This window comes from Sporosarcina sp. HYO08, from assembly GCF_001563475.1.
In the GTDB taxonomy this organism is placed as follows: domain Bacteria; phylum Bacillota; class Bacilli; order Bacillales_A; family Planococcaceae; genus Sporosarcina.
The window spans coordinates 461,371-519,041 of the sequence record NZ_LPUT01000001.1 but is presented as its reverse complement, the minus strand read 5'-3'; the positions used below and the strand labels follow the sequence as shown (position 1 = coordinate 519,041).

Here is a 57,671-nt window from a genome sequence, read left to right as displayed (position 1 = left end):
CGCCTCTGTATGTATAACGCCAGGTAAAGTTTTGATAAAAGCTTGTACGCCCCATAAACATCCACCTGCAAAATAGACTACTTCCATATTGTACTCCCCCTTATATAACAAAATGGCCCAACACTCTAAGAATGGAGACCAGTTCATACTTCCAGTTCCGCGCCCGATAATGGAAGTATGGTACTAATTTGTTAACCTGTTACTACAGTTATTCCGGGTTTATCAAAAGATATAACATCAATAGTGTGATTTAAGCAGGGAAATTGATAATGTACGTAATTTTCAAAAGGACATATATCGTCTCTTTCGTTGGTGGCTAATTTGATAAAGTCTAAGTAATTCGATTTAGTATATATCCGAAATATTTTTCCTTTTGATTTTTCTTTTTCGTCTATTCGATCAAAAGATTCATTGATCACAGAATATGAAATATATGATTCAAAATCTAGTTGAACCATCGGTAAATGTTCAATATCTTCACTTTCATTATCGATCCTACTTCTATTAATAAGCAATCGTAATGAATTGTCTTCAGGTTCCAATAATTTCTCTAAGTAAATATATCCTTCCCACTTCATCAATTCGCCAAAGTTCATTTTCCAATCACTCATCTCTTGTTTTTTCCATTAATTGGCCCGTTTCTTCAATATTGGGCGCCGATCTTATTACAGATAAGCGCCCGCTTGCTTCATATAGATGATCATACTTTTAAGACTGTCCCAGTAAATTAGTTCTTGTCTTAATGGCTAATTTATTCAATAACAGCCAAATATGAAAATAAAGAACGGAACCCGAAATCCCTAAAATTAGGTACTCCATAACCCCATCGTCCCATCCGTTCCTGATCCAATGCCCCAATGCATAAATGTTACAAAGTATACCCACAAAAATAAATACAGTTAAAGAAATAAGGTATTTTCTTGCTTTAAAAAACTCCTGAAGCCAGAAATCCACGCATCCAGCAATAAAACCACCAATCAGAAAGACTGGTAATATAAACATACCCCATATCACCAGGAAATCCATTAGTTCAAAGTAATTAAATGAATCAAAATAACTTAATGAGATCAGGTGTACAAATATCAAACTGCTAACAATACTGGTGGTTACATAGATAACTGGCTTCATTTCTTTATCCCCCCTTTTCCCTTAAATTCGACTTTGTACCGTAATTCCACACTAAGTTATCCTACAATCTCACCCGATTGACGAAGATGCTATTTAAGTATAGCACCTGAATATATTCTTCTGATCCATTGCCCTGCTATTGATACGCCCTTAATAAGTTATAAGTTTCCAGTAAAAACCGCCCCCAATCCAATCGTCTTGAAGGCTTTCCAAACCGATTTTTACAGCATCTCGTCTTTTTTTGACAAGCGTTGTATTTGACCCTTTTTCAATCATGCTTTCATAAGCGTTTGAAAGTTTGTTAACAGTCGATTCCAAAGATTTAATGGACAGATTTTGGATTTTTTGGCTGGTAGTTTTCATACTTGAACCTTACTTTCTTTTGTAATAGTCTAACAGTCAGTAAATTTTCTTATTACATATTGCGCCCGATTCCGGAATACTGATGTCCATTTGTTGGATAAAAGTTTTAGCGTAAACTAATTATCTAAATCATACTCATAAATCGGGTTTATACATTTTAGAACAGATACAATTGCATTATTGTATCCAGACATTTTTTCTATTTCTTTTTCATCTTTAAATTCATCGTTTTCAAATTGCTCGGAAAGTCTTTTAATCATCCCTAGATACTTACTTACAAATTCATTCTCATTCATTTCTTTGGCATCCGCCAGCAGTTGATGATAAGCCAATAGTGCGCCTTCATTATCATTCTCAAAGTCTTTTTTATCAAAAATGGTATTTGTTTTCGTGAAATGTATTTTCCTTTCAATCACATCCACTAATGTAAATTGTGTCAGTTTTTTATTATCCATTGAAATTACCTCCTGCCGCATTTACAGCTAAAACTTATTCTCATGTTTTTTGAAAAACTCATAATAGGTACGGACATTTTCTAATTCCGTCCAGTGTCTCACTTTGACAGGATTTTCATCCAGGTTGTAAATTTTTGCTTCCCTCATGGATAACAGAAACGGAGAATGTGTGGAGATGATAAACTGACAGCCAAAAAAACGGGCGGAGTCTTCGATGAACTGCACCAATTCCATTTGACGTTTTGGAGAAAGACTATTTTCCGGCTCATCCAAAATATAAAGCCCATTGTCGCCAATTTTTTCCGTGAAATACAAAAATGCACTTTCCCCATTCGAATATTCCCTTACATTGTCCATCAATTCATTTCTCACAAAACGAGACTGCGTTTTACTTCTAGCTGCGTTCACTTTCTTCAACTGTTCGTAATCTGCCAAAGATTTCATTTGAAAATGGGCATATTTCGCATCCAAATAGTCTTCAAAAATTTCCTCCCGCTTTTGGTCAATTCCCTCATTGAGATTCCGGATATTCAACATATAGTCAAAGACATCATCACTCGTAATAATCCGGCTATGCTCTGGAATGTCCGCTTTACACCGCAGCTCACACATGTCGACATAATCAGGATAGAAATTAGATTTATTATAGATAGAATCACGTTGTATCCCTGTTTTTTCTGCGATCACATTGAGCGCAGTAGATTTCCCCGAACCATTTCCACCATAAAAAATCGTCACCGGCTCAAAGACAATCGTTTCCAACCCTTTTCTTGATAAAACTTTAAATGGATAAAACGAATCATAGCATGTTCTTTTAATATTCATAAAAAAGTAAAATTCCATATCCTCACTTGGAAATGAAAAATCATGTAAATAAATCATAATTTCCCCCTTTAGAATTGCCATTAAGCACACGATTATCTTTGCATATTCCACAAGTGTCCTTTTATTAATTTTAGATGTTCTGTTCTTTTGGGCATAGAAAACACCCCTTCAGACAATTTTATCTAAAGGGGTGTAACGGTTCAACTTTATTCTAAAGCCATACCTTTTTTATTATTTTCTATTATAGACCGCACTTCAATTGTGCCTGACAGTTTGTACATGTGTTGCAACCGCCCATTTCTTCGACCGTTCCTTGACGGCAAACTGGACAAGTGTTTCCTACTTCAGAGCCAATCGTTACGTTTGTGGAACGCAAATCTTGGATCGTGTTCACAAGCACAATTTTTGGTTCCGTTTCGATCACTTCTTCTACGTCCGCATCTAAGTTGTTTTCTTCTGCTTTCAGCGTCAGCACTTGGGAATCACGGCTACCGTCGACATAGACCGTGCCGCCTTTCGCGCCGCCTTTATACAGACGCTCATAAACGCTCTCTACTTGCTTCACCGTATAGCCGCGCGGTGCGTTTACTGTTTTGGAAATTGAGCTGTCGATCCAACGCTGGATAATGCACTGTACATCTGCATGCGCTTCAGGCGCCAAGCTCATAGAAGACACAAACCATTCCGGCAAGTTATCTGGATCCGCTTCAGGATTGCGCGCCAAATATTCCTCAACGATTTTCGCTTTGACTTCAATAAATTTCCCTAGACGCCCACTGCGGTAGTACGTGAAAGAAAAATAGGGTTCAAGGCCGGTTGAGACCCCAACCATTGTTCCAGTGCTGCCAGTTGGCGCAACTGTAAGTAAATGGGAATTCCGAATGCCGTGTTCTAAAATCCCTTGACGGATATCTTCCGGCATTTTTTTCATGAAGCCTGTGTTGATAAATGCTTCACGAAGCGCTTTTGTTTCTTCGTCTGTCTCGCCGATCAAGAATGGGAATGATCCTTTTTCTTTTGCAAGTTCGATCGACTCACGGTACGCAGTCGTTGCGATCGTCTCGAATACTTTATCGACGAGTTCATTTCCTTCTTCTGAACCGTACTCTTTTTCACAGTAAATAAGAAGATCCGCAAGCCCCATGACACCTAGCCCAACGCGGCGTTCGCCAAGTGCTTGTTTTTTATTTTCAGGAAGGAAATACGGTGTCGCGTCGATAACGTTATCTTGCATACGCACCCCGACACGAACTGTTTCTTTTAGTTTTTCATAGTTAACGGTTTTCGCGTCTTTATCCGCGAATTCAGCAAGGTTGACTGCAGCTAAATTACAGACAGAATAAGGTGCAAGTGGCTGCTCTCCACACGGGTTTGTCGCTACAACTTGCTGGCCATATGCCTTGGCATTTGTTTCGTTATTTGCGTTATCGATAAAAAATATGCCAGGCTCTGCGGAATAGGTTGCGCAGATGTTGATCAAATCCCACAGATCGCGTGCTTTCATCGTACGGTACACACGCACTTCATGACCGAGCTTTTCCCACTCGCGCACGTCACCGATCTTGTGCCATTCTTCATTATAAACCGCCATTTGTTCAGGCGTATATTTTTCCACCGCTGGGAAACGAAGCTCGTATTCAGCATCTTCTTCAACAGCTTTCATAAAATCGTCCGTCAAAGTGATGGAAATGTTCGCGCCAGTCAAGAACTCTGGATTGTGGACCGAATAAGTTCCGCCGTCGCGCAGTTTCGTTTCAGCGTCTCGCATAATCGCTTCATTAAAACCGCCCATCCCTGGAATTGCACGGTAGTTTAAAATACCTTGATACATCGCATCTTCCTGTGCTGTTAACGGTTTAAATTTCAACTTTTCACTCGCAAGCTTTTGAATCAGCTCGTCTTTCGTATTTTCCAACAAATAACGGAGAATACGGGGATTTTGCATTTTAGAAATAATAAATTCAACGATGTCAGGGTGCCAGTCCGCTAACATGATCATTTGTGCCAAATATTACCAATTGTTACGTTGATTCGCTACATCAACTCTCTAAGTCACCCTAGAGTTCAGACCATCTCTTGTACTCAAACTGAGTACCCTCGCACTTGGGAATCGCTTGATTCCTACTCTACTCGCTTCCGCTTTTAAAGCGTGCTTTCGATGGCCGTTGGACCTTCTCCATTTTAAAGGAGCTTGGCTGCTGATTGTCTTTATCCCCTTGTCGTTTTTGAGCATTCACGCTTATCGTTTCCAATTACGTTGTAGCCGACAAGTCATCAAAGAGTTTCCAGCAATTCACGAGGTTTATTTATAGACGAGGCACACAAATTGATCTACCACGTCTCGATCCACCTTGCTCCACAAGATGCGTCAATTTCGCAATGTCATCAAGCCAAGATACAGAACCGGAGGATTTACCATTCACACCGCGTGCGAGCGTATTACGTGGACGTAATGTCGAACCATTCGTCCCAACGCCGCCGCCCCGGCTCATAATTTCCATTACTTGTTTCCGGTGATCCGAAATCCCTTCACGAGAATCCGCTACAAACGGCATGACATAACAGTTAAAGAACGTTACATCTGTGTCAGATCCAGCACCGTACAAAACACGACCCGCCGGAACAAAATTTAGTTCTGACAGTTGGTTATAAAATAACTCAAATGATTCCTGACGCTTTCCTTCCGTCGTTTCAACAGATGCAAGTCCTGTTGCATTTCGCTTGGCGATTTGTTCATAAAACACTTCAAGCGGCTTTTCAACAACGTCCAATGATCGGTTGATGATGCCTGTTTCTTGTTCCTCCGGATTATCGATTGCAGATCGGTATTCAGGTTCAATCCAAATGTCTGCTTTTCCATTTTCTAAGTCAAGTGCTGTGATAAATCCTAATCCGCGTGCCGGAAACTTTGGATCTTCTTTCACAGTCAGGACGACAAAGTCGCCAACTTTCAACGTTTTCTTCTCGGTATCTTTAAACGAATACCTGTCGATCATAACGAGACGTGACACCCCGCTATGTTCAATTTTCATGTCTGCTGTAATTGGATGCACTTGCGGGAAATTCACAATATCCGAATTCAATTGCGATTTGTCCAACATAGGCTCTTGGCGTTTCGATACAACTACCATCGACGCATCCTCCTTCATAATAATTTAGATTACAAAATACAAAACACAACATGAACACTACATGTTGTGTTGTTTACTTACTTCATTCTACTACATGTTGAAACCAACTTCAACGCATGCATTTTTAAAATTTCTTTTCAAGTTTTTAAACAGCTAAAATGAAAGAAAAGGCAAAAAGTGCTAAACGTTATTTACGGAAAGTCCACGCATCATTGGCATATTTCTTCTCTTCAATCTCTTTTACATACGCCAATTGCTCATCCGTTAGTTCTAAAGGCACAAGTGTCATATCGAGTGCTTTCTCAAAACCTGTCGAAAAAGCTTCCACACATTCATCCACCGTCACCGTACGATCTACCAATCGATCAATGGCAACCGCTTTTTCTGGCAATGACTTTCTAACACGTTCACGAAGCCGCTCGGAATTAAATTTAAATAAAGAAACAAGCTTGTCCTCATCAAGACTAATCAAAATCGCACCATGCTGTAAAATAACACCTTTTTGTCTTGTCTGCGCACTGCCCGCTACTTTTTTACCTTCGACAACGAGTTCATACCAACTCGGTGCATCAAAACAAACACCACTTTTTGGATTTTTCAACTCTTCGCTTTGTCTTGCTGATCTTGGCACTGAAAATTCAGCATCTAATCCAAGATTACGGAATCCTTCCAACAATCCGCTTGAAATGACACGGTACGCTTCTGTCACCGTTTCAGGCATATCAGGATAGTCTTCGCTCACAATGACGCTATATGTAAGTTCGTGCTCATGAAGCACGCCTCGTCCGCCAGTAGGACGACGAACAAAACCAAGTCCGTGTTTTTCTACTTGCTCCATATCAATTTCTTTATCGACACTTTGGAAGTAGCCAATGGACAATGTAGCGGGTTCCCATTCATAGAAACGAAGCACTGGACCTATTTCCCCGCGGCTGTTCCATTCTAGTAAAGCCTCATCTAGCGCCATATTAAAAGATGGCGAGCATTTTCCGGAGTTTATGAAATGCCAAACTGTTTTTTCCATTCCAATCCCATCCTTCCTTATGCAACGCATTTCATTTTATCATTGTCATTGAACAAGTGCCACCTTATCTTTATAATAAAGAAAGAAATAGAAAGGGGAAATATTGTAGTGGAAAATCTTTACATCCTTGGTGCCATCGTACTCATCATGATCGTTTATTTGGTTGTGACGATGCTTCGCCTCAAAAAAGCAGTCACACACTTGACACAAGAACAATTTATAGAAGGATACCGTAAAGCGCAACTCATTGATGTGCGTGAAGTGAAAGAATTTGAAGCAGGTCATATTCTTGGTGCGCGAAACATTCCGTACTCCCAATTCCGCCAACGTTTCAAAGAAATTCGTCCAGATAAACCTGTTTACTTGTACGATCAAAACACGGGCAAAAGTTCACGTGCAGCACTATTCTTAAAGAAAAAAGGCTACGACCAACTGTTCCAACTACAAGGTGGATTCCGTCAGTGGACAGGCCGTGTGAAAAGTAAATAAACAAAAAAAGTTCTTCCGTTTAGGAGGAACTTTTTATTTATTGGGGTGAATTTTTAAAGTAAAAGTAATTTAGATTCCAATATTCCAATAGAATAACGAACAAAAAGAAGAGGACAGCTATCCCCAAATAGATAGCTGATCCCCTTCTAACCATGTAATATTAAACTGTCGCAGTCAATTCTTCCGCTTCCAAATACTCAATCAACTGCTCAGCTGCCTCTTTCCCTTGCTGGATACAATCTGGAATGCCGACACCTGCGTAACCCGCACCGCATAAATAAATGCCCGGTTTTTCTTTCGCCAATGATGCCCTTAATTTCTGGATCTCTTCAACATGCTTCACCGGGTATTGCGGCATCGATTGCTGTAATCTAGTAATTTCATAAAATAACGGTTCAGCACGGATCCCCATCATTTCTGTCAAATCTTTCTGTACCATTTTCAGTAATTCGCCGTCCGACAATTGCACCCAATCTTCCGCCCCGCCGCGTCCAATATAACAGCGCACCAGACGTTTTCCTTGGGGAGCTGTATGCGTCCATTTTGATGACGTCCACGTACATGCAGTAATATTTCTTCCTTCTGTTTTCGGCACGACAAACCCCGATCCATCTAATGGAATATCCACTTCATTTTCATCGAAAGCTAAGACAACGTTCGCAACTGAAACGTAATGGATCTCCTCCAGCCATTTCGAAGCGGGGAATTCTCCTAAAATGTGAGCCGCCTCAAACGTCGGCAAAGCAACAATCAGTCCATCCGCTTCTATTGCACTGCCATCATCCAAACGAATCGTATAATGTGCGTTCTTTCTGTCGATTGCCTGCACGCCGACTTCATTTTTAATATTTGCCGGGCCAATTGCCTCTGCCAACCGATCGACTATCGTTGTCATCCCGTTTTTAAACGTTAAAAACATGCTGCGTTTTGCGGCTTCCGGCAAATTGCCAGTGGAAGGTGCTTGTCTTTGACGACTCGCAAGCATCCCTTTAATCAGGCTCCCATGCTTTTCCTCCATCTGCGCAAAATTCGGAAACGTCGCTTGCAGGCTGAGTGCATGCGTGTCACCTGCGTAAATGCCGCCTAAAAGCGGCTCGGTGATATAATCTAACACCTCTCTGCCCAATCGTCTTTCAATAAAATGGCCAAGTGATTCGTCTTCCTTTTCACTTTTCTTCGGCAAGACCAAATCCATAGCCGCCCGCATCTTGCCCATCGGTGAAATAAGCCCCGTTTTCATAAATGGTGTTATTTTTGTTGGGATTCCTAGGATGAGTCCCGGCGGCATCGGATGCAATTTGTTCTTATGATAAATATAATTTGTGCGAGCCGCAGGATTTGTTCCGACTAATTCATCTAGGATGCCTAGTTCCCTTGATAGCTCAATAATTGGCATTTTTCTTGCTAAAAAAGCCTCCGGTCCTCTTTCAATGACAAACTCATCCCGATGCAGCGTTTTTATTTTCCCGCCAAGTGCAGCGCTTTTTTCAATTAATGTTAGCTCTACTGGTGTGTTTTGATCTTGAAAATATTTTTTCGCATAATAAGCGGCACTTAATCCCGTAATACCGCCGCCGATCACAACAATCCTCTTCATCATACTTCTCCCTTTCGCATGGCGATCAATTCCGCCTCGGCGGAATTGCGTCCAGATTTTTTCGAGCACGCTCGAAAACTCCTCTAAAAATCTGTGACATCCGCCGGAGGCTAACTTGAATCAGCAAAAACCTTTGCTGATTCAAGTTAAATTTTTTGTAAATCCACTTTCTCACGCAATGCTTTTGGGATATAGGAACAATACGGATCGCTCTCTAAGTAATCCCCGGTAACCGCGTAAGCTCTGGATCTGGAACCTCCACAAATTTTATTAAACTCACACACACCGCATTTCCCTTTTAATAAAGACTTATCACGCAGTTCTTTCATAATCGGTGAATTTCGGTAAATATCAGCAAGCGACTGCTCCCTGACATTTCCGCAGACAACTGGCAAGAAACCACTTGGATACACTTCACCGATATGGCTAATGAAGACAAAGCCATCCCCGTCATTCACGGGATTCGGCGCACGGCCAAGGACATCTTCGCGTTTATTTTCCTTCCCAGCGCTGTTGCCCAATCGTTCTTGCTCTTGGAGGAAGACGCGCCTGTAATGCGGTGCTTCTGTCGTTTTGACACCATACGGCATTTTTTGCTGGATTTGCACGAGCCATTTCATTACTTCTTCATGCTCTTCGGCTGAAATCATATCTTTTTCCATACCTCGACCCGTTGGCACAAGGAAAAATGTACTCCATAACACGGCACCCATCTCTTTTACTTTTTCAGCGATCGCTTCTAAGTCATGTAAATTGTATTTAGAAATCGTCGTATTCACTTGGATCGGAATGTCGAGTTCTTTTAAATACTCAATCCCTTTCATTGTCCGGTCATAAGAACCTCTTGTTCCTCGGAAATGATCATGGATTTCTGCACAAGATCCATCTAGACTAAATGCCCATCTCGATAGCCCAACATCTTTCGCCTTTTTAATCGCATCGAATGTGACTTTCGGCGTTGCACTCGGCGTCATCGACACAGGCAGTCCTTTTTCTTCAATTGCATATTTTGCAAGTTCATATAAATCTGGACGCATTAATGGATCCCCGCCTGTGAAAACAAATAAGGGATTATCCATTTCTGCAATTTGATCGATTAATTTTTTACCTTCTTCATGTGATAACTGTCGAGGGTCCGCAACGTACTGCGCTTCCGCACGGCAATGCAGGCATTTTAACGCACACGCACGCGTCACTTCCCATATAACGATAAATGGATTGACATCATAATCTCTTTCTTTTTGTAAATTTAGCATTTTCTTCTCTCCCTTTCACTCAATCCCTATTTTATCTAACGTTCGAGTGAACCTATATTAGTGAAATCCCTATCTTTCCTATAAGGATGCCTAATTTTTAATCTTTATACGTTGATCATAGGTGAATCGAGCAGTGAAAACTGTGATATCTATCACAAGCAAGCATTTTTGTGTGAATTTTTTGTTACATAGATCTCAAAAAGAATGATTTGCGCTACCGCAAAGGAGAAAATGCTAGGGATTTCCCTCTATATGCTAAACCGATCGCACAAATTATGTTTAAAATAATAAAATCCAAGCATAATAGTTTACATAATAAAAATATTGAATACTCAATCACTATGCCATTCCCGTGAATAAATAAAAAGCATAGCCTTTTGTCGGCTATGCTTTCACTTAAAATCTTCCCTGCAATTTAAATACAATTTCCGCAAATAGCGTTGCAAATAAAAACGTACCCGTATAGACAACTAACGAAATAACAATGATTCGCCAACCAAGCTTTTTAAAGCTTTCCATGTCTTTTCCAAGTGACAACCCCGCGTACGCCAAAATCGGTGTCGCGAGCGCCATGAAATTAATCGCGCTCGTTTTTTCTACGATCCAACCATTTCCAGGAAAAATCGGTGTCGTGATAATGAGCGCAATGAATGAAATCCAAATAACAGAAGGCATTTTCGGCATCAAATGATTCAACAAGAGACCAACGATCGTAATGACGACAATGACGATCATTCCTGGCAATGCCTCTATTGGAGAAACTTTAAAACCGACCCAATTACCGATAATCGCAATTAAACCAATTAATGAAAGAACTTTTGCTTTTTCTACCATCTTTAACCACGCTCCTTACCGAATCGCCCGATTTTCGGTTCGAGCCAATTGTATAAACGCGCAGTCACAGGCAAGGAGAAAAATACACAAATATACGTACCTAAAATTGTCGTTATTAAGTTTGCAGCTGCAGCGAATAACGCAATTTCTTCCGCATCATTCGGGAATGTCGCGGCCAATGCCCCTGACGCCGCTGCCATCATACTGCCGGAACCAACACCTGCCCCCATCGCGAGTGAAATCGGATGGAAAATACCAAGGCTTCCCAAAAATCCGGCTAGAATTGCCAAGTAAATGGCACCAAATACTGTACCGCACACGTAAACGCCAAGTGCGCCCCTTCCTTCCGGAGAATCTGCGCCATACTTTTCCGAAATAATCGCTAAGTTTGGTTCGCGGTCAATTGAAAATGTCGCACCAATTGCTTCACGTTTCATACCCATCAACAAAGCAATCGGCAACCCGATCGCAATGGTACCGATCACATGTCCAACTTCTTGGAAAGCCAGCGACAAACCAGCTTCAAAAATCTTCGATAATGACGGACCAAGCATCGTGCCAAGTTTGGCAACGAAAAGCATAAAAGAGATACCTAAAATGCCAGCCGCATTTTTCATTTGCTTGTCGGATAATAATTTTAATTTCGGGAAACTAATAATTCCGCCCCAAATTAAAACGAATAACATCGGGAATAATGCGACGGTCCCAACGCCTAAGTCAAATTGAATGACGCCGATCGCTTCCCCTAAAATGACAAAAATGAGGACAAGAATATGCAATTTCCAAGATTTAAACAATGGGAATTTCACCTACTTTTACTAAATTTAATTGCTCAACATTTCACAAGCGCACATAAGCGCATCCGCAATTTCGCGTTCCAGATGCTATCAGTATGAACAATATTAGCTTATTATAGCGACTGACACGCCAGTTGAAAATAGATTCTCTTTTAGTTGGAATTTTTAATAAAAAATCAATTCATAAATCATCTACCTCTATTTTCCAATAAGTGACTAAAAAAGATTGTAAGTGTTATGATAAACATGTATTTCGTCCGTACTTACTGTGTGCAATATTGGAGGAATTATAGTGAATGAGCTAAGCAACGAATCGATCTCTACGATTTCCTATATTACTGTCGAACGTGTAATGGGCTTTTTTGATCAAAAACTAACCCGAACAGTTAATAGGATCCATTTATTTCCAAATTCAATTTCAACCGCCAATGAGTCGTTCCCATTGGAAGACGTTCACGATCTATCGTATCGACCTTTCTCCGGCGGTACCGGACTCTTTTATCTACATACAAATCAAGGTGTTTTTACCTATGAAATTGATACGAAACCAACCCATTTTATTCAAGCATTTAAGAATTTGCGTGCATGACAAACTCCTTACTGCTTCATGCGCTGGATAAAGAAAAAGACTGTAGAACAAACTCGAATCATTTTCGGGTTTGCTCTACAGTCCGTAAATCACTTATCCTTTTATTCCTGTCGTCAAAAATCAATTCATCACAAATCCGCCGTCTACATAGATCGTTTGTCCAGTGACGAAGGCTGCCCATTCGGAAGCGAGAAACAAGACGGGCCCCACGATATCGATTGGCATGGCAATTCGCCCTAACGGTGTCTGTGAGATAATCATTTCTTTTACATCTTCTTTCGTATGCTTACTTGCGTCTGTCGGATAGACAAGCCCAGGCGCTACACAATTCATACGAATACCAAAAGCACCAAGTTCTGCCGCGAGATTTCTACTATAACTTTGTAATGCACCTTTGGCAGTTGTATAGTCAATATAAGGAACGACTGGACGCGCAATTAGATTGGATACCATGTTAATGATACTGCCGCCCCCTTGCTTTTTCATTGCCGGAATGACTGCCTGTGTCATATGGTGGACCGCACGGAGTGAACCATCTAGCTGCTCCTGAACATCTTCCCATTTTAAATCCCACGCAAGTTTCCGATTCTCGGGGTCAAATTGATAAGCTTTGAAAGCGTTATTGACAACGACATCAATTTTCCCAACTTCAAGAAGCACGTCCCCCGCCAACCGATTCACATCTTCCTCCACTGTCACATCTGCTTGAATTGCCCAAGCGTCTCCGCCAAGCGCTTGACAGGCCGCCACAACTTCTTCCGCCGCTTTTTCGTTCTGTAAATAGTTCACAATCACAAAAGCACCTTCCGCCGCGAAAGATTTTGCGATGGCAGCGCCAATTCCACGGCTCGCACCCGTGACAAGAACAACTTGATCTTTAAATTTCATTTATTTCTCTCCCCCTTCACTTCCCGGCGATGAATTCACTTGGAACGACTGTTGTTAAATCCAGTTCATTGTCAATGAGTCCCAATTCATAATACAGATCCGCCGCCTCTTGCAAATTCGGAAGATCAATGACACCTAGTTGTTCCATGCCGCCTGTAGACGGCAATGCAGCTGCATTCCGCAACTCGATAATGGCTAAATTATGTGCTTCATCCTTGCCATCGATTGCATAATTTGTTGCTAAAGCAGCCGCTTCTTCCGACTCGGCCATCATCCACGCTGCGCTTTTCCGGTACCCTTCTAAAAACGCCAAAATCTCCTCTTTTTTCTGCTCAAAAGTTGCCTCTGTTACGACGAATAAATCACTGGAATAGTTAAAGTAATCCTTAACTTCCATCACATTCACATCTTCAAGCCCCTTGGCAATCCCTGTTGTAAGCCCTGTATCAGTCGCGGCTGTCGCATCGACTTGTCCTTGCATCAGCGGCGCAAAATTTAACACACCCGTTTCAACAATTGTCACATCTTCTTCAGAAAGCCCCGCTTGGTGCAATAAGACAAGCAAATTCTGTCTTGTCCCGCTCGATAAACTGTAAACGCCAATCGTCTTCCCTTTTAAATCTTGCGGCTTCGTGATGTTCTTTTCTTCTAGCGATACGACATTGAACACATTTTGCGGATAAATATCATAAAGAACGACCAACCTCTCCCCCTTATCTAAAGCAGCGAATAGCGAACCTGGATCTGTAAACGCAATATCTGCTTTTCCAGACGCAATATTTTTAATCGCGTCTCCACCGCCAGCACCTGGAATAAATTCAAGTTCAATTTTCTCATCCTTGAAAAAGTTCTTTTCTTCAGCTAATAGGTTAATTTGCTCTGTAATCGGTTGACTCCAACTGGCCACCCGTATGTTATGTATCGTTTCTTCCCCTGCCCCTTGCTCATTTTGCTTGCCTCCACCACAAGCACCAAGCAAAATGCTGAATACCGTCAACATGACGGCAAGTCCTATTTTTCTCACGACTTCCGCTCTCCCCCATATAAATATTTCGCCAACACAAATTTTTCTATTAATATAACGATCCCATATAACAACATTCCATATACCGTTAATAAAATTAACACCGCGAACATTAACGGCGTATCCATCATTCCCTGTGATGCAATAATCATCGCACCAAGCCCTTTATTTGCCCCTATGAATTCACCAACAACCGCTCCGACAAGTGCGAGTACAACCGCAACACGAAATCCGCTCATAATACTTGGAAGCCCTTCAGGTATTTTTAAATGAATGAGTGTTTCAAAGCGTGTCGCATGCAACACACGAAAGAGATTTTTCTTCTCCCGATCGATTTGCCGCATCGCTGACATCGTATTTTCCAGCAATGGAAAAAAACATATCAATGCAGTAATCACAATTTTAGAAGTCATTCCAAAACCGAACCAAAGGACAAATAATGGTGCAAGTGCAAGTTTTGGCACAGCCTGACTTGCAATGACATAAGGTGCCAACAAATTCCGAAGCCATGGAAACTCGCCCATCAGTACACCTAATAGGAAGCCGAAAAGTGAACCGATAAATAATCCCGCAAGCACTTCGATCCCTGTCTGAATGAGATGCGGTGTAAAATAACCTGTTTTCAGCTCAGTCCATAATAGTGGAAAAACAACAGACGGTGCAGGCAAAACGAGTTCTGATAGGGAATGCGCGACAAGTTCCCACAAGGCAACTAATCCAATAAACGTAAATATGGAAAAAATAGGGGCCCATTTCATGCGGAAGGCACCCCTTCCAATGCTTGACGGAGAACAAAACCTAGTTCATTGAAGCGACTGCTATAACGCATCTCAACTGTCCGCGGCTTTGGCATATCAATCGTTTCCGTATGGACGATCTTTCCTTCCTCCATTACCAATACGTGATCCGCGACATAAATCGCTTCCGCAATATCATGCGTGATGAATAATACCGTCATTTGATGATGTGCACACAATGCGAGTAAATCATCTTGTAATTCTTCTCGCGTAATTGCATCCAAAGCAGCAAAGGGCTCGTCTAGAAATAAATACCGTGGATTTTTGATTAATGCACGCGCAATCGCAACACGGCTCTGTTGCCCACCTGAGAGCTGCTGCGGAAAGGAATGCATATGTTGTTCTATTTTCATTAATGCCAGCAATGCCTTTGCCCTTTCCTGTTCTTCTTTCGTACTTTTCCGTTTCAATTCGATCGGGAACAGCACATTTTCAAGTACGGTTTTCCATTCCAATAATGTTGGGGACTGAAAAACAAACCCCGCATTTTCTAAAGGTTTTTTAACTTGCTGACCGTCCAATAACACTTGACCCGTTTCAGCCTCTAATAGACCAGATACGATTTTTAAAAATGTTGTTTTTCCGCAACCACTTCGTCCAACTAAACAATGAAACTCACCGTCTCCAACCTGATAGTTGACTTGCTGTAAAATCATTTTGCTTCCATCATAACGATGGGAAATGCTGTCAATTACTAATCCGCTCATATGCTACCTCTCAATCCCGATACGAAGCAAATTTCTCCGCATACACTTCTGCGTTGTCCTCAATATCTACCATTTGAACTAAGTCCAATAAACTCCACGCTCCGTCGTGATGCCACCCTGCTTCGGGAGCCGTCATTTGACCGAGCGACGAAATCCGGGTCACGCCTGTTTTGGCTAACAATGAAGATAAGTGAAATAAGTTTTCAGGTGATGCCGCAATGCCGGCCGTTTGTAAATAGTGTCGAAAAGGCACTAACAACGGTAAGATTTCATGAAAGTCTTCGATTTCGATGATGCGTACAACCCGGTTTAACGGACTTGGCAGCACAAAGTCTTTCAGTGGTTCATAAACAACGGCCCAGCTTCCTGAATCTGGCCCGATGACTTCTTTCCCCTGTTCCGAAAATACGCTCATCTGCTCTTTTTGTCTCCAAGTAAACAACTCCGCACCTTCTTCTTTTGAAAGGGCGCGACGGGGGAATCTTTTTTCAAAGACAGCTAACTCATGTGCAACATATTGACTAAAACTTTTCGGCGAAACTTGACCCCCGCTTTGCACAAAAAAGAACTGCGGTGAATAACATCCTTGTTGATCGAAGCGCATCACATCATACGCGGCAAGACGTGCTGTTTCAGCAGCATTTTTCGCATTTAAACTCTCTTTCGACACGAGGCCAAAACTAATTTTATGTCCATGCCCTAAAAATTTCGTTGTCAGCGGAACATGATTTTTGATCGCGGTTAAAGCCTCATTGCCTCCATACGCAAAAACAAGATCGGACGCATTGAATAACGCAGACTCTTTTTCTTCATCTCCGCCTGGCCACCAAACGACCGCCAAACAACCCCGAAGCCTTGGCTCCACCTCAGCGATCATTTTTGCGACCCACCCTGCAAATAACGGTTCAGCACTCGACACCTTCCCAATCGATCCACCTTTCACAAGCAGGCTCGATACAATACTCCAAAGCGGTAAAGCAGGTACATTCCCCGCCCAAATATGGGTCATTAATCCGGGCCCTATCGCCTTTGAGTGGCCTCCCTTTGCACGCGGTTGAAAATCATCCAACAATAATGGATTGCCAAAGTCTTCGACTAAAAACCGTTGCAATTGCGGCTTTCGAAACGTTTTTAATTGGGACGTTAATCCAAGCCGAACCATTTCTTCATCAAAGCCTGTGATGATCGGCAGCAATTCCTCCGCCTTCTGTCGGTAAAGGTTGTCCCGATCTAGTAGACGTGCAATGACCTCATCAATGATACGGACCAGTTCCGAAACGCTAAATGATTTCAAGATATGATCACTTGCTGTTTTCACGCCTTCCGCAATTTGAAGCAACTGCTCAGTTGTGACAACAGGCACCTCAACTTGCAACGTCTTCCCATGCCCTTGAAATTCTCTGATTTCATACTTCACATCTTCTTCATTTAGCCCTGTGAAATACCCTGCACGCTCCATCAAGTCAGTGCTCCTTTCGTTGCCTGAATGAATGATTCAAGTGCAAGTGAGCACCCTTTCGCTTCTGCCCCTTCCACTCTTCCTAAAAATAAAAAGCCATTTTCTTTTTTGACACCCATATCCTCCGTCAAAATCGCTGCAACCGAATTCATATTTGCCAAATCATAATGCACGAGCACCCCCGGTTCCCCGTCAGGCTGATCTTCTCCAGTCATTGGATCTACCACTCTCGTCCGAATCCAGTGCGGGCCCGATTTTTCGGATGGAATCACTGCATTCCCATCATCATAAAACTGTGTGCTTAGTTCTGTCATGCCGAACATATTGATACAATTTTCGGGTTCAACGCCAAGAAAATCTTTCATCTTTTGATAAAACAAGGCTAAATCCAATTCCTTCGATTGATTCTTAAATCCGCCTGTGTCCAGTAACTTACTCCCTTTCGGCAATGAAAATCGGCGCCCTTGTCTTTCTAACGCTTCGAATAGGTGAACAAAACTGAAAGAGGCACCAAGTAAAGCGTAAGGGGTTCCTGCCGCCTCTCGTTTCGCCAATTCTTGAATAAGCTCATTCGTTTCTAAACCACGATCATCTACAAAATAAGTAAAATCGTTTCCGCTAAATGTTTCCGCTGCCAGTGCTAAGTAATGTGCTAACGACGAATTCGGCATCAGCTCTCTCTTCGGGAATAAAATCCCCATTGGGATGTGCTCATCATTTCTCATAAATTTCTTCTTAAAAACGGTTTTCATCGACTGATCATACACTTCTAACGTTGAATGGTAATGCTTCCCTCGTGCGCCAGTTGTTGTACCACTTGTCATAAAAGTAGCAACCGCAGTTTCGATCCCCGTGCAACTTAAAGGAACTTCTTTAAACGCATCGATCGGAACAGCAGGAATCTCCGTCCAAGACTTTACCAATCTCGGCGTCTTTCTTTTTGCACGGCAGTACGTTTGATAAGGTAAATTATTTTCATATTGATAACGAAACAATGACAATGCCTGCTCATTAAACGCTTCTTCTGAACTACTAGATTGACTCAAAAATGCTAATGTATTGTTGACGATCTCTTCTGCTGTCATCTTCACCAAATCCTTTCATTCCACATAAAAAAACCGCCTTCTGTCATTTTCGTCAAGAAGCGGCGCCTACTTTATTACTCTGCGGCCCACTTTCCTACGCTGGTATGACCAGATCAGGTTCAAAGGGTTCGCAACATGCGTCTCAGTCCAATCATAAAGACTCCCCCAGTGGCTACTATTTAATTCCTACTATACTACTGTACCACAAATCTGAAAAATCTCAAAAAGGACTTTGAAAAGCCTTTCGCAAAAGATGGAAGTGCAGTTCGTGATGTCTAAATGCACTACAAAAATTTTGAATATAAAAAGCCGTCTCCATAAAGGAAACGACTTTTTAATTGATTATTCTTTTGTATATCGTAAAACCGGTTGACGTGCAGCTTTTGTTTCATCCAAACGGTTAATGACCGTTGTATGTGGTGCGTTTTGAACGATTTCTGGATTTTCTTCGACTTCTTTTGCAATTTGAATGAGTGCATCGCAAAATGCATCGAGTGTTTCTTTCGATTCTGTTTCCGTCGGCTCAATCATCATACCTTCTTCCACGTTAAGCGGGAAGTAGATTGTCGGCGGGTGATAGCCAAAGTCTAAGAGACGTTTCGCCATATCGAGCGTACGTACGCCAAGTTTCTTTTGACGGCGGCCTGATAGAACGAATTCGTGTTTACAGTGACGGTTATATGGCAGGTCGAAATAAGGCTCGAGTCTGCGCATCATATAGTTTGCGTTTAGTACAGCATTTTCCGTGACAGTTTTCAGACCATCTGGACCCATTGAACGGATATACGTGTACGCACGCACGTTAATACCAAAGTTTCCGTAGTAAGGTTTCACGCGGCCGATTGATTCTGGACGATCATAATCGAATGTATACGTATCGTCTTTCTTCACCAATACCGGCTTCGGCAAAAACTTGGCAAGGTCAGCTTTTACGCCGACAGGACCAGAACCTGGACCACCGCCGCCGTGCGGACCTGTGAACGTTTTGTGCAAGTTCAAGTGAACCGCATCAAAGCCCATATCTCCAGGACGCGCTTTTGACATAACTGCGTTTAAGTTCGCGCCGTCATAGTACAATTTCCCGCCTGCACCGTGAACGATTGCAGCCATTTCAAGAATATGTTCTTCAAACAAACCGAGTGTATTCGGGTTTGTCAGCATAAGCGCAGCCGTATCGTCGCCGACATGCTTTTTCAAATCTTCTAGGTCTACAAGACCGTTTTCATCGGATTTAACCGTTACTGTTTCAAATCCTGCAACAGTGGCAGAAGCCGGGTTCGTACCGTGCGCGGAGTCTGGAACAAGTACTTTTGTACGGTTAAAATCACCGTTCGCTTCGTGGAAAGCACGGATCATCATAAGTGCTGTCCACTCACCGTGTGCACCTGCAGCAGGTTGAAGTGTTACTTCATCCATTCCCGTAATTTCAACTAAGTGCTCTTGCAGGTCATACATCAGTTCCATTGCACCTTGAACCGTTGACTCATCTTGCAATGGGTGAATGTTCGCAAAACCAGAATAGCGAGCAACCGATTCGTTAATTTTTGGGTTGTATTTCATCGTACAAGAACCGAGCGGATAGAAGCCTGAATCAATACCGTGGTTGCGGTTTGATAGGGCTGTGTAATGACGCATAATATCGAGCTCGGAAACTTCCGGAAGCTCTGCTGCTTCCTTACGGATAAAGCCTTCTGGCAATAGGTCGGAAAGGTCCAGCTCAGGTACGTCGAGATCTTCCAAGCTGTAACCTACTCGTCCTTCTTTTGTAATTTCAAAAATGAGCGGTTGATTATCTTTATGCATGAAGGGCCTCCATTTCTTGCACAAGTGCATCAATTTCTTCTTTCGTACGTTGTTCCGTTACCGCAACTAGCGCGTGGTTTGCAAGTTCAGGGTATGTTCGGCCTAAATCATATCCGCCAATGATCCCTTTTTCAAATAGTGCTGCATTCACTTCTTTGACAGGTTTTTTACAGTCCACAACGATTTCATTGAAATGTGCGCCGCCAAAAGCAACTGTAAATCCAGCTTTTTCAAATGCATCTTTCGCATAACGCGTTTTCGCGATATTTTGATAAGCGATTTGTTGTGCGCCCACTTTTCCAAATGCAGTCATCGCAACAGAGGCTGCAAGGGCGTTCAAAGCTTGGTTTGAACAAATATTTGACGTCGCTTTGTCACGACGAATATGCTGTTCACGCGCTTGAAGTGTTAATACATACCCGCGGCGACCTTCGTCATCTGTCGTTTCTCCAACGAGACGTCCAGGCACTTTACGCATAAGCTTTTTCGTTACTGCAAAATACCCACAGTGCGGTCCGCCAAACGCTTCCGGAATACCGAATGGCTGTGCGTCACCTACTGTAATATCTGCACCCAGTTTACCTGGCGGTGTTAACACGCCAAGTGCAAGCGGATTAGAAGATACTACGAACAGTCCGCCGTGGTGGTGCGCAACGTCACCGATTTTTTGAATATCTTCGATTTGACCGAAGAAGTTCGGGTATTGAACAAGAACTGCCGCTGTATTATCGTCGATTAACTCTTCCAGCTTCGCAATATCTGTTACACCATCTTTTTGCGGAACTGTTACAACTTCAATAGACTGTCCTGTCGCATAGGAAAGTACAACGTCACGAGATTCAGGATGTACAGTTTCTGAAATAAGAATTTTTTTACGACGTGTATGACCTGCCGCAAGCGTTCCTGCTTCTGCAAGTGCTGTACCGCCGTCATACATAGAAGAGTTTGCAAGATCCATTCCTGTTAACTCGCAAATCATTGTCTGGAATTCAAAAATCGCTTGGAGCTCTCCTTGAGAAATTTCAGGCTGATACGGTGTATACGCTGTGTAAAACTCTGAACGAGAAATGACGTGATCAACAATAATTGGCTTATAGTGATCGTAAACGCCTGCTCCCAAGAACGATGCGTATGTATTCGTGTCCGCATTTTTCGCAGCAAGTCGTGAAAGTTCTTTTGTTAATGCCGACTCTGATTTTGCTTGTTTAATGTTGTATTCGCCTTTAAATCGAACTTTTTCAGGAATATCCGCAAAAAGCTCATCTACGGATGAAACACCAATCGTCTCTAGCATTTCAGCACGATCAGTTTCAGTCATTGGAATGTAACGATGCTTCATGTCCATTTGTCCCCTTTTCTATTTATCGTTTATAAAATGGTGTTGGAATAATGACAGCTTTTAATCGTCTGTTGCGCACTTCGATTTCGACTTCAGTACCTTCTTGGGTATGTTCAGTTTTCAGTAATGCAAACCCAATGTTCTTTTTTAACGTTGGGGATTGTGTACCCGTCGTAACTTCACCAATTTCTTCATCGCCAATAAATACTTTATAACCTGTGCGCGGAATCCCTTTGTCGATCATTTCAACACCAACGAGTTTACGCGGTACACCATTTTCTTTTTGTGCTGCAAGTGCTTCTTTTCCGATGAAATCTTCAGCTTTATTCAATTTCACGACAAAGCCAAGTCCAGTTTCGAGCGGAGAAATGTCTTTTGACAATTCTTGACCATAAAGCGGCAGACCCGCTTCAAAACGCAGTGTATCGCGTGCGCCTAAACCTGCTGGTACAACGCCTTCCGCTTCTCCAGCTTCAAGGATGGCTGGCCACAGTGCATGAATCGCTTCGGGTGACCCGTAAATTTCAAATCCGTCTTCACCTGTGTAGCCTGTGCGAGAAACAAGAACTTCGTGACCTGCAATATTGACATTTTCTTTGAATCGGAAAAACTTAATGTCTGCAAGTGGTTCATCTGTTAGTTTTTGTAAAACACTTTGTGCAACCGGACCTTGAAGCGCGAGCAGTGCATAATTGTCGGATTGATTGTCAATTTCGACATTTTCTGACACATATTGCTGCATCCATTCAAGATCTTTTTCGATATTGGATGCATTCACGACAAGTAGGTAATCATTGTCGGCACGCTTGTAGATAAGTAGGTCGTCAACCGTACCGCCATTTTCATAGCACATCGCTGTATATTGTGCTTGGCCATCTTTTAATTTAGATACATCGTTTGTAACAAGTTTTTGTAAGTAGGCTAATGCCCCTTCCCCGCGGACAACGACTTCGCCCATGTGAGAAACATCAAACAATCCTGCTTTTGTACGTACCGCTTCGTGTTCAGCTTTAATGCTTGAAAATTGAACCGGCAGTTCCCAACCGCCAAAATCGATTGTTTTCCCGCCATACTCGGCATAGCGGTCAAATAGAACCGTTCGTTTTAATTCTGTCACGGTCTTTTCCTCCCTCATGTTGATAAAAATAGACAGAGATTCCCTAATATATAAGGAACCTCTGTCCGTTTACCTGAAAGTTTTGCCAAAAGGCTTTCTTCTTTGGTGGCTAGTCAAACTAGCGCTCTCCAGAGATGCGTCCTGTATGAGTCTTGTTACCTGAGAGATTCACAGTTTTCCTGTTTGCTCCTTCGGCGACGCCTAACGCGTGCTCTCCCCATACATTCATCCGCAAAGTGTTCATTTTTTTGTAATGATGAGTAACATTGGGACTAATAATGTCCTTTCGCCTAACATCTTAACATTTCATCCGAGAAAGCGCAATCGTTTTTCAAAGTTCGTTATTTTTCCGAACGAAACAGTTGGGAAACCAGATAAACATTCGCCTTTAAGCTCTTTGCACTAATTTTCATCCAGTTCTGACGATAAAAAGACAGAATTCTATTGTCGAATTCTCTCTTTTAATTTGTCTTCTTTTAGCCGCTCTACTTGAAAAGCAATATACTTTGTAATTTCACGCAATGTACGATGCTCTGTTTCTACTTTAAAATGTGCAGCACGGACATATTGGGGTTTTCGTTCTAGATATAACGCTTCCAACTCTGTACGTGTCGACTGAAGAACGATCGGTCGATTTTTTCCGTTTGCGATGCGGCGCCAAATGTCTCGAAATGATGCATTTAAGAAAAAGACGAGTCCTGTCTTCCTTAAAATTTCGCGGTTTTCCGAGCGCATTGGAACACCACCGCCTGTTGCGATGATGCATGCTTCAGTTCGAAAATTCCGCAAAAAGTCTGTCTCCAAATCACGGAAATACGCTTCACCATACGTATTAAAAATTTCCGGGATGGACATGCCCATCTTTTTTTCAATTTCTCGATCCATATCGTAAAAAGGCATTTTCGTCGCAAAACTTAAACGCTTGCCAATGGCATTTTTACCGCTTCCCATGTAGCCAATTAAATATACTTTCTTCACTTTACCACCCGTCTTACAGGACAGGTTTACGTGCCGCCCCGTTTCATGTTCTGAATTGCTTCGTTCATATAATACAACTCGATTGCATCGTATGTCTTATATATTTTATCATGCCATGAAACAATAGTGAAAAGAAAGAGGCTGACAAAAAATAATAACAGAATCGCCGCGACAAGCATAACGCCTTGCTCATTTCGGAGAGAGGCCAATGGCAAAGCTCCTTTCTAACGATTCCCCGCCCAATGTATTCACTAAAACGATCAAATGATCTCCAGTTTTTTCGAATTGAATCGTTCGTACATTTGTTAATAATGGTACATGACCTTGCCCATCAACTTGTTTTCGAATAACCGTATTGCTGCGTGAAATATCAATTCTCCTTTGCTCACCCAAGAAACGAAGCGCAGTACCTTCGCTCCGAATTTCAAGGTGATCAATCGTAGATAGCATTTGCTGCATGTCAATGGCGAAAAGCTCCCATTCGATTGATACGTGATCTGGAAAGCTTGATTCAACCGTGCCCTTCCACATGAAAAAAAGGACAAGCAGATGGAGAAATACAGTTAATATGACCAATTGGAAAATACTTTCTACAAACGTATACCCACGATTGGGCTTTATGTAGCGTCTCCATAAAGGCATTTTCTCTCCACCTTTTCCCTTGCAAGGTATTCGACGCAAATACCGCGCTCTACAATGGCCCAATCATACTGCACACCTTCCATTATGCGGCTGCCTTCAATGGTGCCGTGCAAACGCCAAAGAATCGTCGCTTGCAGTGCTGTTTCTGCTGCATAGATCGCAAATTTTTTATCAGTCAGCTTGACTGCCATGGCAGAGGCAAACGGTAAAAGTGAACCAAAAATAACGACCAAAATTCCGAGTGTTAAAATGGCTTCCGGCCAAGAATACCCCTTTTCGTTCAATCGATGATCATCCTTCCGCGCTGAAATTGAAATCGAATATTTTTTAATCCATTCGTCGTTTCGATCGTCATAGTCCCGGTACGTATCATATCTCCACTCGGATGAAATTCAATAACCTTCATTGGGCTTAAATCTGAAAGCCGCATACCCGTTGGAAAATTTGTGCGCTCGAATTCTAATTTTCTTGAAGTTGCCGTAATATACATCGTTCCTTCATGCTTAAACTCCATTTTTGTGCTCACATCATTCGCCATTGCATACGCTTGGATAAATTGAATCGATGACAAAAAAGCGTCAAAAGCGTCTTCCTCAGTTTCTTGTTGAATCCAATTTGCACTTATTGGCATGACGATCATCGTTATAACTGAGAGCACGGATAGAACAAGAAGCATTTCTAAAAATGTAAAACCATCCTCTTTACGGCAGAGCCATCCATTATGACGAAACATCTACTTTTCCGTCTACAATCGTTAATGCTCTTCCATCTGGACATTGCGCATCTTCCGGAACGTATTGGTCGTCTGACAATTGTTGGATCGACGTTGGCAAACTTTTTTTATCCAACTTATAGGCCTCCACTTGTCCTTGCACCATTTTCACATAAGCATCGCAGCCCTTTTCGTCAATTGTTTTTGAGTTTTTTGTAACATTTGGAAGGGCTATTAAGATAAGAACCGAAATCACAAGGAGTACAATCATCATTTCGATCATCGTAAAAGCTTTTTCATTATTAACAAATTTCATGTCAAACTCCTTTCATAATTTGTCCATCATGCCATAAACGGGCAATAATAATGCGAGATAGGCGGATAATATACAAACTGCAATGATGCTAAACAGGAGTGGCTGAAGCAGTGCCAATGCCCGATTGAACGTCACATCGATGGTCTCCTCTAATTGTTCGCTATAAAGCAATAATTCTTTTGGAAGGTGACCGCTGTCAGAGCCATGTTTTGCGAAATCGGCTAAATGAGGGGTCAGTCCTTGTGTTAATTCGATGGCGGCGTGAAGAGGCTCGCCATGGATTACAAGTTCTTTTACATCTTTAGCCATTTCACTAACAACCGCGTCCAATTTTTGATTGATTAAAACATCAAGTGCTTGTTGAAGTGATAATCCAGATTGAAGCAAGCTACCCATTTCCCCCGCAAAGGATCTCGTTTTGATCATTGAAAAAAATGTTCCAGCAAAAGGTAAAGACATAAAAATTTGAATCTTTTTTACAGGCGTACATTTGCGATAACTATACGTAGCCACCACTACTAGACAAACACCGAGCAGCAACATCACAATAAAAATATCTGGCATTTTCGAAACAAAGGTCGGCAAGTATCCAACGATTTTGTTCATATCGTCCGGACGTGAACCGACCAACGTTTTCATATTTGGCAGGAAATACTTCCGAAATGCAAGCAGTAATAGGAAAATCATTAGAAAGAGAAAAATTGGATAAATGAGTAGATTTTTCAACTTCTTCCGTTGCAATTCAATCTTCTCCAACCGTCTTGCCATTCCATATAGAGCAAGGATGAGTTTTCCGTCCATTTCCGCAATCACAACTGGAAGCAGTGTGCCAGCAGAAAATCCCAATACTGTAAGGACTTCTACAACTCCATGGCCTGCTTTAAAGGCATTGTCAATTTGTTCCGCAATCTCTTCCTTACAGCCCTTCCAATGGTGTGGTAATAAGAGGTTAACTGCATCATGAAATGTATAGCCTTCTTCCATTAATGTCGCTAGTCTTTTAATGAATGCGGGCCTATTTTGAAGAATCCCCTTTCGTTTATTCATCATGTATCAACTTTTGATTGGCCGATTTGTTTGAAACCATTTCTGTCTTAAATTCATGAACCATTGAAATTCGTTCACCCGAAGCCATTGCACCCGCAATGCGATCGATCATAGCGCCTTGGATAATTTCAAAAGTCGCACTTGTTTTCCCCGATACATCTCGAGTGAGACGCTGGGAAGAGATACAAATAATCGTCTGACGCAATTCTTCAAGGGAAATGCCAAAATCCATCATGCGATAAAAACAACCGATCGGATCTTTCGCGTGTACCGTTGTTAACACTAAATGCCCGGTAAGTGAAGCTTCTACCGCGATTTTAGCAGTTTCTCGGTCGCGAATTTCACCAATCATAATAATATCGGGTGAATGCCTTAAAATGGCTTTTAGTCCAGAAGCATACGTAATGCCTGATCTTTCATTCACTTGCACTTGAAGTAAATGCGCATGATTGTTTTCAACCGGATCTTCCAATGTAATCACATGCCGATGCAATTCATTGACACAATGGGCCGTGAGCGAGTAAATCGTTGTCGTCTTACCGCAGCCGGTCGGTCCCGTCAGCAGAATGAGCCCTTGCTGTTTGGTAACGACCTGCCGAAATTGATCCGCCCACTTAGGTTCTATGCAAAGTTCGTCGAGCGGTACAATTTTGTCATGTTTTTGAAGTCGAATGACAACACTTTCTAAATAAATGGACGGAATCGTAGATACACGGAATGAATAATTTTCACCTTGTATTTGCTTATGAAAAGAACCGCTTTGAGGTTTTCGTCGATCGCTAATGTCTAGTGAAGATAAAAATTTATAAAAGGAAATCATTCGAACCGCCACTTGAGGGGGGATTGTGCCGGATCGATGGAGTTTTGCATCTTTTTTGAACGCTATGCTATAGCCTTCTCTTGTAGGAACTAGATGAATATCCGCCGCTTCAAACTGAATCGCTTTTTCAAGCAATTGAAAACACTTGTGTTCAATCATATTGTCATTGCCGATCGTTCATCACTCCTTCATCTTGCATCATACACATAATCTAATGGCCTAAGATGGAAGACCGCTTTCCATCCTTGTGTGAAAGTATACGATGATCCGCATACAATTGGAATACTTTTCCGCAAAGTCGAATTTTGCAGGCGGTTTTCGGCGCAAAATGAAATTTTCGTGAGGACAATGTACAATTCAAATACACACCTTTTTCACAATTATATGTAATTCGAGTTTACATCCGCTGTCATTATCCGATATAATGGGTATGAGCTTATATTGTAATAGTTTTTTTAAGGAGGGAAAGCACGCATGGATAACATGTTCAAGCTACTAGGCTGGTGGACAGGCATTTTCGCCGTAATGTTTTACGCTGGAGACATGCTGTCAGTTTCACTTCTATTTGTAGCGAACACAATTTTCTTCTTATTACTAGGTTACCTGAATCTTACTGAGCGTGTGTATATGTACATTTTTGGTGCTTATCTAATGGTTTTCATGGTTGGATTTAGCTACTATTCTACATTCATACACGTACCTGGTGGCCACTAAAATGTACATACGAAAAAACAGCCATTTCGGCTGTTTTTTTGTTGTTTGTTATAGCGATTTCCTATCAAGGCTAAACGGCGCCCTCCGCTTTTGTTTCGTCCAGCTCCGGGCGCCAGCCCCTCGGAGGCTCGCAGGATGCGGGTTAGTCAGCCGTTGCCGCAGGACGCGGCGCGTTTAGGCTGACTTCCTTAATAGCAATCTAGCTCTGTGGCAAAAATCGCCACGCCGCTAGATTGACTTATGCCTGTCGAGGCTAAACGGCGCCCTCCGCTTTTGTTGTTAAAACCCATTTAAAAAAGGATTCGTGTCTTTTTCAGCTTCCGGCGTTGTCGCAGGTCCGTGTCCCGGATAGATCACAACGTCATCATCCAGTGACAACAATTTATCGTGGATCGATTGTAACAGTGTATCGGTGTCTCCATATGCCAAATCCGTACGTCCTACGCTTTGACGAAACAACGTATCACCAACAACTGCGAATCCCGCTTCCCCGAATATAAATGAAATGCTTCCCGGTGAATGCCCAGGTGTGTGGCGCACTTCAAATGTAAATGGCCCTATGCCCATTGCCCCTTCTTTTGTAATCAAATGATCCGCCGCACGGTTTTTTACATCCGGTAAAGTTGGGTATTTAGCAGATCCATTCAAATTTGGATCACTTAGCCACTCGCTCTCTTCTTCATGTATATAAACCGGAATCGTAAAATGATCTCGAATCGCGTCAACCGCTCCAATATGATCAAAATGAGCATGCGTTAAAAGCACCGCAGCCGGCTTCAGGTTATTACTTTCAATCGCTTCAATGAGACGTTCGCTCTCCTCGCCCGGATCAATGATCAGACAATTAAGGTTTTGGTCATAGACAAGATAACAATTCGTTTGAATCGGTCCTAATGGCAACACAGCAATTTTTAACATTTTCTCGCCCTCCTGCCATACAGTTTACGAAAATAAAGGATGAAAAGCAAAGAGAAAACAGTTTTCTAACATTTGTACTCAATTAACCTCGACAAAATCTGCTATAAACAGTACAATAGAAAGGGAATATGGTACTTTTTTTATTTATGTATACCCTCTGAAAGGAGTGTTTTACGATGAACTTACTAATGGTCATTTTTGGACTCATTGGGATTCTGGCTGTCGTCGGAACAGTACAAGCTTTCAAAGAACGTAACATCATTAGCATTGTTTTCAACTTAGGTGCGGCAGTCGTTTTTGGAGGTTTCACAGTTGCAACAATCATCTTCCAAGGTTATCCACCAACACTGTAATCACAAGTTGAAAAAGTAAAAACATCCTTTGGATTATGTCCAAAGGATGTTTTTTAGATTGGTGAAGAATCGATCACGATCTATCATCTCATTCCCCCATCAATAACCAATTCATTTCCTTTCCTGTTTCAACATCGACGATCATTTCAGCCCCATAGCCTGTTAAGCATTTTTTTCCGGACGGTGCACATTGGATCTTACTCGCGACCGTACTCTCTGAAACAACTTTCGGCAGTCCCTCTTCAATTAGCAGCAATTGATAAGGCTTACTTAATTCGTCTAGTTGTCCCCCGGCAGGTGATGCTGTCATAACTAGCTTCGTTTTGGATAGCCACTCGACGTTTGGAATAACCCATTCTGAATAATTACTAACAGCTGGCAATGTCCATTCCGATAAACTTTTCAGAGATGGATCATAAACGGAAAAAATCATTTTACTTTCATCCCGGACTTTCATCGTTACTAACGAATCCTCGTATGTATCAAAGTAAATAATGTCATTTTGCTGTAAGCTTTTCCATTCCTTCGTGGTTACATTATACGAATATAAGCTGCCGCCATCGAGTGAATGATCTTTTTCTTGTAGCACAATAATTTGTTCATCCCCAAACCATTTGGGAAAAGGATCTTCAATGTCCAGCAATCCGAAAAACTCCTCATGCCGATCATACAAAAACACATCGAATGTCCAATCTTCATAAAATGCAGTCAATAGAATGCGTGAAGGGTCTATGTCATTCCATTGAATGCCTAATTCCGACGATGCAACAGATACTTCATCTAAAATCTCGCCGTCAATTGTCATCATTTTAACAGTTGCGGCTATTGGATTGTCGCCCGTATGGAGCAATAAGTACTTCTTGGAAGGATGAATGAGACAATCGATAATCATGGAAGGCTCTTCTACCATTACCTGCTGTTTGCCAGTCGCAATGTTGAATTTTTTCACTTGATAAGATCCATTTATTTTTTCGACATAGACAATATGCTCCTCATCTAGCCAGCCGACAATAAAATGAAACGTCGCAGGATCTGCTTGAAGCGCTTGCAAAACTTCTTCAGTTTGCGGCTTTGTCCCGCCATCGATTTGATGAGGTGCCGTAGGTTTTTGAGGAGTTTCCGCCAATTCACTCGGTGCTGTCTGGCGATCGACACATCCAGTTAAGCATAATAATAGAACCACAAATAATCCTGACCATCTCTTTGTCACCGCTTCTCCCCCTTCCGTTCCTATTATCTGTTTTCTATGTAAAAAAGAACTGCACAGTGTACACTGTGCAGATCTATTTATTCTTGCTCGCCGATCACGTTCGGCAATAGCTGTTCATCTTCTTGTTGTTTAAACCGCAATAAGTCACCGTTAATAATCATATCCGAATAGCCCAGCTCTACCCCTGCGTTTTCTATATACGGTTCACACGCAACAGCTTCTATTGGTTCGCCAGTCTCACTGTCGTAACAGACATCTTGTGTATAAACATATTTGTCCGTTACAAAACGACCATCACGGAAAATGACAAATGGTTCATGATCTTCCGAGAAGATATCCGCACCTAGCTGCATATCATCCTTCGTATCGATGCCCAATAAGTGAAGAATCGTTGGTCTTAAGTCGATTTGACCCGAAACTTCATCGACTGTTGTTGCTTTTCCATATCCAGGAACATGGATAAATAACGGCACTTTTTGTAAAACTGCGTTATCGTAAGGTGTAATTTCTTTGTCTAAATACATACCCATCGCTTTGTTATGGTTTTCAGAAATTCCGTAGTGATCTCCGTACATGACAATAATGGAATTGTCATAGAGTCCTTTTTCTTTCAAGTCCTCGAAAAACAATTTAATGGATTCGTCCATATAACGCACTGTTTGGAAATAACGATTTAACGTATTTGAGTTAGATGTATACTCCGGAATCATTTTATCCTCTTCATCAAGCGTAAATGGATGGTGATTCGTCAGGGTAATGAGTCTCGAATAAAATGGCTGCTGCATGTCTGTCATTAAATCAACAGATTGCTCAAGGAACGGAATGTCTTTCATCCCCCAGTTTACAGCCTGACCTTCTTCAACGACATAGCTTTCTATGTCATAAAACTTGTCGATTCCCAAAGCGCCATACATAATGTCACGATTCCAGAAGCTTCGGTTATTGGCGTGCATCACATTTGTGAAATAACCATTTTGACCGAGACGTTCCGCTAGCGACTGATACGTATTGCCACTATGTGTAAAAAAGACTGCTCCGCCATTTCGTGGATACAAAGAGTTCTCAATTAAAAACTCTGAATCTGACGTTTTCCCTAAACCTGTTTGGTGATAAAAATCCGTGAAGTAAAACGTATCTGGATCTTTTGTCAACTCATTTAAAAACGGTGTGATGACATGGCCATCCATTTCGTTATTGATCACAAATGATTGTAAGGATTCAAGTGATACGACAATTAAGTTACGGTCTTTCGCAATACCAAACTTATCTGCACTCGGCGCTGCATAATTCGCATTAATATAGTTACCAACTTCAACAAGTTCACTACCATCAGCCAATACGCGCTGTGCATGCGTTTTTGACTGCATAAAAACGTCATAAATATGGTAGTTGTAAGCACCAATGTTTTTCACAAGCAATTCACGGTCAAAACTGCGAGTCAAGAGCTGCGGTCTTTCCGTTTCGGCAAGCCCAAGGTTTACCATTAAAAGTGCTGCTGACGTAACAAAATACAATTTACGTGCAATTGGCTTTTGTATAGAAATCTCTTTTTCGGGAATGAATTTAATCGCTAAATAAATGATCAACACATCCGAGAAAAAGAAAATGTCTGTCAAGTGAAGATTCGCTGTGATCGAAGAAGACAAATCTCCAAAGTTACTCGTTTGAAACAAGACTGGCAACGTAATAAAATCATTGAAAAAACGATAAAACACCGCATTACTAAACATGATAAGGGAAGTTCCCAAGCTAACAGATAACAAATAGATATTGCGACGTTTCGTGCTCTTCATAAACAACGCAACACCGTACACAAATAATAGGAAACTTAACGGATTTATAAACAAGATCAGTTCCTGCATGACATTATCAATTTTCATCTTAAAACTCGTCACATATCCTATATAAGTGGTGATCCATGTTGCGATAATTGCGATGATGAGCACGGAATGTTTGGGTAAAGCTAATTTCTTCATTCCATCTCTCCCTTTCTTATAAGTTCAAATTTCTTTTGGTATAGTTTTATTATAGTGAAACTGACCAAAAACGGATAGACATTTTATCATATCCCGCATGAACAGACAGTATGACCCCAACATCAAAACGAATCGGGTAGTACTGTCTTTGATACGCACTATACTATAGACGGGATAAGTGCTAAAAAGTTTCAATTTATGAGTGAAAAAGGACTAAAGTCGCAGATGATCTATAACTTATTCAAAGTCTGCTTATTTCATTTTTCAATAGTAAGGATGCATGCAAATAGTCCTTTTGTTCGATCATTCCCATTTCGTAAAGGTCTTTTAACTCCGTCATCAGGAGGTGAAGATCGGATTCCCGATCTCCCGTATACACATACGTGCCAAATCGTCTTAACATTTGAATCACTTCAAATACGTCTTTCATTTACTTGATTCCTGACAAGCGATTATCCTTGTTTCAGTCATTATTTTGGCAACGGGCACATCATGTGCTTCAACAGGAACCTCATGTCCTGTTTGGCAATCAAATGCTAAAGAAATGGTGTTTCCTGTGTAATCATTCAAATAGCGGTCATAATAACCGCCGCCAAAACCAATTCGATAACCTTTGTTTGAAAACACAACACCTGGTACAATTTGCACGTCAATCATTGACTTTGCAACAGACGTTGTTTTTTCAATGATCGGCTCACGTAAATCCATATACACGGTTTCCAGCTGATCAAAAGAATTGATAAGACGAAAATCCATGTGCCTTGTAGATGCGATACATTTTGGTACAGCAACTTGTTTGCCATCTTGCCAAGCAGCTTCGATGAGGCTTGTTGTATTGACCTCTGGAAAACGTGAAATCGTAATACCGATCGTTTTGGCATTTTGATAGTCAGGAGAAGCCAATACTTTTTCGATTATGGCTAATGATTTTGCTTCGTGTATGTCCAGCTTTAAACCTGTCAATTGTTGTAAGATTTGTTTTCTTTTTGTCGCTTTTTGCATTTTTATCGCCCTTTCCAACGAAAAAACCAAAACCCGTGAAGGTTTTGGCCCTAGATTATTTCGTTTCACGGTGCAGAGTTTGTTTCTTTTCACGTGAGCAATATTTTTTCATTTCAAGACGTTCTGGATTGTTACGCTTGTTTTTCTTTGAAATATAGTTGCGCTCACCGCATTCTGTGCAAGCAAGTGTAATATTTACGCGCATGATTGTCCCTCCCACTCATCAGGAATATATAAATTATGAGCATGATTTATACGACTTTTCTATTGTAACATATTTAACATAAAAGTCTAGCCATATCCCCTAATTTCCTTCCCATTTAATGATATGATACGATGGGAAAAAGTGAATTTGCGGAGGTTTTCAGTTTGGAATTAACAATTATTATACTGCTCATTATTGGCGTTATTTCTCTCGTCGCCTCGTTTTTTACCGGTCGGCAATCAAATCATGAGATCGAGCAAATTTCTATTAGTCTACATAATGAGACAAACCACTTACACAAACGATTGAAAGTGATTGAGGAGGAATTAATGATTGGCGTTGGAACGATGCCAACGGAAAGTAAAATGCAAAACAAAAATATCCATGAAATCATTGTCAACCAAATCTACTCTTTGCATTCACAGGGCTACGCCGTCCATGATATTGCTGCGCGCTCTTCTTTAACCGAACAGGACGTCATTGCCGTACTTCAAAAAAGAGGTGCCAATCGATGATCAGGGACCTATTACGATTCATCGGCGGGGGCTGCATCATTGCTGCGGGAATCCTTTATTTTGCCGACAAGACACAAACCGAATCGGCGAAACAAAACGACCTTTTGCAGCACCAGATTCAAGAACTGGAAGAGCGGCTTGCACACGCAAATGAACAACTTGCCATCGCGCAAACTGTTAAGCAAGCACCAACTAGGAATGCAAGTACTGAAAAAAACACAGCAAAAATGACACTGAAAATTAAAGCAGGCGATGATTCGACTGTTGTCGCGGCCGATTTAGTAAAAGCAAATATTATACAAAACGCCACCGAATTTGAAAAGTATTTAAAGGTTAATCGTTTGGCAGGAAAAATCCAAATTGGCGAATATACGATCGACGATTCTATGGATTACGAAACGATCGCCAAATTGATTACTTCACAACCTTGAATCTCCCTTATTTCGTAAGTTCGTTGGAGACTCCACCGTATTGGTTGGAGAGTGCACATAATTTGCAGTAACCATTCTAATCTATTAAAAAAAGCTGCCCGTAAAAAATTTACGAGCAGCTTTTTTCATTTTGCCTCTTCACTTTTCTCAGGCGCATGAATAATCGGTTTAATGACCGATGGATCATTATTCTCCGCCAAGCGCTTTTCTTTCAATTCAAAATAACTATCTAATGCCGAGCGGACAATATCATTTGCAGCAGGTGGATAGCCGCGTTGGCTTGTCCAAACATGCGGAATAACAACAGCATACGCTACTTCTGGATTATCATAAGGTGCAAAGCCGACATGTGTTAAATTGATCGTCACTTTGCCAAAATAAGGACTTTCCCGATCCCCGTAATAATAAGCTTGCGCTGTACCTGTTTTTCCTCCAGCATCGTAATTGGCACCTTGTAATACGCTTCTCCCCGTACCATTACTGCCATAATAAACATAGTGCATACCACGTTTCACTTGTTCAATTTCCGCGTTAGTATTATTGATTCGATTTAAAATGGTTGTTGGTTTTTCCTCAACAAGCGCACCTAACACTTCACCGTCTTGAGAGGGCTCGCGAATTTCTTTCAACATTTTCGGCGCCACTCTGTAACCGCCGTTCGCAATCGTAGATACATATTGTGCAAGTTGCAGCGGTGTATACGTATCAAATTGTCCAATCGCAAAGTCCATTAATTTACCCGTTAACACGTCATCTGGATTATAGAAGCCAGTCGTTTCACCCGGTAAGTCAATTCCCGTTTTCGTTCCTAAACCATAGGAGGCAAACGATTGTCTAAATGTATCAAATGCACTTGTGTCGATGGACATCCCTCTGCCGAAGCGATATACCCCTTTTCCTAAAGAGAAGGCAATTTTAAACATATAAACGTTTGAAGATCGCCCAAGCGCCTGGACATCATTCACCGCTACCCGGCCGCTCTGGTTAAATAAAGAACGCTTCCACTGACCGCCTACATTTAGCGGTTCGTCGATTTTAGATTCTCCTACCCGAAGAACCCCTTCACTGTAGCCAGTTAGTACAGTAGCCATTTTCACAGTAGAACCTGCCTCATATGCCGAGGTGAATGTACCAAAAGCATAATCTCGGATTTCCCGCTTACCCGTTTCCGGATTTTTGCCAACCTGTTTTCCCACAAGTGACAACACTTCCCCGCTATGCGGATCCATCATCACAAGAAATGCGCGATCTAGCGCACCCGTGTACCCAGATTGTTTCAACTGCAACAACTTGTTGGATACAACTTCCTCAAGCGCAGTCTGAAGTTCACTGTCAATGGACAGCACAAGATCTTTACCAGGCTCACCTTCCCGGACTGTTTTTGTTTCTACTACACGGCCTGTTCGATCTTTAATGTTTTTAACGACCGTCTTTTGACCTTTTAATAACTCTTCGTAATATTGCTCAATATAACTTCTGCCAACACGGTCATTCCGTGAATAATCCCGTGCTAAATAATAGTCTAATTGTGCTCGTGGGATACCTTCAACCGGCCTTGTCGTGGAGCCTAAAATCGTATTATCCGACCTGCGCATTCGTTCCCAATCCGTCGTCGTATTCACACCAGGAAGCTCACTCAACCTTTCAGATACGGCTGCGAACTCTTCTTCTGTTACATTTCCGCTTTTTACAATTTGAGGTGAATAGGCATAGCCAGACATCATTTCCCGATAGATGGCAAGCACTTCCAGTTCATGATCCGTAAATGAATTCAGCTCTTCATCTGTAATGCGCTCGCGCGTCAGCCGATTGATTTCTCTTTGGGCATCTTTTTTCTCTTTAAACTTTTCCCCAATTGCCCGCTGTTCTTTTTTAGACACTTTTTCACTCGCTTCTTCAGAATTGAGTAAAATCCAAAAATCCCTTTTATCCCCAAGTGTCACCCGTTTTGTATCCTGTTCGATCAATTCGGATAGTTTCTCTGCAATCTCTAGCATTTCCGAAGATTTCGTCGAAGTTGTTTTCGTATAGGTAATTGCATTTTTCGGATCATTGTCAACAAGAATTCGGCCATTGCGGTCAAATAATCGGCCTCTTGGTACACTCGTATTCACAGCAATTTCTTCCGTTCGTTCCAGCGCACGGACATAATCTTCTCCTTTGACGATTTGCAGGTAACCTAGACGAAGAATGAGCATTGAAAAGAGGAGAAAAATTGAGAAAAAGAGGACGTTCATTCGAAATGCGATATGTTTACGCTGGCGAATCTTTGCCTGATCCGCTTTGCTAACTTTTTTAATTCTTAGTTCCTCCCTTCCTCGTCATTTGCCAACTAGAATTATAACATTATGTAATGAAAAAGCACATATCTTGACGTGCAAGATATGTGCCCAGCCTGTTGACAAACGCTCGCATCCGTCGTTGCTCGTCTCGCTCGTCCGCTCATGAACTCTAGTTCTATTCGCGTCTTCGCTCGACTTCGCGCCTAGGCTGACAAGCGTTTTCAAGCAGGCTGGAGTTTTACCTAATAAAAAGAGTGTAGACAAAGTGAAAACAACTTTGTCTACACTCTAGGCATATATATTGACGTGCAAGATATGTGCTAGGTTTCGAATCAATCACGCCTTGGCGTGATTGCGTCCAGATTTTGAATTGCGCTTGAGGCCAACAGGATGTTGGTCATGCAACCGTTGCCGCAGGACGCGGCGAACTTAGGTTGCCTCCTACATTAACTCCTTTCAAAATCTGTGACATCCGCCGGAGGCTTAAATTAAATCGGCAGGGGGTAACCCCCTGCCGATTTAATTTAATTATTTGCCGTAGCGTTTTGCTACTTCGTCCCAGTTTACTACGTTCCAGAATGCTGCGATATAGTCTGGACGACGGTTTTGGTAGTTGAGGTAATAAGCGTGCTCCCAAACGTCAAGGCCTAGAAGTGGTGTTTTTCCTTCCATGATTGGAGAGTCTTGGTTTGGTGTAGACATAACTTCAAGCCCACCGTTATTCAATACAAGCCATGCCCAGCCTGAACCGAAACGCGTAGCGCCAGCTTTAGCAAATTCTTCTTTGAATGCATCGAAGCTGCCAAATTTGCTGTTGATTGCATCCGCTAGTGCACCTGTTGGCTCGCCGCCGCCATTTGGTGAAAGAATTTCCCAGAATAACGTATGGTTAGCGTGTCCACCGCCGTTATTGCGGACTGCCGTGCGTGCTGCTTCAGGAACAGCGTCAAGATCAGCAATGAGATCTTCTACAGATTTTGCAAGAAGTTCTTCGTTACCTTCAAGTGCATTGTTTAAGTTTGTTACATATGTGTTGTGGTGTTTCGTGTGATGAATATTCATCGTCTCTTTGTCGAAATGCGGCTCCAACGCATCGTATGCGTAAGGGAGTTCTGGTAGTTTGTAAGCCATGTTTGTATATTCCTCCTAGATAGATAGTAAACCTACTTCATATTTAACAGTAGCAAAATTAGTACGACTGTTCAATTAATATGGATTATACTTCTCATTTATTTCACAAAAACAATAAAAAGGACGATCATGACTGCCATTAAAACGCCTTTTGTGACAATCGATGTTAAAAAACCGACGAGCGATCCAACCCCGGTTTTTAAGGATTGCTTGATCCCAGACTTTGACACGAGCGCCTCCGCGGCGACCGCACCGATAAAAGGACCGAGTAAAATCCCAGCCACTGGGATGACAAATGGACCAATAAGCAGACCAATTGTGCTTCCCCACATCCCTGCCTTTGAGCCGCCGAACTTTTTCACCCCGACGAGGTTGGAAAGTGTGTCTGCGCCAAATAATAAAGCGATAAACAAAATTTGAATGATCCAAAACAAGACGTCCATCCCTTCAAAGGTATGGATGAAGCCGAATAAAAGAAACCCGGCAAAAATGAAAAGCGCCGAAGGAATGATCGGGTAAATAAGACCAGCAAACGCAATCACAAAAAGAATTCCAGCAACAACCCAAGCAATAATTTCCATATTCCTTCCTCCAGGTTTTATTCAATAGGTATTTAGCTTATCATATGCGAAAAATCCCAATCAACAATTGTGATTGGGATCTTCTATTAGTTTATAATTACACACGTTTACCTAAAATCGCTTCTGCAATGTTCACTGCATGGTCACCGATTCGTTCCAAATTGGAAACAATATCAACGAAAACCATCCCACCCTGCGCACTACAGGAACCTTCATTCAAACGCAGAATATGGTTTTTTCTAAATTTCCGTTCCATCCGGTCAATGAGTACTTCTTGCTCTGCAACAGAACGCGCCAATTTCAAATCATTCGTATTCAGCGCCTCTACCGCTTTGTTAACTGTTTCAATCGTTAACGTGAACATTTCCGACAAGTCATTTAACGCATCTGGCGTTAACTTTACACGATTCGTTTCACGATAATCAGTCAGTTCAATAATATTTTCAAAATGGTCGCCAATTCGTTCAATATCCCGAACGGCATCCACTAGCATACTATGGCGGGCAGACTCTTGCGGAGAAATACCTACAGCTGACAATTCCACAAGATAATCTGTTATTTTACGATCCAAATTATTAATGGCATCTTCAATTTGATAAGCCATTTCGGCATGCTTTTTATTGCCATTTTTTACATATTCGTATGATTCAGAGAGACCTTGTACGCTAAATTCACCCATGCGCACAATTTCAGCTTTTGCTTGTCCAAGCGCAACTGCTGGCGATTGATCGATAAAATGCCTGTCCAAATGCTTTGGCTTGTATTCAATTGTAACATCTTCCCCGGGGATTAGCTTCGTGACAAGCATGGCCCAAATCCCAATGAGCGGAAACTGAATAATTGTATTGGCTACGTTAAACGTGCCGTGCGCAAATGCAATTTGCATTTTGCTCTCTAATGCCAATATGTCAGCGATCCAAATGACATAGGCGCTAAAAGGAGCAAGAAGCAATAAGAAAATGGCAGATCCAACAACATTAAAAAGAACGTGCGTAGCAGCTGCTCGCTTCGCCGCAACTGATGCGCCGATAGAGGCAAGAACTGCTGTGATTGTTGTTCCAATATTATCCCCAAACAAAATTGGCAAGGCCGCATGAATATCTACAAGGTTCTCTGCGTACAAACCTTGCAAAATCCCGACTGTCGCACTGGAGCTTTGGACGATTAATGTAAAAACTGTCCCAACGATGACACCAAGGATTGGATTGTCACTCATTGAAATCGTAAGTTCAGTAAATACATCGAGCTCCCGAAGCGGTTTCATCCCACCGCTCATTAATTCCAGTCCTAAAAATAATCCACCGAAGCCAAAAATGACTTCTCCAAGGTTTTTGATCGCACTCTTTTTAATAAAGAAAATAAGAAACGCACCAATCGCCATAATCGGCAATGCATATGCACCTACATCAAGTCCAATGATGAAGGCCGTAACTGTCGTTCCAATATTGGCACCCATAATGACACCAATTGCTTGCCTGAGCGTCATAAAACCGGCACTTACAAGCCCTACCGTGATGACGGTTGTTCCAGAACTCGACTGAATTAATACCGTGACGATAATTCCAACGAGTACACCCATGAACGGGTTGGTCGTGAACCGATCAAGAATGGCGCGCAGTCGATCACCTGCCGCTTTTTGAAGGCCGTCTCCCATATACTTGATCGAAAATAAAAAGATTCCTAGTCCACCTAGAAACTGGAACAGCATTTCCTGCCAGTTTACTTCCATTCTTCAGTCTACCCCCATCATATTTCTAATTTCGCGTCTTTATTATGTCGATAATGTTAAGAAATTGTAAATACTTATACCCAAATCTTTACATTGCCTTTACAATTCAATTATCCTATTTGTCATTATTTTGTCGAATTTAGTCTGAAGTTGAAAATGATAGACTGGACATAGCCAAGGAGGTGTGGTGATGAAATTGCACCAAGTATTCAAAGCTTCTCTTTACGAACCGAAAAAGCTCGCGGCATTTCGTTTATTATCCATCGGAAAAGTATTTCAATACACTTTTGGATTTGTGACCCTTTTTACGCTTATATCATTTATTCGCTTTACGGTTGGAGATGCGGTCTTGTTCGAAGCTTCCCCGGAATTAATGGAATATAGTCAATCGATTGGCGGACTTGTTTATCCGATCGCATTTATTTTTCAACTAGTGATCAGTACTTTTTACATCTTTGTCCGTATTTGTCTATTCGCCTATATCGGCGTTTTACTGCTTAAAATGATGAAACGGCGAGACGATTACCGTTTTATATGGCGGACGAGCGCCATTTCGATGACAGTCCCAATTTTGTTGACATTTTTTTTCGATTTCTTTCCATTGATCAAACCTTACAGTCTCGTTCTCACTTCTATTGTCCATATCGCCTACATTGCGGCGGCTGCTAGGTACTATCCAAAAACGGCAAGATGAATACTTCCCCCTTTCGCACATATAGTGTCGGAAGGGGGCGTTTTACTATGAGAATATTCATACTAGCAATCGTATTATTTATCCTCATCCATTTTGTTCGAATGGATTTTGCAGAAGGGACAATCCCACTTGCTTCATTTACAAAACAACCAATTCCGTGTAATGAGACGGAAGAAATGCCTTCCATTACGGTAACGACAATCCCTGGCGATACGATTGAAAGTTTATTTGCCATGTATCCGGATCCAGAATTGAATTTTATGGAACGGTTATCCGCGTTTTACAAGTTAAATCCACATGTTCAAAATCAGACCATTATTGGCGGTCAGCAACTTTACATCCCACTTTCCCGTCATACTACAGAGCAATGTAAACCTTAACCAAGAAGGAATGTCCCTTGTCTTTTCATTCAAATGATTGCTAAAATAGAAAAGAGCAACGAGTTCTATTCGTTCTATGGTGGAATAAGGAGAGAAAAAAATGACTGAAATGATACACAGATCAAAAACACGTCCTGTCCGAGTCGGTAACGTCACGATCGGCGGCAGCGATGAGCTTTTCATCCAAAGTATGACGACAACAAAAACTCATGACGTCGAAACAACCGTTCAAGAAATATTGCGTTTAGAAGAAGCTGGATGCCAAATTATCCGGGTTGCTTGTCCGGATGAGCGCGCAGCTTATTCCATTGGAGAAATTAAAAAACGGATCAATATCCCGCTCGTCGTTGATATTCACTTCGACTATAAACTTGCGTTAATCGCCATTGAGCAAGGCGCGGATAAAATTCGGATTAACCCTGGTAATATCGGCAGACAATCTAAAGTAGAAGCCGTGGTCAATGCGGCGAAAGCAAAAGGGATTCCCATTCGAATTGGCGTTAACGCAGGTTCACTCGAAAAGAAAATCCTTGAGAAATACGGCTATCCGACAGCAGATGGTATGGTTGAGAGTGCATTGCACCATATTAAAATATTAGAAGACTTAGATTTCCATGATATTATTGTTTCTTTAAAAGCTTCAGATGTGAACTTGGCGATTGAAGCGTATCAAAAGGCTGCTGCTGCATTCGATTACCCGCTCCATCTCGGCATTACAGAATCAGGTACACAATTTGCAGGATCGATTAAAAGTGCTGCTGGACTTGGAACGCTTTTATCCGCAGGAATTGGCAATACGCTTCGTGTTAGTTTAAGCGCGGATCCGGTAGAAGAAGTGAAAGTGGCACGTGAACTATTGAAAGTCTTCGGTCTTTCATCCAACGCGGCTACGTTAATCTCGTGCCCGACATGCGGCCGCATTGAAATTGACTTGATCTCCATTGCCAATGAAGTGGAAGAATACATTTCAACGATTAAAGCACCGCTGAAAGTTGCTGTACTCGGCTGTGCCGTGAACGGACCGGGAGAAGCAAGAGAAGCGGATATCGGGATCGCAGGTGCCCGCGGCGAAGGTCTTTTGTTCATGAAAGGTAAAACGGTTCGAAAAGTACCGGAGGAAACGATGGTAGATGAGCTGAAAATTGAAATTGATAAACTTGCAGCCGAGTATTTTGAAAAGAAAAAGCAAGAGGAGCTGCTTGTACAAAGCGGGAATGCCGAATGAGAACTATCCGATTCGGTATCGACATCGATGGAACGGTAACATGCCCGACATCACTGCTCCCTCATATTAATCAACAATTTGGTTGTAATTTAGTATTGGATGATATCCGTGAATATGATTTAACAAAAGCCTTTGATGTCGACCGACAAACGTTCTGGGAATGGTATCAACAAGCGGAAGCGCATATCTATGATACATCTCCGGCGCAAGAAAGAGCGAAACAAATATTAGATCAATGGCAAAAACAATTTGAACTCTTTTATATATCCGCAAGAGGCAACGAAGTATTGGATACGACCGTAAATTGGTTTAAGCGCGAAGCGATCCCTTTTGACCATATTGAACTGCTAGGCAGTCACGAAAAAATCGAAGCTGCCAAAAAATTTAGTGTGCACGCCTTCTTCGAAGACAAGCATGACAATGCAGTAGATCTTCATGAAGAACTTGACATTCCTGTCATTTTATTTGACACGCCGTACAATCGAAAACCGATTCCAAATGGCGTCATTCGCGTGAACAACTGGATTGAAGCAAACGAGCAAATTAAGCGTTTGTTTGTTTGAACGAGCGGCAGCTTTACCTGATATGTAATTTAAAAAACACTGTGGACAAACCTTGACAAAAGGTTATTTCCACAGTGTTTTTTTACAATCGCTGGATTGTAAGTATCCATCAAGCAACACACGTCGGGCATTTACCGTAAATTTCAAACTTATGTCCTTCAACCTCGTGATTCGGTAAATGCACTGTAATGATATCCATCGGACAATGTGGAATGTTGCGCGTCTTGCCACAAGATGTACAGATGAAATGATGATGGTGGACACCCGGATCACAATGCATGCGAAAACGCCGTTCGCCGCCCAGTTCCGTTTCTTCCAAAATACCAAGTTCCGTAAAAGTCGTTAAATTACGATAAATGGTATCAAAACTAATACCGGGGTTTTCATTTTCCATAAAGTTTCGAATGTCCAATGCCGTGAGATAACGATCATTTTTCGAAAAAAAATGTAAAATCGAATCTCGATTCTTCGTTCGTTTGTACTGATTTTCTCGTAAAATTCGCCACGCCTCATCAAGCGTCATATGATCTCTCCCCTTTCACATCAAACGCATTCAGCTTGTCCTTGACCGTTTTCCAAGCAAGCGCAAGTAGTAAAATGACAATTGAAATGATGACAATTGTTCCGCCTGGCGCAATATCCAAGTAAAACGCTAGTACAAGTCCGGCGATGACTGCCGTTTCACCGAATAAAATAGAATAAAGCATAGCCCCTTTAAAGCTTTTTGCAAGCTGGATCGCTGCCGCCACCGGAATCGTCATGAGGGAAGAAACGAGAAGAATCCCAACGATCCGCATAGATGCACCAATAACGAGCGCCGTGATGATCATAAAAACAATTTGAATGGCACGCCCATGAATACCAGACACTTTCGCATAGTCAGGATCAAACGACAGCGCAAATAATTCATTGTAGAAGAAGTAAATAAAACCAATAACCACGATGGCAATCAAGATCACAATCCAAAGATCCTGCCGGCTAACAGCGGAGACGGAGCCAAACAAGTAACCAATTAAATCAGAACCGAAACCTTTTGACAGGGAGATGAAAATCGCACCCAATCCGATCCCGGTCGATAAAATAATCGGAATCGCCAATTCTTCAAAATCCCGGTAAGTTCCCCGCAACTTTTCAATTAGCAAGGACCCCGTAACAGCAGACGCAATCCCTAAATAAACTGGATTCAATGCCGCAAAAAATAAAACTTGTTGACTCAAATAAAGGCTGCCCGCAATGCCTGCCAGCGCTACGTGACTTAAAGCGTCAGCGATGAGCGCAAGACGTCTGACGACAATGAATAAGCCAAGCAAAGGCGCGATCACGCCAATAATAATACCCGATAGAAATGCATTTTGTAAGAACTCAAAAGAAAGAAGCGCCTGAATCATTCCGTCACCTCCGATGTCTGTTGGTGAACGCGGCGCACCGGATGTCCATACCATTTAGAGATATCAACGTCATCCAACTTTTTGTAGTCTGATTGTACGCCATGAAAATGCATCGAACGATTTAAGCAGGCAACGTGAGTTGCCAAATCTGTGACGAGATCGATTTCATGTGTTACGAGAACAATCGCAATCCCATACTCACGATTCAATGTATTGAGCATAGAATAAAACGACGCCACATTTTGCTGGTCAATCCCAACAGTCGGTTCATCCATAATGAGCAAATCAGGCTTACTCACAAGCGCCCTTGCGATAAAAACGCGTTGCTGTTGCCCGCCCGATAACTCCCCTATACTTTGATAAGCAAACGGCTCCATTCCAACAATTCCGAGTGCATACATAGCACGATCTTCATCTTTTTTCGTAAACCGTTTAAATAGCCCTTTTTTTCTCGTTAAGCCACTTCGCACAACTTCGAGAACCGTTGCAGGGAAACCAGAATTAAATGAATTTGCCTTTTGAGAAACGAATCCAATACGCTCACGCTGTTTAAAAATATCCAGATCCGTGTTAAATAATTTCACTTGACCTTCAGATGGTTTCAGCAATCCTAAAACAATTTTAAGGAGCGTTGATTTACCGGAGCCATTCGGACCAATTAATGCCCAAAACTCCCCTTTGTTGACACGGAAGGAAATATGCTCTAGCACACTTGAGTGTTCATAACTAAAACTAACATCTTCTAATTGAATAATTGTATTGTCCATCATAATCCCCTCCACTCAATTTCTTAATGAAATGAGCTCTTTTAAATAGGAATCATTACGATTCCATGCTCGAAATATTATAAAGGAAAATGGGAAAAGACTCAACAAAACAATTTTGATTAGCTTGATTCAGCATTCATCCCCCACTTCGATAAGTGGTGGGATGAATGCCAAAATTCCTTTAAATCAGGGGGAGTCCAAACCCCTGCTGATTCAAGTTAAGCCTCGGGCGGATGTCAGGGATTTTGAAAGGGGTTAAGGAAGGCGGTCTAAGTACGCGACATCCTGTCGCCACGACCGCATGACCGGCATCGTGCCGGCCCCAACGACTGCATACCCGCATCCTGCGGGCACAATTCAAAATCCCGACGCAATTACGCCTTGGCGTAATTGATTAGTAGTTCATGAGGTTTTTTGCGATTCATAGTAGAGTTTTGTCCTAAATTCTATTTTATTAAAAAGGAGTGACAGAAGTGGATTTAATTCAATTGCTCAATGAGGTAAAGATGAAAAGCGATGAGGAAGCCCAAGCGCTTGCCGCTCAGTACGGAATGGATTTTTCTAAACAGGAAATCCGTGCGCTGCGTCCCCTGTTAAATGAAATCTCATTCCATTGGCTGTTTAGCGGGATTCCAGATGCATTCATTCAAAAAGTGAAAAACATCATCGGTGCGGAAAAAACAAATCGACTGCTAAAGGAATACTATGACTTCAAAAAGCGATGAAACAACCCGTCCGCAACAGACGGGTCGTTTCCCTTTAAACTTTCAATCGTTCCACCATGTCTGGTTGAAATTCTTTCGCCTTAAACATTTCAATTTCGAATTTGTATGGGGCTTTTTTATTTTTCGGGTCATCTCCGACAAATGGTGTTTCTAAAATTTTAGGGATGTCTTCAAATTCTGGATGGTGCACAATATACGCCAACGGATCAAAGCCGATATGACCGAATCCGATATTTTCGTGGCGGTCTTTCCCCGCACCACGCTCGTTTTTACTGTCATTAATGTGAAGGACTGAAATCCGATCCTTCCCAATCAATTTGTCAAACTCGTTTAACACGCCATCAAAATCATTCACAATGTCGTACCCCGCGTCATGTACGTGACACGTGTCAAAACAAACGGATAAGCGCTCATTATGCGTGACACCGTCAATGATTTTTGCAATCTCATCGAAACTGCGACCGCATTCCGTTCCTTTTCCGGCCATCGTTTCTAAAGCAATTCGAACATTTGCATCTTGCGACAATACTTCGTTCAGCCCTTCAACGATTTTCGCAATTCCTTTATCAACACCGCCGCCGACATGCGCACCTGGATGCAGTACAATTTGGTCTGCACCTAGGGCGGCAGTTCGTTCGATTTCTTTTTGCAGGAAATTCACCCCAAGTTCGAATGTTTCCGGCTTAATTGTATTTGCGATATTTATAATATACGGTGCATGGACAACGATATTGGAAAGGCCATTTTCCTTCATATGCATTTGTCCTGCATCGATATTTAACTCTTCTATCGGTCTTCTTCGCGTATTTTGGGGCGCTCCTGTATAAATCATAAAGGTTGTTGCGCCGTATGCAGAAGCTTCCTCACTTGAACCAAGCAGCATTTTTTTGCCGCTCATGGATACGTGGGATCCAAGCAATAATGGTTTTTCACTCATTTTTTTCGTTTCAATCTCCTTTCCCGCTTTTTAAACTGATCGACTTGTTGCGCCATTTTCTTTTTATAACCTGGCTTGACTTTCGAAGGCTTTCTAACGAACGAGCGCGCTTTTTGAACAATTTCATCATCTTGTTCAACGCGTTTTTTACGAGCGTGGCGTTCTTTCATTTCGATCCACTCACCGTTTTTCACATCTTCGTGAACGAATGGAATGCCCAATTTCTCAATTCTTACGATCTTATCATCTTCAGAAGGCTCATAAAGTGTAATAGCCGTTCCTTCCATTCCAGCCCGCGCTGTTCTCCCTACGCGGTGGATGAAAAATTCTAGATCGTCTGGCAGTTCAAAGTTAATGACATGGCTCACGCCTGGAATATCAATTCCTCGCGCCGCTAAATCCGTTGCGACGATATATTGATACTCTAGATCACGAATTTGCTTCATCATGCGCGTGCGCTCCCGCGGCGTTAGATCGCCGTGAATGCGTCCTGCTTTGATTCCATTATCAGCAAGATACGAAGCGAGTTCTTCTGCATTTTGGCGCGTGTTCATAAAGATGATTGCCAAATAAGGATTGATCGCTTCCATTACGGTAAGCAACTTTTTCTTTCGATTCATACTACGCACTGGCACAAGGGCGTAATGCATCCCTTCAGTGAGGGGCTTTTGTTCCCCTATTTGAATATGAACGGGTGATTCCATATACTTTGTCAAAAATGGCTTTAGCTTCTCAGGGATTGTCGCTGAAAATACATACATTTCTAATTCTGACGGCATTTTAGCGGCAAACTGATCGATATCTTCGACAAAGCCCATATCAAATGCGAGATCGGCTTCATCAATGACCAAAACCTTGGCCGTATGAATAGCAAGTGCACCTTCTTTTGCTAAATCATTAATACGTCCTGGCGTTCCCACAATGATTTGAGGCGCTAATTTTAACTTTCCAATCGAACGTTGCTTATCCGTTCCACCAATTAAAAGAGCGCATCGGATTTCTGTTTCATCGATCAATTTTAAGAGCTCATTGTATAACTGGGTTGCTAGCTCTCTTGTCGGAGCTGTAATAACCACTTGCAACTCATCTGCCTGTTCATCGATTTTTTCAACAGCAGGGATGAGAAAACTATGCGATTTCCCAGTTCCTGTATGTGCCTGACCAATGGCACTCGTTCCCTTCAACATCAGTGGAATCATTTCTTTTTGAATAGGTGTCGGGCTTTCGAACCCAAGTTTTTGAATCGCCTCACGAAGAAACGGTTTAAATTGATAGTCTGTATATTTAGACATAATCGTCCTCCTAACCTGAACTTATTGTAGCACGGAATGGTGCCATCAGAGGAATTTTTAGCATAGGATATTATGTGAACGTCCATTTTCAATGAACGAAAGGAGATCATCATGAGGTACGAATCCTTTTATCCATTCGCGCAACAACATCAACCACAATATCCTACTGCCATGAACCATCCGGGCTTTGGCATGCCTTCGCAAATGGATCCTATGCAAATGCCTCAACCACCATTTCAACACGGGGCAATGAATAATGGATACGGGGGGCAGCAGATGGCCGGAGGGCAGATGGCTAATGGGCAGATGGCTGGCGGCCAAGAGCAAGCGCAAGGCTCCCGTCTCGAGGCCTATATGCAAACGGCAAATAATTTTTTGAACACAGCCCAGCAGTTTGCGCCAGTTGTGCAACAATTTGCGCCGATGGTTCAAAATTTACCTGCCATGTGGAAGCTTTACAAAGGCTTTGCATCTTTACCTACTGAAGGGGCAGCTAGCGCAGCTGCATCCGCCGCCTCAGCTGGAGCCGCAGGCAATTCCATTCCCCGTGTCTTTCAACCGCCAAATGGGTAATGCTAGTTGATAAGTTTACCAAATTCCCTCACTCCGCTATAATGGATGCTAGAGTCCTATAGAGGAGTGAGATAAATGAAAGTTTTGAAGATTACCCCTAGAGGCTACTGCTACGGGGTTGTCGATGCAATGGTTATCGCACGGAATGCGGCGCTCGACAAAACGTTGCCGAGACCCATTTATATATTGGGAATGATCGTCCACAATCAGCATGTAACGGACGCATTTGAAGAAGACGGCATTATTACACTAGACGGGAAAAACCGCTTAGAAATTTTAGAAAAAGTTGATCAGGGAACGGTTATTTTCACTGCCCACGGTGTATCACCTGAAGTGCGTGAATTAGCGAAAAGAAAAGGTCTCGTGTCAATCGATGCCACTTGTCCAGACGTTACGAACACACATGATCTGATTCGTGATAAGGTTTCTGAAGGCTATGATATTATTTACGTAGGGAAAAGATATCATCCCGAGCCAGAAGGTGCCATTGGCGTTGCACCTCACGCTGTGCACCTTGTGGAAACATTGGAAGACTTGGAAAATCTCCACGTCGAAAATGACAAGCTGCTCGTGACCAACCAGACGACGATGAGTCAATGGGACGTCCAGCATATTATGGAAGCGTTGAAAGAGAAATATCCGCATATTCAAGCCGAAAAAGAAATTTGTATGGCGACACAAACAAGACAAGAAGCCGTCGCGGAGCAAGCTGGAGAAGCAGATCTCCTCATCGTTGTCGGCGATCCGAAAAGCAATAACTCCAATCGCTTGGCACAAGTATCCGTAGAAATCGCGAATACGCCTGCCTATCGTATTTCAGACGTCTCGGAATTGGATATTAACTGGCTAGATGGCATTAAAACCGTCGCCGTTACAGCCGGTGCTTCTACACCGACACTTGTTGTCCGTGAAGTGATGAACTTCCTGGAAAAATTCGATCCGAACGATCCCGAAACGCATCATCCAGAACGGAAATTCGAATTGAATCGCATCTTGCCGAAGATCAAAAACCCGACACCTGTTGAACGAATTGAACCGTACACGACAAAATAACCATCAAAACCGGATCCAAATAAATAGGATCCGGTTTTTTGTTCGTCAATTAGATGAACTGAAAAGGCTCCGTAATGACTTCAGACCGGATAAATTCCACATCGTATTTCGCCTCGGCACATGCCCCTTGCATGTAGTCAGCAACCCCTTCAATCATCACTTTCTCGATATTATGTCCAGGATCTACAACTGAGAGACCCATCGCCTCTGCATCGTGCGCCACATGATAATACAAATCCCCTGTCACAAGGACATCTGCACCGCTCCTTTTGGCAGCACCGATATATTTATTGCCGTCACCGCCAAGCACCGCGACTTTTCGGATTATTGAATGAGCATCGCCGACAAAACGGGCTGCCGGTACGCCGAAGATCTGCTTTACATGTTCCGCAAATTGCTTCAATGTCATTTCTTTTTCAAGCGTCCCGATACGGCCGAGCCCTAATGCTTCTGTCCGTTGATCGAGCATGAAAAAATCGTACGCAACTTCTTCATAAGGATGCGCTTGATGCATCGCTTTTAGTACTTTACTGCGAAGCGGACCCGGAAGCACCACTTCAATACGTTCCTCTTCCACTTCCTCACCGCGCCCTACTCCTCCAATGAACGGATCAGCGCCGGCGGAAGGCGTAAATCGGCCAGTGCCGGTTGAACTAAAGCTGCACCCTTCATAATCGCCAATAGCACCCGCTCCGGCTTTCGCAAGAGCTTGCCTAACATCTTCCGCATGTGTCACTGGACTAAAAACGACCAACTTATAAAGCGGATCGGACAACGTTGGGGATAACACTTCTGTTTGCAGGAGCCCTAGTTTGGACGCCAGCATATCATTGACGCCGCCCGGTGCAACATCTAAATTCGTATGTGCCGCATAAACGGAAATATCGTTTTTAATACATTTTTCGATCATCCGTCCTTGCGTTGTATCTGTTAATACTGCCTTTAACGGTCTGAAAATGGGTGGATGATGTGCAATTATTAATGCAGCACCTTTTTCGATCGCCTCATCGACAACCGCTTCATTGACATCTAACGTGACAAGCACTTTTTCCACCGGGCGATTTAATTGACCAATATGTAAACCGACTGGATCCCCTTCCATCGCGAAACGCTTTGGCGACCACTTTTCAAACAATGTAATGATTTCATGACCATTTACTTTTTTCAAGCCGACAACACCTTCTCTACTAAATGAATTTGTCTTTCAAGCTGGGCTTTCTTCTGCAATATTTCCTCGGATTGCTGCGCTTGTTCTAATGACCGCAAAACACGCTTCCACTCTGCTAATTCCCTTTCCCATTTCTCGATAAAAACAGCTGTTTTTTCTTGCAAAAGAAATGGCCCTACGATTCGCTCTAGTTCGCTATACGTCTCCATTCCTCTTTCTAAACAGACAATTTCATAGATTTTCTCATCTTCTTTTAAAATCACTTCATCAATAATTTTCCATCCATTTTGCACCGCCCAATCACGAATTGCTTTTGCATGAATATTCGGTTGGGTAATTAATCGCTTAACAGGTTGAAGACGATGCTTGCCATTTTCGAGAATTGAAGCAATTAGCGTTCCACCCATCCCCGCAATGGAGACTGTATCTACACGGTCGCCTTCTTCAATTGCGGCTAAGCCATCCGCCAGTCGAATAACAATCGAATCTGCCAACCCTTCTCTCGTCACATTACGCAGGGCGGCTTCGTAAGGTCCTTTCACGACTTCACCGGCAATCGCTTTTTGTATTTTACCTGAACGGATCAGATAGCTTGGTAAATATGCGTGATCGCTTCCAATGTCTGCAAGCACGGCATTTGGTTCAACGAATGAAGCGACAGCAAGAAGTCGCTCAGATAATCGTTCTGTTTTCAAACAATCTCCGCCTTTCTTTGAATATTGTATAAGAAACAGACGCGTTTTGCATCTTTCTTTCCATCAATAAAAAAGAGCCATCAGATAACGGAAAAAAATCCGCATCCGACAGCTCTTATTCTTGCATATTACTGAAGTGATAAAAGATAATCTGCTAATGCATCTAACTCGGCATCATCACTGATCCCTTGTGGCGGCATTGCACCCTTACCGTTTTTAATGACGTCTTTAATCTCATCTTTGGACATTGACAATCCAACTAATGATGGAGCTGCGCCGCCCATACCACCAGTTAGGTCACCACCGTGGCACCCGATACATTTACCTTGAGCAACTGCCTCAGCATCAAATTCTGCTGTCGATTCAGTTGGCGCACCTTCTTCTGGACCAGCAATTTCCTTTTTCATGTCGAGTCCGTAAAGGGACAAGTAGAAAATAAGGCCGATTCCAAGCGCAAAAATGAGTATAAAAGGTACTACAGGATTCTTCATCGAATTAACCCCCTTTGTAAACATCTATTCTGTATGTAATACAGCTATCAAATATTATTGTACTGTATTCAACGGAAAACTAAAAGGTTTATTGTTGAATTTTTCGACATTATACAGAGTAAATGTGTATTTTCTATGAAGATCGTATATCTTTTTTTCAAATTCTTCTACTTTATGATCTTAACAACCAATTTGCCTTGCGATGACCATTCGTTGAACTTCTGAAGTCCCTTCACCAATTTCCAATAGTTTCGCATCCCGTAAATATCGTTCGACTTCATATTCTTTCATATAGCCATATCCGCCGTGAATTTGAATCGCTTGATCTGCTGCTTCCATTGCAATTTCAGATGCATATAATTTACTCATCGACGCTTCTTTTGTAAAAGATCTCCCTTGATCTTTCAACCAAGCCGCCTTGTAAACCATATTTCGTGCCAACTCAATTTTCAACGCCATATCAGCCAATTTAAATTGCGTAATTTGAAATTCAGACAACGTCTTGCCAAATTGCTTGCGTTCCTTGGAGTAACTGAGCGCTCGTTCAAAGGCCGCCTGCGCTATACCAACCGCCATGGCAGCAATCCCAATTCGGCCACCGTCAAGCGTCACGAGAAATTGTCGGAAACCATGCCCTTTTTTTCCTAGCAAATTTTCTTTCGGGACACGTACTTGGTCTAGCACTAATTCCGTCGTATTGGAGGCATTCAAACCCATTTTTTCATAATTATTTAGAACCGTAAATCCTTTTGCATCGGTCGGCACAATAATAGCGCTAATTTCTTTTTGCCCATTTTCATTGCCTGTAACGGCTGTAATGGCTAAATGTTTTGCGTAACTTGCATTCGTTATGAACACTTTGGAACCATTGATGACATATTCGTCTCCATCTTCCTTCGCTGTCGTCTGCGTCCCCCCCGCGTCCGAACCAGCATTTGCCTCCGTCAAACCAAAAGCCCCGAATGATTCCCCCGTACAGATCGGCGTTAAGTACTGCTCTTTTTGCGCCTCGGTTCCAAACAAGTGAAGCGGTGCTCCCCCCAGTGAAATATGTGCAGAATACGTAATCCCAGTCGATGCACAAGCGCGGCTCAACTCTTCGGTGACGATCGCGAAACTAATCGTATCTGCCCCAGCACCTCCATACTTTTCAGGAAACGGCAACCCCATCATCCCCAGATCCGCGAGCTGCTTAAAAATATCTACAGGAAATTCCTTTGAACGATCCCGATCAATCGCACCCGGTGCAACAACTTCGTTAGCAAATTCACGGATCGTTTTTTGAATCATCGCTTGCTCATCTGTCAAATCGAAATTCATCTCTACATCCCCTTTGCTTAAACGTAAACGCTTACACCTCTATTATATCGATTAGTCTGAAAGTTTTATAGTGTTATGACACAAATTGATTTATTGATCTTCTTCCGCACAATTGTTTTATATTTTTAGTAAAAAAATGAAAAAGCATCAGCCCGCCCCGCAAGGCGCTGATGCTTTTGGTATCATTCTAAAAAATCTTTGAGTCGCTTGCTGCGTGACGGATGACGCAGCTTGCGTAAGGCTTTTGCTTCAATTTGACGAATACGTTCACGTGTGACGCCGAATACTTTACCCACTTCTTCAAGCGTTCTTGTACGTCCATCATCAAGGCCAAAGCGCAGACGTAGTACGTTTTCTTCACGATCTGTTAATGTATCTAATACATCTTCCAGCTGTTCTTTTAATAGTTCATAAGCCGCATGGTCGGATGGCGACTGCGCTTCTGAGTCCTCGATAAAATCGCCAAGATGCGAGTCATCTTCTTCGCCAATTGGTGTTTCAAGTGACACAGGTTCTTGTGCGATTTTTAAGATCTCACGGACTTTGTCTGCCGTTAAATCCATTTCTTCTCCAATTTCCTCTGGTGAAGGCTCACGTCCGAGATCCTGCAATAATTGACGCTGTACGCGAATAAGCTTATTAATCGTTTCGACCATATGAACAGGAATTCGAATTGTACGCGCTTGATCCGCAATGGCACGCGTAATTGCTTGGCGAATCCACCAAGTCGCATACGTACTAAATTTAAAGCCTTTTGTATGGTCAAATTTCTCAACTGCTTTAATAAGGCCCATATTCCCTTCCTGGATGAGGTCTAGGAATAGCATGCCGCGACCGACATAACGTTTCGCGATACTGACAACGAGACGTAAATTCGCTTCTGCAAGGCGTTTTTTCGCTTCCTCATCACCGTTTAGGATACGAATCGCAAGCTCTACTTCTTCTTCGCCCGTCAGTAAGTCGACACGTCCGATTTCTTTTAAATACATACGGACAGGGTCATTGATTTTTACGCCAGGCGGTACGCTTAAATCATTTAAATCGAATTGCTCTTCGGCAGCCGCCTTCACTTCTTCTTCGTTCGCTTCTTCCTCGTCATCTTTACGATCCATTTCAATTCCTTGCGCTTCAATTTGGTCAAGGAATTCCTCAAACTGGTCCGGCTCCATTTCAAATGCAGACAGTTTTTCCGTTATTTCATCGAGCGTCAGCTCTCCTGATTTTTTACCAGCCTCTATTAGACCTGCCTTTACTTCCTCTATTGTCATTTCCATCTCCATATCACCGGATAATTCTTTTTTCGTCATCTTACCTGTTCCTCCTTAATACACCGGAATGCGGCTACCGTGCCGACAATGATCTTTTGAGCTGAATAATTTCATTTGCCAGCTCCAATGCCCGGGCATGATCATTCATTTTTTCCGCTTCTTTCGATTCGTGCATTTTTTCCTGGATCATCATTTTGACCCGGTATGTCTTCAGATGATCAATACAATCATCAATTTCTTCATCGGCATGTTCGGGGTCTCTTTCCACCATCGCGGCTTCCAAGACAATTCGCCTTAGTTCACGGTCTTGCAAAGACTCCGCGAACCGATGGAAATCAGGAGTTCCATACTGCTCGTAAAATCCAGCAAGATGAACAAAAACTGCGGAATAATTGTCTTGAATGAACAAATCTTGCTTGTCCTCCCGAATTCTGTCGAATAATGCCCCGTCATTTAACAAATGGCAAAGAAGCAGCTGTTCTGCACGCTCCATGCCTGTTTTATTTTTCGGTGGCGCACTGTTTGGAACAGGAAAAGATTGTTCTTGTCGTTGATCCTTTTTTGCCTGTTTTGCTTTTTGTCCTAACAATTTCATGAATTGTTGGTTGATCGCTTCGGTAGATACGCCAGTTTCATCTGCCAACTGCCGGATATAAACATCTCTTTCAACCGGAGATGGCCGCAGCACCAATTGTTCCAACACTTCATGAATATATTGCAAGACATCATTTTCAAAAGATAAGTTTTTTGAGCGTCGTGCATACGACATAAGAAATGACATAATGGAATGGGGATTTTCAATTATTTTTTCACGAAATGCAGTCCCACCGTATTGCGTGATATAATCATCTGGATCCATACGATCTGGTAGTAAAGCAATCTGAACGTCCAGACCTTTATCTGCGGCTAGCGCTGCAAATCGCTTTGCTGCTTCCCATCCCGCGTCGTCTCCATCACAACAGATAATTATATGATTGGTCATTCGTTTTAATTTTATGAGGTGTGCATCGGATAAAGACGTCCCCATAACTGCAACGCCATTTGACACACCGACGCGGTCTGCTGAGATCACATCCATGAAACCTTCAAACAATATTACTTTACCCGTTTTTCGTACATTAAGACGTGCATTGTGAAAATTATATAATAATCTGCTTTTCCCGAAGATCGGCGATTCAGGACTATTTAAATATTTTGCTTCTTCCTTTGAAGTTAAGAGTGTACGTCCTGAAAACGCGACAATGTTTCCATTATCGTCGTGAAGCGGGAACATAATACGTCCGCGAAATCTGTCGAAATACCCTGATCCATCGTTTTTCATGATGCATAGGCCTGCATGTTCCATTTCTTTTAAGTCATAGCCTTTTCGTTGTAAAAGATTTGTCAACGCTTCTCGATCATGAAGAGACCATCCTATGCCATACTTTTCAATATCCGCTCGCGAAAATCCTCTTTTTTCAAGATATTGTAGTGCTTCTTCCCCCTCAACTGTATTTAGGAGTAAATGATTGTAGAAATGGGCAGCAAGTGCATGGGCTTCCACTAAGTTTTTATGTTTCTTTGTGGGATTGGATTCCGTTCCCACTCGAATTACCGCGTCAATTTCGACGCCTGCGCGCTCTGCTAGTTTACTAACTGCTTCAGTGAATTGACAGCTCTCGATATCCATGAGAAAAGTAATCGCATTGCCACTCGCACTACATCCAAAACAATGGAATAATTGCTTATCTTCTGAAACGGAAAAAGAGGGTGTACTCTCCCCATGGAATGGGCAAAGACCAAACCAATTTTTTCCTCGCTTCGTCAGTTGTACATATTCACCGATTAGATCTACGATATCCGTTTGCGATCGAACAGCTTCTATTTGTTCTTCTGGTATTCTTGCCATCTTTTTCACCTATATCAATTGAATTCGAGATTACTTTCAAAAACCCTTCATTATTCGACAAATAAATTTCGAATTTCCTCCGAAACTTTTATATTACACTAGTTTAACCACAATTTCCTCAAAATAATCCTAGATCGCAGCTAGTATGGTTCTTTTCCACAAAAGAAGAACCACCTGAATTGGGATAGGCGGTCCTTCGTTTTTCATTTTTTTATGCGCGATCCCTGTTAGCCAATTCGCTCAGAATAACATTCGCTGTTTCTTCTACTGCACGATTCGTTACGTTTATGACTTGACAGCCAATTTTTTCAACGACATTTTCAAAATGCACAATTTCTTCTAGAATCCGTTCAATCCTAGCATAATTCGCATCGTCTTTTAACCCGAGAGCTAACAGCCGCTCTTTTCGAATGGAATTTAATTTCTCGGGAGAAATATTGAGCCCGAAGCATTTATTTGGATCGATTTGAAAAAGTTCATTTGGCGGATCGACTTCAGGTACTAACGGGACATTCGCTACTTTTAGTCGTTTATGCGCCAAGTATTGGGACAATGGGGTTTTAGACGTTCTTGAAACACCAATTAATACGATATCTGCCTGTAAGATGCCTCGCGGGTCCCTGCCATCATCATATTTTACCGCGAACTCAATCGCTTCTATCTTTCTGAAATAATCTTCATCGAGCTTTCGGACAAGTCCCGGTTCTTCAATCGGCTCTTGGTTCAGCTCCGATCCGATCCGGTCGACAACAGGACCTAGTAAATCAATACATTGAAGACCATGGATTGTGCACTCATTTTTCAACTTTTTACGCATCGCACTTTTAACAAGTGTGTAAACAATAATTGCATTTTGCTCTTTAGCTAGGTAAGCGATTTCGTCAAGTTGTGATTCTTCTTCGATATGAGAAAATCTTTTCATTGAAACAGATTCCAGACCATGGAGAAATTGGCTGGATGCAGCTTTTGCGACAA

General features: G+C 42.2%; 62 protein-coding genes, 2 pseudogenes and 2 riboswitches (2 of these 66 only partly in view). Of the genes and pseudogenes, 13 read left to right on the top strand and 51 right to left on the bottom strand.

Features of this window, described 5'->3' with window-relative positions; genetic code table 11:
* The 9 genes and pseudogenes from AU377_RS02580 to AU377_RS02540 all read right to left on the bottom strand — a co-directional run.
* A protein-coding gene (locus AU377_RS02580) for a peptide-methionine (S)-S-oxide reductase (protein ID WP_067403620.1) crosses the window boundary here: on the bottom strand, window positions 1-87 show its 5' portion. The gene continues 384 nt to the left of window position 1, outside the view; the window shows 87 of its 471 coding nt (coding positions 1-87); its start codon is at window positions 85-87; its stop codon lies beyond the left edge, outside the window.
* A 104-nt stretch (window positions 88-191) separates the two neighbouring features.
* Window positions 192-596 (bottom strand): hypothetical protein, encoded by a 405-nt coding sequence (locus AU377_RS02575; RefSeq protein ID WP_067403946.1) that lies wholly within the window; start codon window positions 594-596, stop codon window positions 192-194.
* Window positions 597-708: 112 nt separating this feature from the next.
* Complete coding sequence (locus AU377_RS02570) at window positions 709-1,128, bottom strand: hypothetical protein (protein ID WP_067403617.1); 420 nt, start codon at window positions 1,126-1,128, stop codon at window positions 709-711.
* Between the two features lie 150 nt (window positions 1,129-1,278).
* Complete coding sequence (locus AU377_RS02565; RefSeq protein WP_156450351.1) at window positions 1,279-1,491, bottom strand: hypothetical protein; 213 nt, start codon at window positions 1,489-1,491, stop codon at window positions 1,279-1,281.
* Window positions 1,492-1,607: 116 nt separating this feature from the next.
* Window positions 1,608-1,946, bottom strand: coding sequence for a hypothetical protein (locus AU377_RS02560; RefSeq protein ID WP_067403614.1), 339 nt, complete (start codon window positions 1,944-1,946; stop codon window positions 1,608-1,610).
* Window positions 1,947-1,973: 27 nt separating this feature from the next.
* Window positions 1,974-2,828: an AAA family ATPase gene (locus AU377_RS02555; protein ID WP_067403611.1), complete on the bottom strand. Its 855-nt coding sequence runs from the start codon at window positions 2,826-2,828 to the stop codon at window positions 1,974-1,976.
* Window positions 2,829-3,012: 184 nt separating this feature from the next.
* Window positions 3,013-4,776, bottom strand: a pseudogene (locus AU377_RS02550) (vitamin B12-dependent ribonucleotide reductase); the annotation flags it as partial.
* Between the two features lie 328 nt (window positions 4,777-5,104).
* Window positions 5,105-5,902, bottom strand: a pseudogene (locus tag AU377_RS02545) (ribonucleotide reductase N-terminal alpha domain-containing protein); the annotation flags it as partial.
* 187 nt (window positions 5,903-6,089) lie between these two features.
* Window positions 6,090-6,926: a biotin/lipoate A/B protein ligase family protein gene (locus AU377_RS02540; RefSeq protein ID WP_067403602.1), complete on the bottom strand. Its 837-nt coding sequence runs from the start codon at window positions 6,924-6,926 to the stop codon at window positions 6,090-6,092.
* Between the two features lie 108 nt (window positions 6,927-7,034).
* On the opposite strand from AU377_RS02540, the gene AU377_RS02535 reads away from it, so the two are divergent.
* Entirely contained in the window at window positions 7,035-7,415 is a 381-nt protein-coding gene (locus AU377_RS02535) for a rhodanese-like domain-containing protein (protein ID WP_067403598.1), read from the top strand.
* A gap of 160 nt (window positions 7,416-7,575) precedes the next feature.
* Here the strand turns inward: AU377_RS02535 and hemY are convergent, their stop codons facing one another.
* The 4 genes from hemY to AU377_RS02515 all read right to left on the bottom strand — a co-directional run bounded on the left by hemY (window position 7,576) and on the right by AU377_RS02515 (window position 11,899).
* On the bottom strand, window positions 7,576-9,081 hold the full coding sequence (hemY, locus tag AU377_RS02530) for a protoporphyrinogen oxidase (protein ID WP_368664417.1): 1,506 nt from the start codon (window positions 9,079-9,081) through the stop codon (window positions 7,576-7,578).
* A 77-nt stretch (window positions 9,082-9,158) separates the two neighbouring features.
* Window positions 9,159-10,268 carry a TIGR04053 family radical SAM/SPASM domain-containing protein gene (locus AU377_RS02525; protein WP_067403595.1) on the bottom strand — a complete coding sequence of 370 codons (1,110 nt, stop codon included), beginning with the start codon at window positions 10,266-10,268 and terminating at the stop codon, window positions 9,159-9,161.
* 396 nt (window positions 10,269-10,664) lie between these two features.
* On the bottom strand, window positions 10,665-11,102 hold the full coding sequence (locus AU377_RS02520; protein WP_067403591.1) for a hypothetical protein: 438 nt from the start codon (window positions 11,100-11,102) through the stop codon (window positions 10,665-10,667).
* A 2-nt stretch (window positions 11,103-11,104) separates the two neighbouring features.
* Entirely contained in the window at window positions 11,105-11,899 is a 795-nt protein-coding gene (locus AU377_RS02515) for a DUF3100 domain-containing protein (protein WP_253724355.1), read from the bottom strand.
* A 292-nt stretch (window positions 11,900-12,191) separates the two neighbouring features.
* On the opposite strand from AU377_RS02515, the gene AU377_RS02510 reads away from it, so the two are divergent.
* Entirely contained in the window at window positions 12,192-12,488 is a 297-nt protein-coding gene (locus tag AU377_RS02510) for a hypothetical protein (RefSeq protein WP_082731880.1), read from the top strand.
* Between the two features lie 120 nt (window positions 12,489-12,608).
* Here AU377_RS02510 and AU377_RS02505 read toward each other — a convergent pair whose 3' ends face one another.
* The 16 genes from AU377_RS02505 to comGA all read right to left on the bottom strand — a co-directional run bounded on the left by AU377_RS02505 (window position 12,609) and on the right by comGA (window position 27,381).
* Window positions 12,609-13,376: an SDR family oxidoreductase gene (locus AU377_RS02505; protein WP_067403584.1), complete on the bottom strand. Its 768-nt coding sequence runs from the start codon at window positions 13,374-13,376 to the stop codon at window positions 12,609-12,611.
* Between the two features lie 16 nt (window positions 13,377-13,392).
* On the bottom strand, window positions 13,393-14,400 hold the full coding sequence (locus AU377_RS02500) for an ABC transporter substrate-binding protein (RefSeq protein ID WP_253724354.1): 1,008 nt from the start codon (window positions 14,398-14,400) through the stop codon (window positions 13,393-13,395).
* Window positions 14,397-15,158: an ABC transporter permease gene (locus AU377_RS02495; protein ID WP_067403581.1), complete on the bottom strand. Its 762-nt coding sequence runs from the start codon at window positions 15,156-15,158 to the stop codon at window positions 14,397-14,399. The genes AU377_RS02500 and AU377_RS02495 overlap by 4 nt, the downstream gene beginning before the upstream one ends.
* The gene (locus tag AU377_RS02490) at window positions 15,155-15,904 is read right to left on the bottom strand and encodes an ABC transporter ATP-binding protein (protein ID WP_067403578.1); all 750 of its coding nucleotides are present in this window, start codon (window positions 15,902-15,904) and stop codon (window positions 15,155-15,157) included. The genes AU377_RS02495 and AU377_RS02490 overlap by 4 nt, the downstream gene beginning before the upstream one ends.
* Before the next feature lie 10 nt (window positions 15,905-15,914).
* Complete coding sequence (locus tag AU377_RS02485; protein WP_172794009.1) at window positions 15,915-17,363, bottom strand: acyl-CoA reductase; 1,449 nt, start codon at window positions 17,361-17,363, stop codon at window positions 15,915-15,917.
* Window positions 17,363-18,448 carry a long-chain fatty acid--CoA ligase gene (locus tag AU377_RS02480; RefSeq protein ID WP_067403573.1) on the bottom strand — a complete coding sequence of 362 codons (1,086 nt, stop codon included), beginning with the start codon at window positions 18,446-18,448 and terminating at the stop codon, window positions 17,363-17,365. The genes AU377_RS02485 and AU377_RS02480 overlap by 1 nt, the downstream gene beginning before the upstream one ends.
* Window positions 18,449-18,522: 74 nt before the next feature.
* Window positions 18,523-18,625, bottom strand: a riboswitch (TPP riboswitch).
* Between the two features lie 165 nt (window positions 18,626-18,790).
* Window positions 18,791-20,251 carry an aminomethyl-transferring glycine dehydrogenase subunit GcvPB gene (gene gcvPB / locus AU377_RS02475; RefSeq protein ID WP_067403570.1) on the bottom strand — a complete coding sequence of 487 codons (1,461 nt, stop codon included), beginning with the start codon at window positions 20,249-20,251 and terminating at the stop codon, window positions 18,791-18,793.
* On the bottom strand, window positions 20,244-21,590 hold the full coding sequence (gene gcvPA / locus AU377_RS02470; RefSeq protein ID WP_067403567.1) for an aminomethyl-transferring glycine dehydrogenase subunit GcvPA: 1,347 nt from the start codon (window positions 21,588-21,590) through the stop codon (window positions 20,244-20,246). Before gcvPA ends, gcvPB begins: the two co-directional genes overlap by 8 nt.
* Before the next feature lie 22 nt (window positions 21,591-21,612).
* Window positions 21,613-22,707: a glycine cleavage system aminomethyltransferase GcvT gene (gene gcvT, locus AU377_RS02465; RefSeq protein ID WP_172794008.1), complete on the bottom strand. Its 1,095-nt coding sequence runs from the start codon at window positions 22,705-22,707 to the stop codon at window positions 21,613-21,615.
* A gap of 137 nt (window positions 22,708-22,844) precedes the next feature.
* A riboswitch (glycine riboswitch) is annotated at window positions 22,845-22,936 on the bottom strand.
* 212 nt (window positions 22,937-23,148) lie between these two features.
* Window positions 23,149-23,685: a shikimate kinase gene (locus tag AU377_RS02460; protein WP_067403563.1), complete on the bottom strand. Its 537-nt coding sequence runs from the start codon at window positions 23,683-23,685 to the stop codon at window positions 23,149-23,151.
* 189 nt (window positions 23,686-23,874) lie between these two features.
* Window positions 23,875-24,327, bottom strand: coding sequence for a competence type IV pilus minor pilin ComGF (gene comGF, locus AU377_RS02450; RefSeq protein WP_067403558.1), 453 nt, complete (start codon window positions 24,325-24,327; stop codon window positions 23,875-23,877).
* A complete protein-coding gene (locus tag AU377_RS02445) occupies window positions 24,303-24,611 on the bottom strand; it encodes a hypothetical protein (RefSeq protein WP_067403555.1) in 309 nt (102 codons plus the stop codon). Before AU377_RS02445 ends, comGF begins: the two co-directional genes overlap by 25 nt.
* On the bottom strand, window positions 24,608-25,060 hold the full coding sequence (comGD, locus tag AU377_RS02440; RefSeq protein ID WP_067403552.1) for a competence type IV pilus minor pilin ComGD: 453 nt from the start codon (window positions 25,058-25,060) through the stop codon (window positions 24,608-24,610). The genes AU377_RS02445 and comGD overlap by 4 nt, the downstream gene beginning before the upstream one ends.
* Complete coding sequence (gene comGC, locus AU377_RS02435) at window positions 25,047-25,355, bottom strand: competence type IV pilus major pilin ComGC (protein ID WP_067403550.1); 309 nt, start codon at window positions 25,353-25,355, stop codon at window positions 25,047-25,049. The genes comGD and comGC overlap by 14 nt, the downstream gene beginning before the upstream one ends.
* 12 nt (window positions 25,356-25,367) lie before the next feature.
* A complete protein-coding gene (gene comGB, locus AU377_RS02430) occupies window positions 25,368-26,402 on the bottom strand; it encodes a competence type IV pilus assembly protein ComGB (protein ID WP_067403547.1) in 1,035 nt (344 codons plus the stop codon).
* Window positions 26,395-27,381 carry a competence type IV pilus ATPase ComGA gene (gene comGA / locus AU377_RS02425; protein WP_067403545.1) on the bottom strand — a complete coding sequence of 329 codons (987 nt, stop codon included), beginning with the start codon at window positions 27,379-27,381 and terminating at the stop codon, window positions 26,395-26,397. The genes comGB and comGA overlap by 8 nt, the downstream gene beginning before the upstream one ends.
* Window positions 27,382-27,696: 315 nt before the next feature.
* On the opposite strand from comGA, the gene AU377_RS02420 reads away from it, so the two are divergent.
* Window positions 27,697-27,936, top strand: coding sequence for a DUF2626 domain-containing protein (locus AU377_RS02420; RefSeq protein WP_067403541.1), 240 nt, complete (start codon window positions 27,697-27,699; stop codon window positions 27,934-27,936).
* Window positions 27,937-28,215: 279 nt separating this feature from the next.
* Here the strand turns inward: AU377_RS02420 and AU377_RS02415 are convergent, their stop codons facing one another.
* Entirely contained in the window at window positions 28,216-28,854 is a 639-nt protein-coding gene (locus tag AU377_RS02415) for an MBL fold metallo-hydrolase (RefSeq protein ID WP_067403538.1), read from the bottom strand.
* A 176-nt stretch (window positions 28,855-29,030) separates the two neighbouring features.
* On the opposite strand from AU377_RS02415, the gene AU377_RS15190 reads away from it, so the two are divergent.
* A complete protein-coding gene (locus AU377_RS15190; RefSeq protein WP_082731878.1) occupies window positions 29,031-29,207 on the top strand; it encodes a DUF2759 family protein in 177 nt (58 codons plus the stop codon).
* A gap of 88 nt (window positions 29,208-29,295) precedes the next feature.
* On the opposite strand, the gene AU377_RS02410 is transcribed toward AU377_RS15190, so the two are convergent.
* The 5 genes from AU377_RS02410 to rpmG form a co-directional block, all read right to left on the bottom strand.
* Window positions 29,296-30,417, bottom strand: coding sequence for a hypothetical protein (locus AU377_RS02410; RefSeq protein WP_067403535.1), 1,122 nt, complete (start codon window positions 30,415-30,417; stop codon window positions 29,296-29,298).
* Window positions 30,418-30,494: 77 nt separating this feature from the next.
* A complete protein-coding gene (locus AU377_RS02405; protein ID WP_067403533.1) occupies window positions 30,495-32,393 on the bottom strand; it encodes an LTA synthase family protein in 1,899 nt (632 codons plus the stop codon).
* 241 nt (window positions 32,394-32,634) lie between these two features.
* Window positions 32,635-32,823, bottom strand: a complete 189-nt coding sequence (locus AU377_RS02400; RefSeq protein WP_067403530.1) for a YqgQ family protein — start codon at window positions 32,821-32,823, stop codon at window positions 32,635-32,637.
* Window positions 32,820-33,395 (bottom strand): 5-formyltetrahydrofolate cyclo-ligase, encoded by a 576-nt coding sequence (locus AU377_RS02395; RefSeq protein WP_067403528.1) that lies wholly within the window; start codon window positions 33,393-33,395, stop codon window positions 32,820-32,822. Before AU377_RS02395 ends, AU377_RS02400 begins: the two co-directional genes overlap by 4 nt.
* A 55-nt stretch (window positions 33,396-33,450) precedes the next feature.
* Window positions 33,451-33,600 (bottom strand): 50S ribosomal protein L33, encoded by a 150-nt coding sequence (gene rpmG, locus AU377_RS02390; RefSeq protein ID WP_067403526.1) that lies wholly within the window; start codon window positions 33,598-33,600, stop codon window positions 33,451-33,453.
* A gap of 164 nt (window positions 33,601-33,764) precedes the next feature.
* On the opposite strand from rpmG, the gene AU377_RS02385 reads away from it, so the two are divergent.
* Together AU377_RS02385 and AU377_RS02380 are read left to right on the top strand one after the other, a co-directional pair.
* Window positions 33,765-34,115, top strand: a complete 351-nt coding sequence (locus AU377_RS02385) for a hypothetical protein (protein WP_067403523.1) — start codon at window positions 33,765-33,767, stop codon at window positions 34,113-34,115.
* Complete coding sequence (locus tag AU377_RS02380) at window positions 34,112-34,546, top strand: endolytic transglycosylase MltG (RefSeq protein WP_067403520.1); 435 nt, start codon at window positions 34,112-34,114, stop codon at window positions 34,544-34,546. Before AU377_RS02385 ends, AU377_RS02380 begins: the two co-directional genes overlap by 4 nt.
* Before the next feature lie 125 nt (window positions 34,547-34,671).
* Here AU377_RS02380 and AU377_RS02375 read toward each other — a convergent pair whose 3' ends face one another.
* From AU377_RS02375 to AU377_RS02360, 4 genes are all read right to left on the bottom strand, one after another.
* The gene (locus AU377_RS02375; protein ID WP_067403517.1) at window positions 34,672-36,846 is read right to left on the bottom strand and encodes a penicillin-binding protein 2; all 2,175 of its coding nucleotides are present in this window, start codon (window positions 36,844-36,846) and stop codon (window positions 34,672-34,674) included.
* Window positions 36,847-37,356: 510 nt separating this feature from the next.
* Entirely contained in the window at window positions 37,357-37,959 is a 603-nt protein-coding gene (gene sodA / locus AU377_RS02370) for a superoxide dismutase SodA (RefSeq protein WP_067403514.1), read from the bottom strand.
* 98 nt (window positions 37,960-38,057) lie between these two features.
* The gene (locus tag AU377_RS02365; RefSeq protein WP_067403512.1) at window positions 38,058-38,540 is read right to left on the bottom strand and encodes a DUF456 domain-containing protein; all 483 of its coding nucleotides are present in this window, start codon (window positions 38,538-38,540) and stop codon (window positions 38,058-38,060) included.
* Window positions 38,541-38,637: 97 nt separating this feature from the next.
* A complete protein-coding gene (locus AU377_RS02360) occupies window positions 38,638-40,269 on the bottom strand; it encodes a Na/Pi cotransporter family protein (RefSeq protein ID WP_067403509.1) in 1,632 nt (543 codons plus the stop codon).
* Window positions 40,270-40,459: 190 nt separating this feature from the next.
* Between AU377_RS02360 and AU377_RS02355 the strand changes: the two genes are divergently transcribed.
* From AU377_RS02355 to AU377_RS02340, 4 genes are all read left to right on the top strand, one after another.
* Window positions 40,460-40,963: a DUF1189 family protein gene (locus AU377_RS02355; RefSeq protein WP_067403507.1), complete on the top strand. Its 504-nt coding sequence runs from the start codon at window positions 40,460-40,462 to the stop codon at window positions 40,961-40,963.
* A gap of 47 nt (window positions 40,964-41,010) precedes the next feature.
* Window positions 41,011-41,343 (top strand): hypothetical protein, encoded by a 333-nt coding sequence (locus tag AU377_RS02350; protein WP_067403504.1) that lies wholly within the window; start codon window positions 41,011-41,013, stop codon window positions 41,341-41,343.
* 100 nt (window positions 41,344-41,443) lie between these two features.
* The gene (gene ispG / locus AU377_RS02345) at window positions 41,444-42,568 is read left to right on the top strand and encodes a flavodoxin-dependent (E)-4-hydroxy-3-methylbut-2-enyl-diphosphate synthase (protein ID WP_067403501.1); all 1,125 of its coding nucleotides are present in this window, start codon (window positions 41,444-41,446) and stop codon (window positions 42,566-42,568) included.
* Window positions 42,565-43,131 carry a hypothetical protein gene (locus tag AU377_RS02340; RefSeq protein WP_067403498.1) on the top strand — a complete coding sequence of 189 codons (567 nt, stop codon included), beginning with the start codon at window positions 42,565-42,567 and terminating at the stop codon, window positions 43,129-43,131. The genes ispG and AU377_RS02340 overlap by 4 nt, the downstream gene beginning before the upstream one ends.
* Before the next feature lie 109 nt (window positions 43,132-43,240).
* On the opposite strand, the gene AU377_RS02335 is transcribed toward AU377_RS02340, so the two are convergent.
* Genes AU377_RS02335 through AU377_RS02325 form a run of 3 tightly spaced genes read right to left on the bottom strand, consistent with a single transcriptional unit; the run spans window position 43,241 to window position 45,286 of the window.
* Window positions 43,241-43,654 carry a Fur family transcriptional regulator gene (locus AU377_RS02335; RefSeq protein WP_067403496.1) on the bottom strand — a complete coding sequence of 138 codons (414 nt, stop codon included), beginning with the start codon at window positions 43,652-43,654 and terminating at the stop codon, window positions 43,241-43,243.
* Window positions 43,644-44,519: a metal ABC transporter permease gene (locus AU377_RS02330; RefSeq protein ID WP_067403495.1), complete on the bottom strand. Its 876-nt coding sequence runs from the start codon at window positions 44,517-44,519 to the stop codon at window positions 43,644-43,646. Before AU377_RS02330 ends, AU377_RS02335 begins: the two co-directional genes overlap by 11 nt.
* On the bottom strand, window positions 44,516-45,286 hold the full coding sequence (locus tag AU377_RS02325; protein WP_067403494.1) for a metal ABC transporter ATP-binding protein: 771 nt from the start codon (window positions 45,284-45,286) through the stop codon (window positions 44,516-44,518). The genes AU377_RS02330 and AU377_RS02325 overlap by 4 nt, the downstream gene beginning before the upstream one ends.
* A 473-nt stretch (window positions 45,287-45,759) precedes the next feature.
* On the opposite strand from AU377_RS02325, the gene AU377_RS02320 reads away from it, so the two are divergent.
* Window positions 45,760-46,011, top strand: coding sequence for a hypothetical protein (locus tag AU377_RS02320; RefSeq protein WP_067403493.1), 252 nt, complete (start codon window positions 45,760-45,762; stop codon window positions 46,009-46,011).
* A gap of 34 nt (window positions 46,012-46,045) precedes the next feature.
* Here the strand turns inward: AU377_RS02320 and AU377_RS02315 are convergent, their stop codons facing one another.
* On the bottom strand, window positions 46,046-46,948 hold the full coding sequence (locus tag AU377_RS02315; RefSeq protein ID WP_067403490.1) for a deoxyribonuclease IV: 903 nt from the start codon (window positions 46,946-46,948) through the stop codon (window positions 46,046-46,048).
* Complete coding sequence (locus AU377_RS02310) at window positions 46,945-48,240, bottom strand: DEAD/DEAH box helicase (RefSeq protein ID WP_067403487.1); 1,296 nt, start codon at window positions 48,238-48,240, stop codon at window positions 46,945-46,947. Before AU377_RS02310 ends, AU377_RS02315 begins: the two co-directional genes overlap by 4 nt.
* A gap of 111 nt (window positions 48,241-48,351) precedes the next feature.
* On the opposite strand from AU377_RS02310, the gene vrrA reads away from it, so the two are divergent.
* Both vrrA and AU377_RS02300 read left to right on the top strand, forming a co-directional pair.
* Entirely contained in the window at window positions 48,352-48,813 is a 462-nt protein-coding gene (gene vrrA, locus AU377_RS02305; protein WP_067403484.1) for a VrrA/YqfQ family protein, read from the top strand.
* Window positions 48,814-48,888: 75 nt separating this feature from the next.
* Window positions 48,889-49,866: a 4-hydroxy-3-methylbut-2-enyl diphosphate reductase gene (locus AU377_RS02300; protein WP_067403480.1), complete on the top strand. Its 978-nt coding sequence runs from the start codon at window positions 48,889-48,891 to the stop codon at window positions 49,864-49,866.
* 49 nt (window positions 49,867-49,915) lie between these two features.
* Here the strand turns inward: AU377_RS02300 and AU377_RS02295 are convergent, their stop codons facing one another.
* The 7 genes from AU377_RS02295 to AU377_RS02265 form a co-directional block, all read right to left on the bottom strand.
* Complete coding sequence (locus AU377_RS02295; RefSeq protein ID WP_067403477.1) at window positions 49,916-51,034, bottom strand: Nif3-like dinuclear metal center hexameric protein; 1,119 nt, start codon at window positions 51,032-51,034, stop codon at window positions 49,916-49,918.
* Window positions 51,031-51,729: a tRNA (adenine(22)-N(1))-methyltransferase TrmK gene (locus AU377_RS02290; protein WP_067403474.1), complete on the bottom strand. Its 699-nt coding sequence runs from the start codon at window positions 51,727-51,729 to the stop codon at window positions 51,031-51,033. The genes AU377_RS02295 and AU377_RS02290 overlap by 4 nt, the downstream gene beginning before the upstream one ends.
* A 128-nt stretch (window positions 51,730-51,857) precedes the next feature.
* Complete coding sequence (locus tag AU377_RS02285) at window positions 51,858-52,220, bottom strand: cytochrome c (protein ID WP_067403471.1); 363 nt, start codon at window positions 52,218-52,220, stop codon at window positions 51,858-51,860.
* A gap of 180 nt (window positions 52,221-52,400) precedes the next feature.
* The gene (locus AU377_RS02280) at window positions 52,401-53,540 is read right to left on the bottom strand and encodes an acyl-CoA dehydrogenase family protein (protein WP_067403468.1); all 1,140 of its coding nucleotides are present in this window, start codon (window positions 53,538-53,540) and stop codon (window positions 52,401-52,403) included.
* A 182-nt stretch (window positions 53,541-53,722) separates the two neighbouring features.
* Window positions 53,723-54,847: an RNA polymerase sigma factor RpoD gene (gene rpoD / locus AU377_RS02275; protein WP_067403467.1), complete on the bottom strand. Its 1,125-nt coding sequence runs from the start codon at window positions 54,845-54,847 to the stop codon at window positions 53,723-53,725.
* A 34-nt stretch (window positions 54,848-54,881) separates the two neighbouring features.
* On the bottom strand, window positions 54,882-56,696 hold the full coding sequence (dnaG, locus tag AU377_RS02270) for a DNA primase (protein ID WP_067403463.1): 1,815 nt from the start codon (window positions 56,694-56,696) through the stop codon (window positions 54,882-54,884).
* Between the two features lie 211 nt (window positions 56,697-56,907).
* Window positions 56,908-57,671, bottom strand: partial view of a pyruvate, water dikinase regulatory protein gene (locus AU377_RS02265; protein ID WP_067403460.1) — the 3' portion only. Its footprint extends 55 nt past the window's final position; the window shows 764 of its 819 coding nt (coding positions 56-819); the start codon falls outside the window, past its right edge; its stop codon occupies window positions 56,908-56,910.

Bases quoted from the DNA above. Each gene is read 5' to 3' on its own strand.
- AU377_RS02575 (WP_067403946.1), bottom strand. From the start codon at position 596: ATGAACTTTGGCGAATTGATGAAGTGGGAAGGATATATTTACTTAGAG.
- AU377_RS02570 (WP_067403617.1), bottom strand. From the start codon at position 1,128: ATGAAGCCAGTTATCTATGTAACCACCAGTATTGTTAGCAGTTTGATA.
- AU377_RS02565 (WP_156450351.1), bottom strand. From the start codon at position 1,491: ATGAAAACTACCAGCCAAAAAATCCAAAATCTGTCCATTAAATCTTTG.
- AU377_RS02560 (WP_067403614.1), bottom strand. From the start codon at position 1,946: ATGGATAATAAAAAACTGACACAATTTACATTAGTGGATGTGATTGAA.
- AU377_RS02555 (WP_067403611.1), bottom strand. From the start codon at position 2,828: ATGATTTATTTACATGATTTTTCATTTCCAAGTGAGGATATGGAATTT.
- AU377_RS02540 (WP_067403602.1), bottom strand. From the start codon at position 6,926: ATGGAAAAAACAGTTTGGCATTTCATAAACTCCGGAAAATGCTCGCCA.
- AU377_RS02525 (WP_067403595.1), bottom strand. From the start codon at position 10,268: ATGCTAAATTTACAAAAAGAAAGAGATTATGATGTCAATCCATTTATC.
- AU377_RS02520 (WP_067403591.1), bottom strand. From the start codon at position 11,102: ATGGTAGAAAAAGCAAAAGTTCTTTCATTAATTGGTTTAATTGCGATT.
- AU377_RS02505 (WP_067403584.1), bottom strand. From the start codon at position 13,376: ATGAAATTTAAAGATCAAGTTGTTCTTGTCACGGGTGCGAGCCGTGGA.
- AU377_RS02495 (WP_067403581.1), bottom strand. From the start codon at position 15,158: ATGAAATGGGCCCCTATTTTTTCCATATTTACGTTTATTGGATTAGTT.
- AU377_RS02490 (WP_067403578.1), bottom strand. From the start codon at position 15,904: ATGAGCGGATTAGTAATTGACAGCATTTCCCATCGTTATGATGGAAGC.
- AU377_RS02485 (WP_172794009.1), bottom strand. From the start codon at position 17,363: ATGGAGCGTGCAGGGTATTTCACAGGGCTAAATGAAGAAGATGTGAAG.
- AU377_RS02480 (WP_067403573.1), bottom strand. From the start codon at position 18,448: ATGACAGCAGAAGAGATCGTCAACAATACATTAGCATTTTTGAGTCAA.
- gcvPB (WP_067403570.1), bottom strand. From the start codon at position 20,251: ATGCATAAAGATAATCAACCGCTCATTTTTGAAATTACAAAAGAAGGA.
- gcvPA (WP_067403567.1), bottom strand. From the start codon at position 21,590: ATGAAGCATCGTTACATTCCAATGACTGAAACTGATCGTGCTGAAATG.
- comGF (WP_067403558.1), bottom strand. From the start codon at position 24,327: ATGCCTTTATGGAGACGCTACATAAAGCCCAATCGTGGGTATACGTTT.
- comGD (WP_067403552.1), bottom strand. From the start codon at position 25,060: ATGTTTCGTCATAATGGATGGCTCTGCCGTAAAGAGGATGGTTTTACA.
- comGC (WP_067403550.1), bottom strand. From the start codon at position 25,355: ATGAAATTTGTTAATAATGAAAAAGCTTTTACGATGATCGAAATGATG.
- comGB (WP_067403547.1), bottom strand. From the start codon at position 26,402: ATGAATAAACGAAAGGGGATTCTTCAAAATAGGCCCGCATTCATTAAA.
- comGA (WP_067403545.1), bottom strand. From the start codon at position 27,381: ATGATTGAACACAAGTGTTTTCAATTGCTTGAAAAAGCGATTCAGTTT.
- AU377_RS02420 (WP_067403541.1), top strand. From the start codon at position 27,697: ATGGATAACATGTTCAAGCTACTAGGCTGGTGGACAGGCATTTTCGCC.
- AU377_RS02415 (WP_067403538.1), bottom strand. From the start codon at position 28,854: ATGTTAAAAATTGCTGTGTTGCCATTAGGACCGATTCAAACGAATTGT.
- AU377_RS15190 (WP_082731878.1), top strand. From the start codon at position 29,031: ATGAACTTACTAATGGTCATTTTTGGACTCATTGGGATTCTGGCTGTC.
- AU377_RS02405 (WP_067403533.1), bottom strand. From the start codon at position 32,393: ATGAAGAAATTAGCTTTACCCAAACATTCCGTGCTCATCATCGCAATT.
- AU377_RS02400 (WP_067403530.1), bottom strand. From the start codon at position 32,823: ATGAAAGACGTATTTGAAGTGATTCAAATGTTAAGACGATTTGGCACG.
- AU377_RS02395 (WP_067403528.1), bottom strand. From the start codon at position 33,395: ATGCAAAAAGCGACAAAAAGAAAACAAATCTTACAACAATTGACAGGT.
- rpmG (WP_067403526.1), bottom strand. From the start codon at position 33,600: ATGCGCGTAAATATTACACTTGCTTGCACAGAATGCGGTGAGCGCAAC.
- AU377_RS02380 (WP_067403520.1), top strand. From the start codon at position 34,112: ATGATCAGGGACCTATTACGATTCATCGGCGGGGGCTGCATCATTGCT.
- sodA (WP_067403514.1), bottom strand. From the start codon at position 37,959: ATGGCTTACAAACTACCAGAACTCCCTTACGCATACGATGCGTTGGAG.
- AU377_RS02365 (WP_067403512.1), bottom strand. From the start codon at position 38,540: ATGGAAATTATTGCTTGGGTTGTTGCTGGAATTCTTTTTGTGATTGCG.
- AU377_RS02360 (WP_067403509.1), bottom strand. From the start codon at position 40,269: ATGGAAGTAAACTGGCAGGAAATGCTGTTCCAGTTTCTAGGTGGACTA.
- AU377_RS02355 (WP_067403507.1), top strand. From the start codon at position 40,460: ATGAAATTGCACCAAGTATTCAAAGCTTCTCTTTACGAACCGAAAAAG.
- AU377_RS02350 (WP_067403504.1), top strand. From the start codon at position 41,011: ATGAGAATATTCATACTAGCAATCGTATTATTTATCCTCATCCATTTT.
- ispG (WP_067403501.1), top strand. From the start codon at position 41,444: ATGACTGAAATGATACACAGATCAAAAACACGTCCTGTCCGAGTCGGT.
- AU377_RS02340 (WP_067403498.1), top strand. From the start codon at position 42,565: ATGAGAACTATCCGATTCGGTATCGACATCGATGGAACGGTAACATGC.
- AU377_RS02335 (WP_067403496.1), bottom strand. From the start codon at position 43,654: ATGACGCTTGATGAGGCGTGGCGAATTTTACGAGAAAATCAGTACAAA.
- AU377_RS02330 (WP_067403495.1), bottom strand. From the start codon at position 44,519: ATGATTCAGGCGCTTCTTTCTTTTGAGTTCTTACAAAATGCATTTCTA.
- AU377_RS02325 (WP_067403494.1), bottom strand. From the start codon at position 45,286: ATGGACAATACAATTATTCAATTAGAAGATGTTAGTTTTAGTTATGAA.
- AU377_RS02315 (WP_067403490.1), bottom strand. From the start codon at position 46,948: ATGAGTGAAAAACCATTATTGCTTGGATCCCACGTATCCATGAGCGGC.
- AU377_RS02310 (WP_067403487.1), bottom strand. From the start codon at position 48,240: ATGTCTAAATATACAGACTATCAATTTAAACCGTTTCTTCGTGAGGCG.
- vrrA (WP_067403484.1), top strand. From the start codon at position 48,352: ATGAGGTACGAATCCTTTTATCCATTCGCGCAACAACATCAACCACAA.
- AU377_RS02300 (WP_067403480.1), top strand. From the start codon at position 48,889: ATGAAAGTTTTGAAGATTACCCCTAGAGGCTACTGCTACGGGGTTGTC.
- AU377_RS02285 (WP_067403471.1), bottom strand. From the start codon at position 52,220: ATGAAGAATCCTGTAGTACCTTTTATACTCATTTTTGCGCTTGGAATC.
- AU377_RS02280 (WP_067403468.1), bottom strand. From the start codon at position 53,540: ATGAATTTCGATTTGACAGATGAGCAAGCGATGATTCAAAAAACGATC.
- rpoD (WP_067403467.1), bottom strand. From the start codon at position 54,847: ATGACGAAAAAAGAATTATCCGGTGATATGGAGATGGAAATGACAATA.
- dnaG (WP_067403463.1), bottom strand. From the start codon at position 56,696: ATGGCAAGAATACCAGAAGAACAAATAGAAGCTGTTCGATCGCAAACG.